At 71.2% G+C, this 54,115-nt stretch carries 57 protein-coding genes, 1 tRNA gene and 2 pseudogenes (1 of these 60 cut by a window edge); 24 read left to right on the top strand and 36 right to left on the bottom strand.

The genetic code is table 11. From position 1 onward, the window contains the following. Positions 1-76, top strand: partial view of a hypothetical protein gene (locus PPSIR1_RS16400; RefSeq protein WP_045116135.1) — the end only. It extends 176 nt beyond the left edge of the window; only the last 76 of its 252 coding nucleotides appear in the window; its start codon lies beyond the left edge, outside the window; its stop codon occupies positions 74-76. Positions 77-118: 42 nt separating this feature from the next. Further along, entirely contained in the window at positions 119-1,318 is a 1,200-nt protein-coding gene (locus PPSIR1_RS16395; protein WP_086001389.1) for a pectin acetylesterase-family hydrolase, read from the top strand. A gap of 16 nt (positions 1,319-1,334) precedes the next feature. Here the strand turns inward: PPSIR1_RS16395 and PPSIR1_RS16390 are convergent, their stop codons facing one another. Further along, positions 1,335-2,732: a tetratricopeptide repeat protein gene (locus tag PPSIR1_RS16390; RefSeq protein WP_006972209.1), complete on the bottom strand. Its 1,398-nt coding sequence runs from the start codon at positions 2,730-2,732 to the stop codon at positions 1,335-1,337. A 113-nt stretch (positions 2,733-2,845) separates the two neighbouring features. Between PPSIR1_RS16390 and PPSIR1_RS16385 the strand changes: the two genes are divergently transcribed. Next, positions 2,846-3,259, top strand: coding sequence for a tetratricopeptide repeat protein (locus PPSIR1_RS16385; RefSeq protein ID WP_157595625.1), 414 nt, complete (start codon positions 2,846-2,848; stop codon positions 3,257-3,259). Positions 3,260-3,265: 6 nt separating this feature from the next. Here the strand turns inward: PPSIR1_RS16385 and PPSIR1_RS16380 are convergent, their stop codons facing one another. Together PPSIR1_RS16380 and PPSIR1_RS16375 are read right to left on the bottom strand one after the other, a co-directional pair. Continuing rightward, positions 3,266-4,549, bottom strand: coding sequence for a carboxymuconolactone decarboxylase family protein (locus tag PPSIR1_RS16380; RefSeq protein ID WP_006972207.1), 1,284 nt, complete (start codon positions 4,547-4,549; stop codon positions 3,266-3,268). 156 nt (positions 4,550-4,705) lie between these two features. Next, the gene (locus tag PPSIR1_RS16375; protein WP_006972206.1) at positions 4,706-5,254 is read right to left on the bottom strand and encodes a hypothetical protein; all 549 of its coding nucleotides are present in this window, start codon (positions 5,252-5,254) and stop codon (positions 4,706-4,708) included. A 119-nt stretch (positions 5,255-5,373) separates the two neighbouring features. Between PPSIR1_RS16375 and PPSIR1_RS16370 the strand changes: the two genes are divergently transcribed. Next, positions 5,374-5,447 (top strand) — tRNA-Arg (locus PPSIR1_RS16370). A 98-nt stretch (positions 5,448-5,545) separates the two neighbouring features. On the opposite strand, the gene PPSIR1_RS16365 is transcribed toward PPSIR1_RS16370, so the two are convergent. Then, positions 5,546-5,707 carry a hypothetical protein gene (locus tag PPSIR1_RS16365; protein ID WP_157595624.1) on the bottom strand — a complete coding sequence of 54 codons (162 nt, stop codon included), beginning with the start codon at positions 5,705-5,707 and terminating at the stop codon, positions 5,546-5,548. Positions 5,708-5,953: 246 nt separating this feature from the next. Between PPSIR1_RS16365 and PPSIR1_RS16360 the strand changes: the two genes are divergently transcribed. Further along, on the top strand, positions 5,954-6,250 hold the full coding sequence (locus PPSIR1_RS16360) for an ankyrin repeat domain-containing protein (RefSeq protein WP_006972204.1): 297 nt from the start codon (positions 5,954-5,956) through the stop codon (positions 6,248-6,250). Between the two features lie 79 nt (positions 6,251-6,329). On the opposite strand, the gene PPSIR1_RS42920 is transcribed toward PPSIR1_RS16360, so the two are convergent. Then, positions 6,330-6,740, bottom strand: a complete 411-nt coding sequence (locus tag PPSIR1_RS42920; RefSeq protein WP_006972203.1) for a response regulator transcription factor — start codon at positions 6,738-6,740, stop codon at positions 6,330-6,332. A 409-nt stretch (positions 6,741-7,149) separates the two neighbouring features. Between PPSIR1_RS42920 and PPSIR1_RS47910 the strand changes: the two genes are divergently transcribed. Further along, the gene (locus PPSIR1_RS47910) at positions 7,150-7,290 is read left to right on the top strand and encodes a hypothetical protein (protein WP_157595623.1); all 141 of its coding nucleotides are present in this window, start codon (positions 7,150-7,152) and stop codon (positions 7,288-7,290) included. Positions 7,291-7,312: 22 nt separating this feature from the next. Beyond that, on the top strand, positions 7,313-7,948 hold the full coding sequence (locus tag PPSIR1_RS16350; RefSeq protein WP_157595622.1) for a hypothetical protein: 636 nt from the start codon (positions 7,313-7,315) through the stop codon (positions 7,946-7,948). 11 nt (positions 7,949-7,959) lie between these two features. Here the strand turns inward: PPSIR1_RS16350 and PPSIR1_RS16345 are convergent, their stop codons facing one another. The 5 genes from PPSIR1_RS16345 to PPSIR1_RS16325 all read right to left on the bottom strand — a co-directional run bounded on the left by PPSIR1_RS16345 (position 7,960) and on the right by PPSIR1_RS16325 (position 13,834). Beyond that, positions 7,960-8,508: a hypothetical protein gene (locus PPSIR1_RS16345; protein WP_006972200.1), complete on the bottom strand. Its 549-nt coding sequence runs from the start codon at positions 8,506-8,508 to the stop codon at positions 7,960-7,962. 27 nt (positions 8,509-8,535) lie between these two features. Then, positions 8,536-9,042 carry an endonuclease V gene (locus PPSIR1_RS16340; protein ID WP_045116153.1) on the bottom strand — a complete coding sequence of 169 codons (507 nt, stop codon included), beginning with the start codon at positions 9,040-9,042 and terminating at the stop codon, positions 8,536-8,538. A 37-nt stretch (positions 9,043-9,079) separates the two neighbouring features. Then, the gene (locus PPSIR1_RS16335; protein WP_006972198.1) at positions 9,080-9,790 is read right to left on the bottom strand and encodes a hypothetical protein; all 711 of its coding nucleotides are present in this window, start codon (positions 9,788-9,790) and stop codon (positions 9,080-9,082) included. Positions 9,791-9,859: 69 nt separating this feature from the next. Continuing rightward, complete coding sequence (locus tag PPSIR1_RS16330; RefSeq protein WP_006972197.1) at positions 9,860-10,585, bottom strand: hypothetical protein; 726 nt, start codon at positions 10,583-10,585, stop codon at positions 9,860-9,862. Positions 10,586-10,663: 78 nt separating this feature from the next. Next, a complete protein-coding gene (locus PPSIR1_RS16325) occupies positions 10,664-13,834 on the bottom strand; it encodes a DEAD/DEAH box helicase (RefSeq protein WP_006972196.1) in 3,171 nt (1,056 codons plus the stop codon). Positions 13,835-13,973: 139 nt separating this feature from the next. Here PPSIR1_RS16325 and PPSIR1_RS16320 point away from each other — a divergent pair, with 139 nt between their 5' ends. The 3 genes from PPSIR1_RS16320 (at position 13,974) to PPSIR1_RS16310 (ending at position 16,837) form a co-directional block, all read left to right on the top strand. Next, positions 13,974-14,963, top strand: coding sequence for a hypothetical protein (locus tag PPSIR1_RS16320; RefSeq protein ID WP_006972195.1), 990 nt, complete (start codon positions 13,974-13,976; stop codon positions 14,961-14,963). Positions 14,964-15,016: 53 nt separating this feature from the next. After that, the gene (locus PPSIR1_RS16315; protein WP_006972194.1) at positions 15,017-15,772 is read left to right on the top strand and encodes a hypothetical protein; all 756 of its coding nucleotides are present in this window, start codon (positions 15,017-15,019) and stop codon (positions 15,770-15,772) included. Between the two features lie 117 nt (positions 15,773-15,889). After that, the gene (locus tag PPSIR1_RS16310; RefSeq protein WP_157595621.1) at positions 15,890-16,837 is read left to right on the top strand and encodes a hypothetical protein; all 948 of its coding nucleotides are present in this window, start codon (positions 15,890-15,892) and stop codon (positions 16,835-16,837) included. On the opposite strand, the gene PPSIR1_RS16305 is transcribed toward PPSIR1_RS16310, so the two are convergent. From PPSIR1_RS16305 to PPSIR1_RS42915, 5 genes are read right to left on the bottom strand one after another with little or no spacing between them, the layout of a single operon-like run. Next, positions 16,834-17,409 (bottom strand): class I SAM-dependent DNA methyltransferase, encoded by a 576-nt coding sequence (locus PPSIR1_RS16305; RefSeq protein WP_006972192.1) that lies wholly within the window; start codon positions 17,407-17,409, stop codon positions 16,834-16,836. The genes PPSIR1_RS16310 and PPSIR1_RS16305 overlap by 4 nt on opposite strands. 10 nt (positions 17,410-17,419) lie before the next feature. Further along, on the bottom strand, positions 17,420-19,108 hold the full coding sequence (locus PPSIR1_RS16300) for a pyridoxal phosphate-dependent decarboxylase family protein (protein WP_006972191.1): 1,689 nt from the start codon (positions 19,106-19,108) through the stop codon (positions 17,420-17,422). 49 nt (positions 19,109-19,157) lie between these two features. Further along, complete coding sequence (locus PPSIR1_RS16295; protein ID WP_006972190.1) at positions 19,158-20,234, bottom strand: TolB-like translocation protein; 1,077 nt, start codon at positions 20,232-20,234, stop codon at positions 19,158-19,160. A 43-nt stretch (positions 20,235-20,277) separates the two neighbouring features. Beyond that, positions 20,278-20,811: a 3-hydroxyanthranilate 3,4-dioxygenase gene (gene nbaC, locus PPSIR1_RS16290; RefSeq protein ID WP_006972189.1), complete on the bottom strand. Its 534-nt coding sequence runs from the start codon at positions 20,809-20,811 to the stop codon at positions 20,278-20,280. A 19-nt stretch (positions 20,812-20,830) separates the two neighbouring features. Further along, positions 20,831-21,646 carry a M23 family metallopeptidase gene (locus PPSIR1_RS42915; protein ID WP_006972188.1) on the bottom strand — a complete coding sequence of 272 codons (816 nt, stop codon included), beginning with the start codon at positions 21,644-21,646 and terminating at the stop codon, positions 20,831-20,833. Positions 21,647-21,943: 297 nt separating this feature from the next. On the opposite strand from PPSIR1_RS42915, the gene PPSIR1_RS16280 reads away from it, so the two are divergent. After that, positions 21,944-22,327: a hypothetical protein gene (locus tag PPSIR1_RS16280; RefSeq protein WP_006972187.1), complete on the top strand. Its 384-nt coding sequence runs from the start codon at positions 21,944-21,946 to the stop codon at positions 22,325-22,327. 17 nt (positions 22,328-22,344) lie between these two features. Here the strand turns inward: PPSIR1_RS16280 and PPSIR1_RS42910 are convergent, their stop codons facing one another. The 7 genes from PPSIR1_RS42910 to PPSIR1_RS16245 all read right to left on the bottom strand — a co-directional run bounded on the left by PPSIR1_RS42910 (position 22,345) and on the right by PPSIR1_RS16245 (position 27,609). After that, positions 22,345-22,845, bottom strand: a complete 501-nt coding sequence (locus PPSIR1_RS42910) for a hypothetical protein (protein ID WP_157595620.1) — start codon at positions 22,843-22,845, stop codon at positions 22,345-22,347. A gap of 77 nt (positions 22,846-22,922) precedes the next feature. Next, positions 22,923-23,645, bottom strand: a complete 723-nt coding sequence (locus tag PPSIR1_RS16270; protein WP_006972185.1) for a hypothetical protein — start codon at positions 23,643-23,645, stop codon at positions 22,923-22,925. A 347-nt stretch (positions 23,646-23,992) separates the two neighbouring features. Continuing rightward, the gene (locus tag PPSIR1_RS16265; RefSeq protein ID WP_006972184.1) at positions 23,993-24,820 is read right to left on the bottom strand and encodes a thioesterase family protein; all 828 of its coding nucleotides are present in this window, start codon (positions 24,818-24,820) and stop codon (positions 23,993-23,995) included. After that, a complete protein-coding gene (locus tag PPSIR1_RS16260) occupies positions 24,817-25,341 on the bottom strand; it encodes an isoprenylcysteine carboxyl methyltransferase family protein (RefSeq protein WP_045116149.1) in 525 nt (174 codons plus the stop codon). Before PPSIR1_RS16260 ends, PPSIR1_RS16265 begins: the two co-directional genes overlap by 4 nt. Before the next feature lie 14 nt (positions 25,342-25,355). Next, positions 25,356-26,480, bottom strand: coding sequence for a type III polyketide synthase (locus PPSIR1_RS16255; RefSeq protein ID WP_045116134.1), 1,125 nt, complete (start codon positions 26,478-26,480; stop codon positions 25,356-25,358). Continuing rightward, positions 26,477-27,292 carry a nitroreductase family protein gene (locus PPSIR1_RS16250; RefSeq protein WP_006972181.1) on the bottom strand — a complete coding sequence of 272 codons (816 nt, stop codon included), beginning with the start codon at positions 27,290-27,292 and terminating at the stop codon, positions 26,477-26,479. The genes PPSIR1_RS16255 and PPSIR1_RS16250 overlap by 4 nt, the downstream gene beginning before the upstream one ends. Before the next feature lie 23 nt (positions 27,293-27,315). Beyond that, complete coding sequence (locus PPSIR1_RS16245; RefSeq protein WP_006972180.1) at positions 27,316-27,609, bottom strand: hypothetical protein; 294 nt, start codon at positions 27,607-27,609, stop codon at positions 27,316-27,318. 83 nt (positions 27,610-27,692) lie between these two features. Between PPSIR1_RS16245 and PPSIR1_RS16240 the strand changes: the two genes are divergently transcribed. The 4 genes from PPSIR1_RS16240 (at position 27,693) to PPSIR1_RS16225 (ending at position 33,034) form a co-directional block, all read left to right on the top strand. Further along, complete coding sequence (locus PPSIR1_RS16240) at positions 27,693-30,014, top strand: Eco57I restriction-modification methylase domain-containing protein (protein WP_198154526.1); 2,322 nt, start codon at positions 27,693-27,695, stop codon at positions 30,012-30,014. Between the two features lie 68 nt (positions 30,015-30,082). Further along, on the top strand, positions 30,083-31,129 hold the full coding sequence (locus PPSIR1_RS16235) for a hypothetical protein (protein ID WP_006972178.1): 1,047 nt from the start codon (positions 30,083-30,085) through the stop codon (positions 31,127-31,129). Next, positions 31,126-32,295, top strand: coding sequence for a hypothetical protein (locus PPSIR1_RS16230; RefSeq protein WP_006972177.1), 1,170 nt, complete (start codon positions 31,126-31,128; stop codon positions 32,293-32,295). Before PPSIR1_RS16235 ends, PPSIR1_RS16230 begins: the two co-directional genes overlap by 4 nt. Positions 32,296-32,344: 49 nt before the next feature. After that, positions 32,345-33,034 (top strand): hypothetical protein, encoded by a 690-nt coding sequence (locus tag PPSIR1_RS16225; RefSeq protein WP_006972176.1) that lies wholly within the window; start codon positions 32,345-32,347, stop codon positions 33,032-33,034. A 4-nt stretch (positions 33,035-33,038) separates the two neighbouring features. Here PPSIR1_RS16225 and PPSIR1_RS16220 read toward each other — a convergent pair whose 3' ends face one another. After that, positions 33,039-34,292 (bottom strand): hypothetical protein, encoded by a 1,254-nt coding sequence (locus PPSIR1_RS16220; RefSeq protein ID WP_006972175.1) that lies wholly within the window; start codon positions 34,290-34,292, stop codon positions 33,039-33,041. A 35-nt stretch (positions 34,293-34,327) separates the two neighbouring features. Between PPSIR1_RS16220 and PPSIR1_RS16215 the strand changes: the two genes are divergently transcribed. Both PPSIR1_RS16215 and PPSIR1_RS47905 read left to right on the top strand, forming a co-directional pair. Next, positions 34,328-34,936, top strand: coding sequence for a hypothetical protein (locus tag PPSIR1_RS16215; RefSeq protein WP_157595619.1), 609 nt, complete (start codon positions 34,328-34,330; stop codon positions 34,934-34,936). A 44-nt stretch (positions 34,937-34,980) separates the two neighbouring features. Continuing rightward, entirely contained in the window at positions 34,981-35,550 is a 570-nt protein-coding gene (locus PPSIR1_RS47905) for a hypothetical protein (RefSeq protein WP_045116133.1), read from the top strand. A gap of 17 nt (positions 35,551-35,567) precedes the next feature. Here PPSIR1_RS47905 and PPSIR1_RS16205 read toward each other — a convergent pair whose 3' ends face one another. Next, positions 35,568-36,101 (bottom strand): hypothetical protein, encoded by a 534-nt coding sequence (locus tag PPSIR1_RS16205; RefSeq protein ID WP_006972172.1) that lies wholly within the window; start codon positions 36,099-36,101, stop codon positions 35,568-35,570. A gap of 151 nt (positions 36,102-36,252) precedes the next feature. Between PPSIR1_RS16205 and PPSIR1_RS16200 the strand changes: the two genes are divergently transcribed. Together PPSIR1_RS16200 and PPSIR1_RS16195 are read left to right on the top strand one after the other, a co-directional pair. Next, complete coding sequence (locus PPSIR1_RS16200) at positions 36,253-36,909, top strand: hypothetical protein (protein WP_045116132.1); 657 nt, start codon at positions 36,253-36,255, stop codon at positions 36,907-36,909. A 179-nt stretch (positions 36,910-37,088) separates the two neighbouring features. Then, positions 37,089-37,946, top strand: a complete 858-nt coding sequence (locus PPSIR1_RS16195) for a hypothetical protein (protein WP_006972170.1) — start codon at positions 37,089-37,091, stop codon at positions 37,944-37,946. A gap of 211 nt (positions 37,947-38,157) precedes the next feature. Here PPSIR1_RS16195 and PPSIR1_RS16190 read toward each other — a convergent pair whose 3' ends face one another. From PPSIR1_RS16190 to PPSIR1_RS50165, 7 genes are all read right to left on the bottom strand, one after another. After that, positions 38,158-38,760 (bottom strand): nitroreductase family protein, encoded by a 603-nt coding sequence (locus PPSIR1_RS16190; RefSeq protein WP_006972169.1) that lies wholly within the window; start codon positions 38,758-38,760, stop codon positions 38,158-38,160. 96 nt (positions 38,761-38,856) lie between these two features. Then, positions 38,857-39,447: a protein N-terminal glutamine amidohydrolase gene (locus PPSIR1_RS16185; RefSeq protein WP_006972168.1), complete on the bottom strand. Its 591-nt coding sequence runs from the start codon at positions 39,445-39,447 to the stop codon at positions 38,857-38,859. Then, positions 39,444-40,373 (bottom strand): alpha/beta fold hydrolase, encoded by a 930-nt coding sequence (locus PPSIR1_RS16180; RefSeq protein ID WP_006972167.1) that lies wholly within the window; start codon positions 40,371-40,373, stop codon positions 39,444-39,446. The genes PPSIR1_RS16185 and PPSIR1_RS16180 overlap by 4 nt, the downstream gene beginning before the upstream one ends. 142 nt (positions 40,374-40,515) lie before the next feature. Next, positions 40,516-41,319 (bottom strand): hypothetical protein, encoded by an 804-nt coding sequence (locus tag PPSIR1_RS16175; protein ID WP_006972166.1) that lies wholly within the window; start codon positions 41,317-41,319, stop codon positions 40,516-40,518. Next, positions 41,316-41,828 carry an RNA polymerase sigma factor gene (locus PPSIR1_RS16170; RefSeq protein WP_045116131.1) on the bottom strand — a complete coding sequence of 171 codons (513 nt, stop codon included), beginning with the start codon at positions 41,826-41,828 and terminating at the stop codon, positions 41,316-41,318. Before PPSIR1_RS16170 ends, PPSIR1_RS16175 begins: the two co-directional genes overlap by 4 nt. A gap of 124 nt (positions 41,829-41,952) precedes the next feature. Beyond that, positions 41,953-42,669 (bottom strand): peroxiredoxin family protein, encoded by a 717-nt coding sequence (locus PPSIR1_RS50755; protein WP_157595618.1) that lies wholly within the window; start codon positions 42,667-42,669, stop codon positions 41,953-41,955. Next, the gene (locus PPSIR1_RS50165; RefSeq protein ID WP_006972163.1) at positions 42,666-43,262 is read right to left on the bottom strand and encodes an FKBP-type peptidyl-prolyl cis-trans isomerase; all 597 of its coding nucleotides are present in this window, start codon (positions 43,260-43,262) and stop codon (positions 42,666-42,668) included. Before PPSIR1_RS50165 ends, PPSIR1_RS50755 begins: the two co-directional genes overlap by 4 nt. Positions 43,263-43,630: 368 nt before the next feature. Here PPSIR1_RS50165 and PPSIR1_RS16155 point away from each other — a divergent pair, with 368 nt between their 5' ends. Continuing rightward, the gene (locus PPSIR1_RS16155; protein ID WP_006972161.1) at positions 43,631-44,047 is read left to right on the top strand and encodes a hypothetical protein; all 417 of its coding nucleotides are present in this window, start codon (positions 43,631-43,633) and stop codon (positions 44,045-44,047) included. A 2-nt stretch (positions 44,048-44,049) separates the two neighbouring features. On the opposite strand, the gene PPSIR1_RS16150 is transcribed toward PPSIR1_RS16155, so the two are convergent. Genes PPSIR1_RS16150 through PPSIR1_RS16130 form a run of 5 tightly spaced genes read right to left on the bottom strand, consistent with a single transcriptional unit; the run spans position 44,050 to position 48,162 of the window. Continuing rightward, entirely contained in the window at positions 44,050-44,583 is a 534-nt protein-coding gene (locus PPSIR1_RS16150) for an RNA 2'-phosphotransferase (protein ID WP_006972160.1), read from the bottom strand. Continuing rightward, on the bottom strand, positions 44,580-45,230 hold the full coding sequence (locus PPSIR1_RS16145; RefSeq protein ID WP_006972159.1) for an NUDIX hydrolase: 651 nt from the start codon (positions 45,228-45,230) through the stop codon (positions 44,580-44,582). Before PPSIR1_RS16145 ends, PPSIR1_RS16150 begins: the two co-directional genes overlap by 4 nt. Beyond that, positions 45,227-45,892: a bifunctional nicotinamidase/pyrazinamidase gene (gene pncA / locus PPSIR1_RS16140; RefSeq protein WP_006972158.1), complete on the bottom strand. Its 666-nt coding sequence runs from the start codon at positions 45,890-45,892 to the stop codon at positions 45,227-45,229. The genes PPSIR1_RS16145 and pncA overlap by 4 nt, the downstream gene beginning before the upstream one ends. Before the next feature lie 37 nt (positions 45,893-45,929). After that, on the bottom strand, positions 45,930-46,619 hold the full coding sequence (locus tag PPSIR1_RS16135; RefSeq protein WP_006972157.1) for an NUDIX hydrolase: 690 nt from the start codon (positions 46,617-46,619) through the stop codon (positions 45,930-45,932). A 10-nt stretch (positions 46,620-46,629) separates the two neighbouring features. Next, a complete protein-coding gene (locus PPSIR1_RS16130) occupies positions 46,630-48,162 on the bottom strand; it encodes a nicotinate phosphoribosyltransferase (RefSeq protein WP_006972156.1) in 1,533 nt (510 codons plus the stop codon). Between the two features lie 274 nt (positions 48,163-48,436). Between PPSIR1_RS16130 and PPSIR1_RS16125 the strand changes: the two genes are divergently transcribed. The 4 genes and pseudogenes from PPSIR1_RS16125 (at position 48,437) to PPSIR1_RS16115 (ending at position 54,053) form a co-directional block, all read left to right on the top strand. Further along, the gene (locus PPSIR1_RS16125; protein ID WP_006972154.1) at positions 48,437-51,514 is read left to right on the top strand and encodes a fused MFS/spermidine synthase; all 3,078 of its coding nucleotides are present in this window, start codon (positions 48,437-48,439) and stop codon (positions 51,512-51,514) included. Between the two features lie 159 nt (positions 51,515-51,673). Next, positions 51,674-51,775, top strand: a pseudogene (locus PPSIR1_RS51245) (hypothetical protein); the annotation flags it as partial. A 12-nt stretch (positions 51,776-51,787) separates the two neighbouring features. Then, entirely contained in the window at positions 51,788-53,233 is a 1,446-nt protein-coding gene (locus PPSIR1_RS16120) for a DsbA family protein (RefSeq protein ID WP_006972153.1), read from the top strand. Between the two features lie 4 nt (positions 53,234-53,237). Beyond that, a pseudogene (locus PPSIR1_RS16115) lies at positions 53,238-54,053 on the top strand (SDR family NAD(P)-dependent oxidoreductase). Positions 54,054-54,115: the final 62 nt, after the last annotated feature.

Here is a 54,115-nt window from a genome sequence, read left to right as displayed (position 1 = left end):
CCTCGAGGTCGAGGCGAAGTGCCCAGGGAAGGTCCTGACCCTGGAGAGCTGCCCGCTGCAGTTCGCCTGCGAGTGATCTCCGCGCTCCGCGGGTGACGCCTAGGCGCTACAGTTGGGCATGCGTTTGCGTTGTCTGTCGTGGTCTGCCCCTGTCCTGTCCCTCTCGCTGCTCGCGTGTGGGGGCGGTGGGGAAGACGACGAGGGGGCGGACGAGGTCGGGGATACCGGCGATAGCGAGGAGACGGGCGAGACCGGCGAGGAGCCCCCGCCCAACCCCTTCGCGGAGGTCGTCGAGCAGGGTCTCGGGGACTACGTCGGGACCATCGATCCGTCGCAGATCGTCGAGGACGGCGCGGCCACGCACTACCTCTTCGACCCCGCCGACGGCCCGATGTGCTTGCGCGGGGGCGACTACTGGATGTCGACGCGCGCGGGCAGCCACGACCCCAAGGACCTGCTGATTTACCTTCAGGGAGGCGGCGCGTGCTGGTCGGAGCTGTGCCAGGCCTTCGAGACCCTGGGGCCGCCCGCGGTGCCCGACTCGGGCATGCTCAACCGCAACCTCGAGGACAACCCCTTCGCCGACTGGAACGCGGTCTACGTGCCCTACTGCGACGGCTCGCTGTTCACCGGCGACGTCGACATCGACGACGACGACGACGGAGCCATCGACCGCTACCACCGCGGCCTCATCGACCTGAGCGTCGCCCTGGACGTGGCCCTCGAGACCTTCCCGGAGGCCGAGCGCATCGTGCTCGCGGGCAGCAGCGCGGGCTCTTACGGCGTGCACATCTCGGACATGCTGGTGCGCACGATGTGGCTGGGGGCGGAGCTGATCGTCGTCGCGGACTCGGGCGTGGGCATCGGCAAGCCGGGGGACAGCGCGTTCATCCCGGGCCTGCTCGAGGAGTGGGACTCGCTGCGGCTGATCCCCGACAGCTGCCCAGACTGCGTCACCGACCACATCACCAACCTGCCCAGCTGGCAGCTCTCGGTCGATCCCAACCTGCGCTTCGTGGCCATCTCGACCTACGCCGACTCGATCATCGGCGGCGTGTTCCTGGGCCTGGGCCCGGGGGAGTACCAGGCCGCCCTCGAGCAGGAGCTGGGCAAGCTCGCGGCCGACCACCCCGGCCGCTACACCCGCTACCTGTTCGACAGCTCCCTGCACACGACCATCGCGGCCGACAGCAGCGTCGAGGGCCTGCCCGGGATCACGGCGAACTTCGACCAGGCCTACGTCGGGGGCGTCAGCGTGGCCCAGTGGCTGGGTCAGGCGATCACCGACGATCCTGCGTTCAGCGATCAGATCGAGTGAGGCCCGCCCCGAGCCGTCAGAGGTGGACCGGCGCGGCGATCTCGACGAAGGGGTACTCGCCCGCGGGGATCAGCGTGACCGAGTTCCACTCTTCGTTGTAGGCGAAGTCGACGTCGCCCTCGGTGACCACGTCCTCGACGACGATGACGTCGCCGCGCAGGCGCAGCTTGGCCTCGTAGCGCTCGCGGACGGTGTCGTCGCTGTTCGCGTACGCGTACTTGGTGGTGATCATCGTGCAGGTCACGGCGGTGTCGCGCTTGCACAGGATCACGCCCTCGGTGTCGGTCATGTCGCTGCCCGGGATGTCCTCGTCCTCTTCGAGCTCGCCCCAGGACCAGTCGCGCTCGTAGACGTGGTCGCTGAAGTCGATCCACAGGTAGCTCCCGGTCTCGTTGGCGACCACGCGGGCGGACAGGGCGTCGACGTCCTGGTCGACCTCCGTGCCCCACTGCGAGATCAGGGCGGTGGCGAACACGGTCCAGCCGGCGTCGGTCTCGACGATCGGGTGCCAGCACGACAGGAAGCCCACGCTGCCCATGGTCATCAGGCCCCAGCTCTGGTCCGCGCCCGGGGTCGCGACGAGGGCGCAGGGATCCTCGCCCATGCAGGCCGAGTCGGCGTCGGCGATCTTGCAGGCCTCCTCGAGGCTCGAGACGCCCTCGGCCAGGGCGTGGAAGGCCTCGGGCTTGGCCTGGACCTCGGGGGCGTGCTTGTTTTCGTATGCCTCGACGGCCGGGTGGACGTAGTGCTCTCCGGCCGCGTCGACGGCGTGGGTCAGGTCGTCGAGTCGGCTGGCGACGATGTCGTTGGGGCGCAGGGACAACGACAGCTCGTAGGCCGCGACGGCGACCTCGGTCTGGTCCTGGGCCTCGGCGATGCGCCCGAGGTTGTAGTGCAGCATGCCGCGGCGATCGTTGTCCGTGGCCCGGGGCAGGGCGCGGAGGGTGTGGGCGTGGGCGTCGCTGTAGTTGCCCTTCTTGAACTCCGCCCAGCCGAGCTCGCCGAGGGCGGGGCCGTAGTGGGGGTTGATGGCCAGGACCTCGCCGTACTTGGCGATGCCCGCGTCGAGCTCGCCGCCCTTGACCAGCTTGCGGCCCTCGTTGAGCAGGCTCAGCAGCTTGGCCCGGTCCGCGCGGACCTTGGCCTCGTCGGCGGCGGCGAACTTCTTCTTGGCCTCGGCCCGCTTGGCCTGGGTCTTCTTGGCGTCGAGCTTGGCCGCCGCGGGCTCCTTGGCGTCGGTGTCGTCGGCCGTCTCGGTCTTGGCTTGGGTCTTTTTGGCGTCGCCCGCCTTGGCCTCGTGGGCCTCGACATCGGCCTTTTTTGTGCCGGCCTCGGGGGTGCCCGCCGCGGGGCAGGCCAGCAGCGCGACGGTGGACAGGGAGGCGAGGGCGGGGCGGAGCTTGGAGGGGAGCATGGGCTTGGGGGGGCTGGTCGACGCTACATCGCTGGCGCGGCCCGGACAGCTGCGCTCTGGTCGCCAGCGCGGGCGATGGCGAGCGAAGGGCGGGACGTGGCAGGATGGGTGCGATGGTGCGACGCCGCCTCCGCTGTGGACTCCCCTTTGCTGCGAGCGCGGTGTTTTTGTCGGCGTGCATCCCCAGCGGTTACCTCGCGCACCGTGACCTCCACTACGTCGACGAGGTCCTCGTCGAGAGCCCCCCCGGGCCGCCGGTCGCCTACGAGTCCTACATGCGCGCCCGCATCGCCCTCGAGCGCGACCCTCCGGACTTCGACCTCGCCCGCGGGCACGTCGAGGACGCGCTGCACTGGCAGCCCAACGAGCCCGCGCTGTGGACCCTCAAGGGGGAGATCGAGCTGCGCGCGGGCGAGGCCGAGGCCGCCCGCGTCGCCCTCGAGCGCGCCTTGAGCCTGTCGCCCAGCTACCCCGAAGCCCTCGCCCTGCTCGACGAGCTCGACGGCGGCGGCGAAGCCCAGCTCTAAAGGCGGTCAGGCTGCCGAGAGGCGGTGCTTGAACGCGATCTCGTCCCAGCTGCGCCCGGTCTGCCCCGGCTTGGTCGACAGGCCGATGTGCTGGCCGTGCTCCGCCACGAAGTTCGCAACGGCGTCTTCGTAGCGGTCCTCCGGGTAGAAGGCGGAGTAGCGGCGCAGCATGGAGATCACGGACACGACGACGACGAGCTCCATGATCTCGGCGGGTGTGTAGTGCTCCATGAGCGCCTCGATGAGCTGCAGTTGCAGCGTCACCGGGGCCCTTGTCGACGCGCGGGCGAGGGCGTAGCCAGCCTCGGCGCGGGGGTCTTCGCAGCGGCCCGTGATCAGGGCGGCGCGCAGCTCCTTGGGGTCGGCGCCCGCTCGGACCGCGAGGTGGGCGAACTGGGCGGCCAGCAGCCGATCGTCGAAGAGCTTGGCGGCGACGAAGCTCATGATCAGCTTGTGGCGCGGGTCTACGGAGCCGTTCGTCCCGCAGATCCGCTCGATGAGCATGTGGGCCCAGACGCGCTTGACCGGGACCCTCGACGTGCGCCTGATGTAGCTGGGCACGAAGCCGAGCTCCTTGTGGAGCTGGGCCTCGAGCTTGGCGGGGCGCCCTTCGATGTTCGCCAGGGCCTTCCGGTCGAAGGCGATCAGCCCGACCATACTGCGCGCCATGCCCAGGGGCCCGAGCTTTGTGTCCTCGTCGGGATCAGCCTCCACGAGCTCGCGGTCGTACTCCTCTTCGTACTTGTTGCCCGCCTCCCAGCCGCTGCCGCTGAGGTACTGCTCGGCCTGGTGCAGCATCCGCCGCTCGAGCACCATGCCGAGTACGTCGATGCAGCAGTTCAAGAAGCCCATGAGGGTCGCGGAGAGCACGATGCTCTCCTCGTGGTCCTCGGAGTAGTGCTTGGCGATGGCGATGCGGTGCTCCTCGCGGATGCCCGTGGGCACCTCGGCGATGGCGTTGGCGAAGTCGATGGCCGCCTGGTCCGCCGGTGAGAACAGGTTGCACGCCTGGGGGTTCATCGCCTCGCGGTTGCGCTCGAGGGAGCCACCCGCACCGCGGAACATGGTGCCAATTCCGGCAGCGTGTGCCGAGCAGTAGCCGCAGCCAAAGGAGCGGCTCGACACGTAGGCGACCAAGCTGCGCAGATCCGGCGAGATGCCCCGGCCGAGGTCGCAGCGCGGGATGTCCATGAAGGCCGGCACGAGCACGCTATAGGTCGTGAACGCGGGCGGCCAGATCTCGAAGTAGCTCATCACGCGGGGAACGACCCCGAGGATCTGCCGGACCATGAGGGCGATCGGTCGGTGTCGCCGGATGATCTCTTCAAGCGAAATCGCGTGTGGGCGCAGAGCGTATTCGAGCGTTGGTTTGGGTGGGCGATCTTCAGCAACACTCATGCATCGCAAGTTATCACGATGGCAGGACCTCGGGGCGTGAACGCCCGCTCAGAAGCCCAGGACCAAAAAGCGGGCGATCCAAACGGCGAGGCAGTAAAAGGGCGTCCCCGCCAGGAGCAAGGCGCGTCGGGTGCGAGCCAGCTCTTCCTTGCCGCCGCCGACGATCAGCGCTGCGATCGACACCAGCCACGAGATGCCCGCACCGGCCGCGGCGTAGACGAACATCTTGAGCATCAGGGGCCGGAGCATCGGGATGAACATGCCCGCCGCGGCGACCACGGTCAGCGCGACCGGAACGAAACTCACAAATAGCGCGAGCTTCGACATCCACTCGATGCGCTCCTGCTCGTCGGCCTTGGCCGTGCGCAGGTGGGAGAGCACCCAGGCCCCGATGAACACCATGCTCAGCGCGACGGCCAGGCCCACGCCCCCGAGCACGATGAGCTCCTGGAGCCGACGCAGCCATCGTCGGATCGTGTCCAAGTCTGGCAGGTCGGCGGTCAGCGATGACGAGACCATCACCGAGACCAGGGCGACCAAGGGCAAGGTCACGCGAGCAGGCAGCAGGGCGAAGAGCGCGCTCGTCCGGGAGTTCATTGGTGTCCAGCGTACCACGGTGTGCGACTCACGCTTGTGGACCCGGGGCCCCCGGCGGAGGTTTCGCCGCGTTTTGCCTTGCGCGAGGGGGTGGCTTCGGCTAGAACCGGCGGCCCCGCGCGCGCGTAGCTCAGCTGGATAGAGCGTTGGCCTCCGGAGCCAAAGGCCGCAGGTTCGAACCCTGCCGCGCGCACAACCGAAACGGGCAGCTAGAGCACTCTAGCTGCTCGTTTTCAATTGGGACTCCGGTCGGGCGCGCGGTCAGCCCTCGCTTGGGCAGTCGCGGCGGGCTCACCCGATCCGCTCCACGGGCCAACGCCGTCGCAGGTGCTTGGGAGTGGGCCCTTCGGGGTAGGGAATCCCCGCGAGCGCACAGCCGGCGCGCCGGAGCTGCTCGAGCTGCTCGAGGCGGTCGTCGATGCACTCGGATGCGGGGAGGGGCGCGTCAGCCAAGGGTGCGACGATCCACGTGGCGCGGCGCTGTCGAGCGCGCTCTTGGCGTTCGCGCTCGTCGGTAGTCATCGGCCGCACACGAAGAGCCCAGCAGCCGCCCACCCCGGCCGCGCCGGGACCCATGATCCAACTCGGCTGGCGTTGAACCCGTGGGCGGCTGCCTTTCTCGGTAGGGTGAGTCTCGAACCCGTCGATGCTTGGGCACCGAGGTCGACAGCTCGGTCGTGGCCGGTCATCCTGGACGCCATGGGCCTCAGCGGAGGGGACTGGAAGGCATTCTACGCCGCGGCGACGCAGGGCGACTTGGCTGAGGTCGAGTCGTGGCTGCAGCGCGGGGTGGACCCCAACTACCAACACCCCGAGTTCGGGACGACGGCGCTGATCGGCGCCGCGGAGCGAGGCCATCAGACGATCGTCGCGGCGTTGGTGGCTGGGGGCGCCCAGGTCGGGCTGCGCTCGGAGTGGGACGGGTGGACGGCGGCCGAGGCAGCGGCGCGCGGGGGGCATGACGCCGTCGCGCGCTGGCTGAATGCCCGGGCCTGACGACGCGCGGTGAATTTCGCCGGCTCGATCGTCCTCTCGATGAGGCGCAGGTCTGGCACGTCCGATGCCGCGGGCTGGATCAGGCGTCGCCGCTGCCGTCGGGGTCGCGGACCCGTCCGAGCTGCAGGATCAAGCGCAGCAGCGACTCGCGGTCCTGGACCTCGGTCTTGGTGAAGATGTTGTGCAGGTGCCACTTCACCGTGGCCTGGCTGATCCCCAGGGTCTTGGCCATCTGGGCGTTGCGCTGACCGGCGAGGATCCCCTCCACGATGTCTTGCTCTCGAGCCGTCAATCGATAGCGGTTGTGGAGGTTTTCGACGGCCCAGCGAATCAAGGTCGCTTCGCCGTCGCCGACGTCGCGGAGGACGGCGAAGCCAATGGCCTCGAGGACGACGCGGATCTTGGCAGCGTCAGCGTCCGACTCTACCCAAATGCGTACCTCTCGCCTTGTCCCACCCTCTTCGTCGTTGCTCGAACCGTTGTCGGTCACCCGGATGCCTCCAGAACTGTGGGCGGGTGACCTTCTCCCCGCTCGGATCTGAGTGGTACCGAGCGCAGGCGGTGGTGTGTACTCGTCCATGAGCCGGTTCTCAACCCCGACTCGAGTCGGGCCTCGCGGGCGGAGGCTGCACGGGAGCTCGGAACCTGGGCCGAGAGCCGTTGTGCGCGTCGAAACTCGTCTTGGGTCGCGGCTCGCCGTGCGCTCGGGCCCAGACCAGCGAGGCTGGGAGCGAGACTGGGGATCTCTCGCTCGCCCTGTTTCGGTCGCGCGGACCCTTCGCATGGGAGACCTGCCGCAAGCGGGTGGTCCTCGGAGCGCGTCGGCCCAGGGCGGTCATGGTGGCATGATTGAACTGTAGACTATGGCGCCGCCATGTCGCCTGTTTGGGGCCGGCGACGTGACGACCCCGATCGACCTGGCGGGCCTCTCGAGGGGGGCCGGGCACGGGATCTGGAACACGACGATCGACGGCCAGAACCTGCGCGGGGTGGCCTTCGACTTCCTGGTCGAGCAGCAGGGGGTGACCGTGCTGCGCTGAGCACAAGTGCTATTCCAGGGGCATGCGAGCGCGCGCAGTCGTGGCCATGCTGACCCTGATCGGCTTCGGGGTGAGTTGTGGGAAGGCCGAGCAGCAGCCCGAGGCCTCACCGAACGTGGAAGCAGCCCAGCCCGAGGGTCCGCCAAAGGTCGAGCCAGCGGAGCCCGAGGCTGCGGCCGTCCCCGCGACGGTCCAGGCCTTGCTCGACGAGCGCGGCGCGTGCCTCGAGCTGCCGGGGGGCGTCTCGATCGTCGAGCCCGAAGGCGAGCGCCGTGTCCAGTTCGAGGGCGTGCCGAGGGAGGGGGGCTTCGAGCTCGCCTACAGCCTGGGCGCGGTCGAGGCCGATACGCGCGCGACCGAGGCGCTCGCGGGACGCATGATGCATGTGTTCATGTACAACTTCGCCGCCGACGATCAGATCGGCCCGCCGACGACGCTGTCCGATGAGATCGCAAAGGCGCACGGGGCCGACCTGGCGATCCGGGCGTGCTTCACCCCGGGGCCCTCCCTGGGTGACGGGAAGTTCGGGCACGGGGTCGCCTACGGGCTGTTCAAGCGCGACGTGGGGTCGACCTTGCTCCTGATGGTCAGCGAAGACGCCGAGGCCTGCGCGCAGCCTCCCGATCTGGAGCGCTTCGGCTTTTCGTATTGCCGCTGAGCTCGGCGGCGCTAGTCGAAGCTCTTGTCGAGCTCGCGGGTGGCGTCGCGGGCCTTGGCGCCCTTGGCCTCGGCCTCGGCGGCGATGGCCTTGGCGGTGGGGTAGTCGAGGCGCTCGAGCAAGGTCCACTCCATGTCGAAGTCGCGCTCGCGGCCGGGCTTGGGCGGGGACTCGCCCTCCTTGACGTCGTAGGCCTCGGCGTCGAGGGTCTGCTCGACCTCGAACTCGACGTGGTAGCCCCCGTCGCGGGCGTCGACGCGGACCCAGCGGGGCGCCCCGCCCTCGCACTCGACGGTGGTGGCGAGCACGGGCTCGGGGATCTTCTGGCAGCCCTGGGCGACCCACAGCTCGTTGATCTCGCGCCACAGCTGGTCGGGCTCGACGTCCTCGTAGACGTGGTCCTCGATGGCGCTTTGCTTGTGGGCCTGCTCGGCGATCTCACCGACGAGCCAGCCGCAGCCGACGGCCATGAGGCAAGGGAGGGACAGGAGCAGGGCGGCGGGGAGTCGGAGGCGAGGGGACATGGGCTGGATCACGGACTGGGGGGCTCGGGCGGGCATTCCAGGAGGGTCGTTGGGGAGTCTCACTCAGCGCCGGCCGTCGCGGCACAGCCGGTCGACGCGCTTGAGCAAGGTGGGCAGGCGGAAGCGGCCGTGCATGCGGGCGACGGCCGCGGCCGCGTCGGCGGGGTCGATGCCGCGGGCGGTGACGAACAGGGGCTTGATGCTCTCGCCGCGCAGGACCTCGAGGGCGGCGTCGTTGCCCCCGAAGGCGTTCTTGGCCACGCCGATGACGGTCAGCTCGCGGTCGAGGGCCTCGTGCAGGTGGGCGCCCAGGCCCATGCGGCCGCGGGTGTCGAGGTCGACGTAGCCGTCGATGACGACGGTGTCGATGTCCTCGGCGACCTCGGCGAGCAGATCCTGGAGGCAGGGGAGCTCGCGGCGGTAGAACTGGCCCGGGACGTAGGGCGCGGGGTCGGGGACGGACACGAGGTACTCGCGGGCCGGGGCGGGATCGGTCCACGCCTCGAACACCACCCCCGCCGCCAGGGCGGGGGCGCCCTCGGGGTAGTCGACGTCGGTCGCGAGGATCACGGGCCCAGTGTGCGCGAGGTCGGCCGTCGACGCCATGTCAGTCGGCGCCACGCGAGAGAGAGAACTCGGCGTCGATCAGCGCGTCGTAGTCCGCCTCGCTGAGGCCGACCTCGTCGATGGCGACGGCGCGCAGGGCCAGCTCGGGGGAGATGCCCACGTCGATGAGATAGAACTCGATGAGCAGCTCGGTGGTGAAGAAGTGGGGCGTGTGCGGCCCGCACAGGCTCCGGGCCGCGGCCATGCGGTCGTCGGACAGGACGATGGTCGCGTAGGGCTCGTCGCCCTCGCAGCGCCGATCGAACTCGCGGCGGATCTGAACGCCCGCGAGGAGGCTCTGGGGGAGAGGGCCGTGCTCCCCCGTCCGGCGTTGGAGCGCGGTGGTCGAGTGGATGGCGCTGGTGTACTCGAGGCGCGCGTGGGCGTAGTGAGGCGAGACGCGGCAAGCGTCGCCGATGGCCTCGCTGAGCTCGAGGAGGAGCTCGGCCTGGAGCTCGTCGACCTCGTAGACGCGCTCGACGGTCTCGAGGCGGGCCGCTCGCTTGGCCTCGAGGGCCTCGACGGCGGCCTCGAGCTCGGCCTGGTCGCAGCGATCGAGGGTCGCTCGGGGGAGGACCGGGAAGGGCGTGTAGGGCCCGAACAGCCACAGCGTGGCGACGAGCAGCTTGGCGGCGGCGAGCCCCTTGATCAGCGCGCCGTAGCGCTGGCGGAAGCTGTCGGGTCGGCCGGATGCGTCGGGGCTGTCGTCCACTGCCGCATTGGAACGCAGCTCGAGGCTCGAGATTCCTCTGGAGGCCCAGTTGCGCTCTACGCGGGGGTGTCAGCGGGCCTCCTCGTAGGGCTCGGGGAACCCAAATTCGGCGTCGAGCATCGCGCGGTAGTCCTCCTCGGTGAGCCCGACGGCGTCGATGCTGACCGCGCGCAGGGCCAGGTCGGGGTCGACGCCGGCCTCGATGAGGTAGGCCTCGAGGAGCAGCTCGGGGGTGTAGAAGTGGGGCTCGCTCGGTCCGCAGATGGCCTTGGCCTTGGCCAGGCTGTCGTCGGCCGAGAGGATGATCCCGTAGGGCTCGTCGCCCTCGCAGCGCCGGGCAAACTCGACGCGGCCCTGCAGGCCCGCGTAGTAGTCGACGGGCTGGTCGAGGGCGGAGGTCTGCTCTCCCCGGTGCTGGCGCGCCGACCTCGACGAGATGCCGCTGGTGTAGGTGAGGCGGGCGTGGACGTAGTGGGGAGAGACGCGGCAGGCGTCGTCGATGGCCTCGCTGAGGTCGAGCAGCAGCTCGGCCTGGAGCTCGTCGACGCGATCGACGGTCTCGATGGTCTCGAGGCGAGCGGTCCGCTCGGCCTCGAGGGCCTGGACGGCGGCCTCGAGCTGGGCCTGGTCGCAGCGGTCGATGGTCGTCACGGGGATGACCGGGAGGGGCGTGTAGGGGCTGAACAGCCAGATCGTGACGAGGACCAGCTTGGCGGCGGCGAGCCACTTGATCAGCGCGCCGTAGCGCTGGCGGAAGCTGTCGGGTTCGTCGCGCGTGTCGGGGTCCTCGTTCACTGCCCCGATTGAAGCGCAACTTGGGCCCCGAGATTCCTCTCGGACCCCAGTTGCGCTTACGCGCCGGTGTCAGCGGGCCTACTCGAGCAGCGCCATGAGCTCGTCGCGGGTGATCGCGTGGGCCCCAGAGGCGTCGCCGACGGCGGTCTCGGCCAGCTTCCGCTTGCGATCCTGCAGGGCCAGGATGCGCTCTTCGACGGTCTCGCTGGCGATCAGCCGGTGGACGATCACGGGCTTGTCCTGGCCGATGCGGTGGGCCCGGTCGGCGGCCTGGTCCTCGACGGCGGGGTTCCACCACGGGTCGAGGAGGAACACGTTGTCCGCCGCGGTCAGGTTCAGCCCGGTGCCGCCGGCCTTGAGCGAGATGATCATGACGGGCGGGCCCGCGGGGTCCTGGAAGCGCTCGACGACGCCGCCGCGGTCGCGGGTCGAGCCGTCGAGGCGGCAAAAGTCGAGGCCCGCGTCTTTGAGCGCCGGCTCGACGAGGTCGAGGAGCGTGGTCCACTGCGAGAACACCAGCGCCTTGTGGCCGGTGTCGACGACCTGCACGAGGGTGTCGAGGAGCAGCTGGAGCTTGGAGCTGGGCGCGTTGGGGTCGCCGCCGTCTTTTTCGATCCGCCCGCTGCCGCCGGGCAAGAGCGCGCGGTGGCACGCGGCCTGGCGCAGGCGCAGCAGGGCCTCGAGCACCTGGAGCACGTTGTTGCCGGAGCTGAGCTGCTCGACGACCTGCTCTTGGGTCGCGGCCCGGACGGCGTCGTAGGTGCGCCGCTCGCTGGCGTCGAGCTCGCAGCGCAGGACCACGTCGGTGCGCGGGGGCAGCTCGGTCGCGACCTCGCGCTTGAGCCGGCGGAGCACGAAGGGGCGGATGCGTCGGCGCAGGCGCTTGGCGGCCTGGTTGTCGCCGACGCCGATGGGCTTGACGTAGCGGTCGCCAAACTGCGTGCGCCCGCCGAGCAGCCCGGGCTGGAGGTAGTGGAACTGGCTCCACAGATCCTCGAGGTGGTTCTCCACCGGGGTGCCCGTGAGCGCGATCTTGAAGTCGGCCTGGAGGCGGTAGGAGGCCCGGGCGACCTTGCTGGTCGGGTTCTTGATGGCCTGGGCCTCGTCGAGCACGACGGTGTCCCAGCGGATCTGGCTGAGGCGATCGATGTCCCGGCGCAAGATCGCGTAGGTGGTCAGGAGCACGTCGGCCTCGTCGTCGAGCTGGCGCTTGGGCCCGTGGAACACGTGGGCGCGCAGCCCGGGCCGAAAGCGCTCGATCTCGCTGCGCCAGTTGTGCAGCACGGAGGTCGGCGAGACGACCAGGGCGCGCTTGCCCGCCCGCAGCACGCACAGGGTCTGGAGGGTCTTGCCCAGGCCCATGTCGTCGGCGAGCAGGGCCCCGAGCTCGGCGTCGCGGAGGAAGTGCAGCCAGTTGACGCCGCGGACCTGGTACTCGCGCAGCTCGGCGTCGAGGTCCTCGGGCAGGGGCGCGCTGGGGATGCCCTCGAAGTCGCCGACGAGGGCCGCGAGGCGATCGAAGCCAGGCGGCGGGGCCTGGTCGAGGGCCTGGGCGAGCTCGGCGAGGTCGAGGACGGAGACCTTGGCGTTTTGGGTGCTCAGCTCGGCCTGGGCCTCGCGGGCGGCGAGCAGGTCGGAGACGAGGTGGCCGTGGCGGTTGAGGAAGTCCGAGGGGATCTGGCCGAAGCCGCCGTCGAGCAGGGGCGCGAAGCCTTCGCCGGCTCGCCACGCGCGCAGCACCGCGGCGGCGTCGGCCCGGCGCACGCGCCCGCGCTTGCCAAAGCCCAGGCCCAGGCGCGCCCGGGCGTCGAGGGGGTGCAGGTCGTCGTCGAGGCTGCCGAACTCGTCCTCGCCCTCGTCTTTGGCCGCGGCCGCGAGGGCCTCGGGGGACAGGTCGCCCATGCCCTCGGGCACGAAGTAGAGCTCGAAGTCGCCGTCGTCGGAGACGACCAGCTTGGGCTCGAGGGCCGCGACCTCGAAGAAGGCGCCGAGCCCCTCGTCGGCGAGCTGCACGTCGCGCTCGTCGGCCTCGAGGGCCCTGCCCAGGGCGATGGCCTCGGTCGCGCCGAGGGTCTTGCGCACGCCGAGCTCGAGGTCAAAGCGCTCGCGCAGGCGATCGCGGAGCACGGACTCGGCCCGGAGGTTGCGGACCGGGATGGCCCGGGGCGCGTCGGGCTTGGCCCGGGTCTTGCCCTTCTTCTTGCCCTTTTGCTTGGGCGGCGCGAGCAGGCGCAGGCGGTCGCCGTCGACCCGAGCCACCGCGGGCTCGCCGTAGACCAGCGTCGCCAGGATCTGGATCGCGTCGCCTTGACGCGCGGAGCTCAGCTCGATGCGCGGGCGCATCTTGGCGCTGCCGGGCAGGCGCGGCGTGTCGATCGACACCGGGAGGTGCTTGCGGACCTCGGGCAGGGTCTGGGCCACGAAGGGGCCGGCGTCCCGGGCCTCGAACACCAGGCCGCGGCGCAGCTCCTCGAACACCTGGGGGCTCAGGTTGTGGGGGCCGACGGCGTGCAGCTTCCGCTTCTTGCGGAAGGCCCCGTTCTCGAACAGCTCGTTGATCTCTGGGTCCTGCTCGATGCGCGCGAGGAAGGCCCCGGTCTTGGTCTCGGTCACGCGCAGGATCAGCCCGGGGGCGGGGTCGCCGATCTCGATCGGGCGGCCGTCGAGCTGCACGTCCGTGGCCCGCGACAGGAACTCGAGGATGTCGGCCATCAGCCGCGGCGGGAGCTTGGCCTTGACCGCGGGCCCGAAGCGCTTCTCCCACGCCCGGTCGGCCTTGTCGGCGCTGACCCGGGGCGCGTCGGGGACCTTGCGGGCCTCGAGCTTGGCGAGGGAGGCCGGCATGAGCTTCTCGCCCTCGGGGGTGACGAGCACCCGGCGCAGGCGCAGGGGGCCCTTGCGCGAGCGCAGGCGGTAGCCCACGTGGGCGCGCAGGGGCTGGTCGGCGGCGGCCGCCTCGAGGCCTGGCATGGGCTTGCCCTGCTTGCGCGCCTGCTCGTAGACGATCACCGCGGCGGCGACGTGGTCGCAGGCGTCCGTGCGCGCGTCGCAGTCGCAGTCCCAGCTGCCGATCTCGGGCTCGAGGACCACGGAGTTCGCGGGCAGCCCGGGGAAGCTCTCGACGCGCACGTCGATCTCGTCGCCGCGCACGCGCACGGCCTGGACCTTGCCCTCGCGGGCCCACTTGACCCCGCGTGACCACTGGGCGGGAGTGCAGCCCTCGCGGACGTTTTGGAGGTAGTCCTCCACTGGGCGTGGATAGTCTGCGGCGGAGAATGTCGCAAATGCGGATCATGCGCGGGACTGTGCGCGGCGCGAGGCTGCGCCTCCCCCTCGTCCTCGCCCTCACCGCACGGCGGGCCCCGGTACACTCCCGCACAGCCCCGTCATGGAGACCGCGCCGATTCGTCCCCGCCTCACTCTCGCCCTCGCGCTCGCCCTCGCCACCTTCGGTGCGGTCGGTTGTGCGGGCGGGGAGGCCGAGACGCCCGGCTACAACACCTTCGGGAACACGACCTCGACGACCACCGGGGGCTTCGAGGAGGACACCGCGGACGAGGCCGAGAGCTCGACGGAGGAGTCGACGGAGTCCACGGAGGAGTCGACGGTGGACGACTCCTCGGACGGGGGCGGCTGCGGGGACGGGCTCATCTCGGGGCCCGAGTTTTGCGACGGCGCCAACTTGGGCGGGCAGACCTGCACCTCCCTGGGCTTCGCCGGGGGCATGCTCGGCTGCGAGCCCGACTGCCTGAGCTTCGACACCAGCGGCTGCTTCAACGACAACTGCGGCAACGGCTTCGTCGAGGGCATCGAGATCTGCGACGGCGCGGACCTCAACGGGCAAAACTGCGTGTCCCAGGGCTTCGACGGGGGCGTGCTCGCCTGCAACGAGAACTGCGACGGCTACGACACCAGCGCGTGCACCCTCGAGACCTGCGGCAACGGGGACATCGACGGCGCCGAGGTCTGCGACGGGGCCAACCTCAACGGGGCCGACTGCATCTCCCAGGGCTTCACCGGGGGCAGCCTGGGCTGCCTGCCCAACTGTGACGGCTACGACACCGTCAACTGCGAGAACGAGACCTGCGGCGACAACGTCATCGACGAGGGCGAGGCCTGCGACAGCTTCAACCTCAACGGGGAGAACTGCGCGACCCAGGGCTACGGCCGGGGCACGCTGCAGTGCCTGGACAACTGCTCGGGCTTCTCCATCGCCGAGTGCAACGACGGGAACTGCTGCGCGCCGAAGGAGACCTCGGGCTGCCAGGTGTCCTTCGTCGAGAACTGTGTCTGCGCCATGGACGGCTTTTGTTGCTCGGATGCGTGGGATCAGCTCTGCGTCGACATCGCGCTCGAGAGCTGCGCGGCGCAGTGCTGACCGCCTGCGCCAGCTCGTGATCGATCCATGTCACTCGGGGCACTTCCCTGTAGATGCTCCCCCACGCGCTTTGCAGACGCGCCCTGTGTCTCGCCACGCTCGCGGCCTTTGCCTGCGTCGACGAGCCTCCTGACGCCCTCGACGACGGGCTCGGCGACGCCGCCGGAGACGGTACGGTGGGCGACGAGGCGGCCGACACGGAGACGGAGGGGGGCGCGCTCCCGTCCCCGTGTGAAGCGGTCCACCGAGACATCGCCTTTGCCCTCGAGGGCCTGGAGTCGCTCGTGGACGGCTGCGCGAGCTTCAAACTCGAGGGGCAGGTCGTCGCTCAGGTCGTCGATGGTGGGGCGGGCAGCTACGAGCTCGACGCGTGCCCATGCGGCGAGACCTGCCCCGAGGCGGACAGCTACATCCTGACCGTCGACACGCCCGAGCTGGAGCTGCTCCCGAGCATGGAGGGCTGCGTCACGGTCATCGTCGATCCCGTGTTCGAGAGCTGCGAGCCGGGGCTCTTGAGCCTCTTCGACGAGGTCGGACAACCCTACTACTTCGCCTCTCATCTACCCGTGGCCTCCCTGGACCAAAAAGAGGTCTTCGCGTCCATCCGGACCACGAACGCCCAGGTCTGTGGCGAGGAGCTCGTGCACGAGCTCGAGATCGACAACGAGGGGGAGATCCTGGCTCGGGTCGCGCCGGGCACCTCCGAGCGCGTCCACGTCTACCCAAACGGCCCTTGGCGGCTGCACAACCTGTCGTCCCGGGACACGGATGTGCGCGACTTCGACTGGGTCTTTGTCTACGAGCCCTGACTACTTTAGCCGTCGTGGACGACGCCACGCCCTCCCTGCCCCACGTCCACGACTCAGCGCGTGAGTTGAGCGACCTGGTGATAACTCGACGGCGCGCCTTGGCGTAGTCTCGGCGACATGACTCGCTTGCCTGCTTCGCTCCGCTCTTGCTCCACCCCCGTGGCGGCCGTGTTTGTCCTCCTGACCGCGAGTGCCTGCGCCGTCGAGCCCGACGAAGACGGCGGCGGCGATGACGCGGCCGAAGACACGGCCGGGGAGAGCACCGGCGAGGAGGGCACCAGCGAGGGCACGGACACCGAGGTCGGGACGGACACGGACACCGAGACCAGCACGGAGACGGGCGAGACCCTGGCGACGATCTCTGGCGTGGTCACGGACATGGAGGGCGCGCCCTTGCCCTCGCCCGTGCTCCAGTTCTGCGGCCCCATCGACGAGAGCGGCCTGCCCCAGTCTTGCCTGCCCATCGACGTCGAGGCCGACGGCGGCTGGATCATCGAGGCCCAGACCCTCGGCCTGTGGAGCCTCAAGTTCATCCACGTGCCCGCCGACGGCCGCGACTTTACGGGCCAGGCCTTCCAGATCGAGCTGGGCGAGGGCGACGCCCTCAGCTACGCCGAGCCCCCCGTGGTCGTGCCCGAGGTCGCCGGCCTCGTCGACCTCAGCGGAGCCAGCGGCGAGGTCGACGTGGAGCTCGAGGGCGGCCTGCGCCTGAACTTCGACCCCGAGAACACGCTCACCCCGCTGTTCACCCCGGCCGAGGCCGTCGGCGCCCTCGTGGTCGACCCGAGCCACTGGCAGCTCGGCCTCCCGCCCGCGGGCGACGTCGCGGTGGCCTGGTCGTTCACGCCCTTCGGGACGAAGGTCAAAGAGGGCGCGTTCGGGCTGAGCATCGACGACACCCTCGGCCTCGACCCGGGGACGGCGGTGTCGGTCTACGAGATCGAGAAGGACAACGGGGCCTACCACCTGGTGGCCACGGGGACCGTGGGCGATACGGCGGTGGAGCTGACCCAGGCCGGCGAGGGGCTGCACGAGCTCAGCTGGATCTACGTGGTGGTCGACTAGCTCCGGGCGATCGCCATCAGCACGGTGAGCTCGCCGCGGGGGGAGTCGAGGCCAAAGGGGGTCGTGAGCTCGACGCTCGCAAAGCCGGCGGCTCGGAGCGTCTGCTCGACGCGGGCCCGGGTCATGCCGCCGGGCTCGTCCTCGTCGGACAGCCAGTCCCAGTGGACGAACACGCCGCCCGGCACCAGGCGCTCGCGGATGATCGCCGCGACCTCGGGGTAGTTGGGCAGGAAGCTGCACACCGACGACGCGACCACGGCGTCGAAGGGGGCGGCGAAGGCCGGGTGGGTGGCGACGAGCTCGCTCGACAGCTCGCTGACCACGGCCGCGACCTTGGGGAGCTGCTTGGCGCGGAGCGCTTCGATCATCGCCGCCGAGCTGTCGAGGGCGACGAGCTCCCGGGCGAGGGGCGCGAGCGCGTGGCTGAGCAGGCCGGTGCCGCAGCCAAAGTCGAGCACGCGTTTACCCCGGAGGTCCGCGACGCCTTCGAGGGAGGCGAAGGCGCGCTGGGCGTAGAGGCCCACGCCGGGGTTGTCGTCCCAGTCCGCTGCGTAGTCGTCCCAATCGCTCATTGTCTGGCTCTCAATCGTCGAGGGCGGCGTCGAGGTCTTCGAGCAGGGCCTCGATGATCGCCTCGTGGGTCCGGAAGCTGAGCACGCAGGCGCGCAAGCTGACGGCCTCGCCGTCGCCCTCGCGGGTGGGCAGCAGGGTGCTCGACAGGAACACCCGGCCGCGCGCGTTGATCGCGGCCTTGAGCGCGATGTTGCGGGCGTCGTAGTCGGCGAGGGCCTCGCCTTCGCGGCGACGCAGGCGGAACACCACGGTCGACAGCTGCGGGCGGGCGACGATCTCCAGGGGCGCCCCCGCGGCGATGCGGGCGTCGAGGCCGTCGGCGCACAGCTGGGCGAGGGCGAGCTTTTCGTGCAGCGCCTCGCGGAAGGCCCCGGCGCCGTGGAGCATGAGCGCGAGCCACAGCCGCAGGCCCCGGTAGGGGCGGCTCAGCTCGGGCCCGAGGTGGGCGGGGCTGGGCAGCTGGGTGGCCTCGAAGTCGCGCAGGTAGTCGGCCTCGCCGACGTGGGCGGCGGCCAGGCGCGTGCCCTCGCGGACGAGCAGGCAGCCGGTCCCGTAGGGCAAGAACATGCCCTTGTGGGGGTCGAAGCACAGGGAGTCGGCGGCCTCGATGCCGCGCAGGCGCGCGCGCCCGGCCTCGCACAGCACGAAGGCGCCGCCGTAGGCCCCGTCGATGTGCAGCCACAGGTCCTCGGCCTGGCACAGCCGTGCGAGCCCGGGGAGCGGATCGACGGCCCCGGTGTTGGTCGTGCCCGAGGCCGCGATCACGCAAAAGGGCTGGAGGCCCCGATGGCGATCGGCCTCGACGGCGCGGGCGAGGGCCTCGACGTCCATGCGGAACAGGGGATCGACGGGGACCTGGCGCAGGTTGGCCCGGGGCACGCCGGCCATGGACACGGCCTTGGCGACGCTGTGGTGGCACTGCGTCGAGGTGTAGACGATGGCTCGGGAGTAGTCGCCGGTGTCGCCGAAGTGGTGGTGGCGAGCGGTGACCAGCGCGGTGAAGTTGGCCATGGAGCTGCCGGGGGTCAGGAGCCCGCGGGCCTCGGGGCCGTAGCCGAACTCCTTGGCGAGCCACGCGAGCACGTCCTGCTCGAGGCGCACCCAGCCCGGCGCGGCCATGGCGTAGCCGGTGAAGCGGTTGCCGACGTCGGCGATCATGTCGGCGAGGGCGGCCGCGTAGAGCCCCCCGCCGGGGACGTAGGCGAGGTAGCCCGGCCCGGCCGCCTCGAGGGCGCCGTCCATGGCCACGCCGATGCGCTCGAGGGCCTCGTCCATGCCGCCCTCGAGGGGGCGCTCGGGGATCGGCGCGCTCGCGCGCTCGGCAAGGGCGAGGGCCTCGGCGCCGCTGTGGCCGTGGGCGGGGCGCTCGGGGATGGCCTCGAGCAGGTCGAGGACGTGGGTCGAGGCGGCCTCCATCCAGCGCGCGCGGGTGCGGGCGTCGGGCTCGAGGCCGCGGGCGTGGGGGCGGAGCTGGACCGGAGGCAGGTGCGGGTGCGGGGCCAGGTCGCCGAGCGCGGCCTCGGGCGTCGCGGCGCGCTCTCGGGCCAAGCTCGCGTCGTCGAGGCGATCGAGCAGGCGCGCGGGCGCAGTCCCCTCGCTCGCGGGGCTGGCTGCGGGCTCGGTCGCGGGGAGCTCGTCGTGGGTGCCGGCGGGGCGCTCGGGCGGCGTGCGGCGCTCGTCGGGGTCCAGCGGGGTCATGCCGCCGACTGTAGCGGAATTTCGTAGCGGCCCCGCCAAGCCAGGTGGCTCACAGACGCACGAGGCCCGTCGCGGCCGCGTCGAGCACGGTGAGGTCGCCGTCGATGTCGACGCGCACCAGCCCCGCCTCGGTGACGTCGACGAGCTGCTCGTCGCTCAGCCAGTGGGGTCGCCGGGACAGCGCGGGCAGCTCTTGCTCGCCCGCCTCGCCCTCGCACAGGTGCGTGTGCTCGTCGATCCGCGCGACGACGCGGTCCGTCGAGGGGGCGAGCCGGGGCCACTGAATCTGCGCGAAGTCCCCGAGCGGCGACATGGCTACGCTGGTCGCCCCGTCGAGCTCGAGGTCGATGAGGTAGATCTGGGCGGCCTCGTCACCGATGAGCTGGGTCCACACCATGCGCGAGCCGACGATGTCGAGCTGCGAGAAGCCGAAGCTCTCATTGGCCAGGAGCAGCTCGCTCGGTCCCTCGACGAGGGGGTAAGCGACGAGGCCCTCGCCGAAGCGGTTGTGGACCACGGCGGAGCCGTCGGCGAGCCACTCGTGGTAGCCCAGGATGTGCGCGGCCGCGGTCACGGTCAGGGCGTCGCCGTCGACCACGTTGGCCCCGTAGATCAGCCCCTCGGGCAGCTCCGGGGGCGGCGGGGGCTCTCCCGGACCACCGTCGCTGAGATCGACGATGAACACGATCAGGTCGTGCCCGACTGGCGACCACTCGGAGAAGGCCATGCGCGCGCCGTCCGGGAGATCGATGAGGAGGGTCTCGTCGACCTCGAGGCTGTCGGTGTCGACGCTGGCGATCCACAGGTCCTCGCCGCGGAGGTAGGCGAGGCGGGAGCCGTCGGCGGACACCGTCGGCGTGTGCGTGCCGGTCCCGTTGGACCCCCAGCCGGCGGGTGGATCGATGGTCAGCCCGAGGGCGGTCGCGCCGTCGGCCTCGATGCGCCACAGGGCCTCGCCGACGCTGTAGTAGATGGGCGTCTCGGAGCTCGGCTCAGGGCCCGTGTCCGCGCCCTCGTCGGTTCCGTCCGTGTCCGCGCCTTCGTCGTCGATGGGCTCGGGGGCGCAGCCCAGGGCGGCGAAGGTCAGGGCTAGCGCAGGGACGAGAGGGGCAAGGCGAGCTCGCATACCCTCATAGTTTCCGAGAGACAGCGTTTCGATCGGAAAACTCTCATGTCGCCGCGCGACCGTCGCGTCGCTCCAGGAGCGCGCCGCAGCTCGGGCAGGTTCGCGCTTGGGTGTCGGCCCAAAATGCGCGCAGCAGCTCGGCCAGCTGCGCGGTGATGTCGTGGAGGTGGACCTCGGTCCGGTGGATCTGCGCCCCGCAGGACTCGCACAGCCACAAAAAGCCGTCGCGCTCGTCGGGGGTGCGCACGCGCTCGACGACGAGGCCGACGGTGCCCGGGGGGCGCTGGGGCGAGTGCGGCACCCGAGGCGGGAGCAGGAAGAGCTGGCCTTCGCGGATCGGCACCTCGGCCACCCGCAGGTCCGCGCCCTCGCCCTCGATCACGCGCAGCACGATGTCGCCCTCGAGCTGAAGAAAGAGCTCGGGCCCCTCGTTGACGTGGAAGTCCTGGCGCGCGTTGGGGCCCCCGACGGCCATGACGATGAAGCCCTCGGCGTCGAAGATCAGCGCGTTGCCCACGGGCGGCCGCAGGCGCTCGCGGTTGGCCTCGACCCAGGCGTTCAGATCGATGGGCAGCATCGCGGGAACAGGGAGCGAGCTAGGGCCGGCTCGCGTCGAGGACCACCTCGCCCTCGAAGTCCGTGAGCACGACCCGCGCAGGCGCGCTGTTTTCGGGGCTCAGCCTCAAGCTCAGCTCGAAGCGGCCGTCGTCGAGGTCCTCGACGGCGAGGCGGATGCCGTCTTGGGTCTGGTTGTCGCGGTCGGGGTTGCCCAGGGCCAGGATGTCGGCGTAGTCGACGGTCCGCGACAGCCCGCCGCCTTCGAGGGCGATGGCCTGCACGCTCATGGGCTGCACGGGCATGATCAACACGACCCGATCGTCGCCCCACTCGACCTCGGGCTCGGCCATGAGCGAGCTGGGCAGGAGCTCGAGGGGGTTGACGGCCACGGACTCGTCGGCGCCCGAGCCCGCGACGCCGAGCATGTAGGTCAGGTGCAGGTGCGGCGAGGTGTTGCCCGTGCTGCCGCTGCGCCCGATCACCTTGCCGGCCCGGACGTTGTCGCCGTCTTTGACCTTGAGCTTGCTCAAGTGCAGGTAGGCCGATTTTTCGCCGCCGCCGTGGTCGATCAGCACCCACGTGCCCGTGCCGCTCTCGCCGTCCCACTCGACCGCCTTCTCCACGGTCCCGGCCTTGATCGCCCGGACCTTGGTGCCCTCGGGCACGGCAAAGTCCACGCCCGCGTGGAAGTCGTAGTCGCCGCTTTGGTCCCGGGGTCCAAAGGGCGAGCTGATGGGGTCGGCGTCGATGTCGGCCGAGTTGGCGATGGGCCACACCACGTCCTCGGAGCAGGCCAGGCCGGCCACGCTGACGAGAGCGGCGAGGACCAGGGGGGCGAGGCGAGTGCGGGACAATCGGGACAATCGGGGCATGGCGGTGAGCGCGCGGTCCGAGTGGGGCGGGACGGCGAGCGCGTCCAGAGGACTGTAGCAGCGGGACCCCGTGTTTTCTGGTGACCAATGGTGACGCTCGGTTCGGAGCCCGCGGCGTTGGTTCGGGCCCGTGGGCCGCGGCCCCAAAAGCCCCGAATTCGTCGGCTGAGGCCCAACTTTGAGCCAGCCCCGGAGGTTGGGTGGTGACCCCCATCGGTGGCACTGGCGTCCCTGACGGTTCGGGGGTCGGGGGCGCATTTTGAATTCGTCGAGGTCGCCATGAACATCGCCGCCACCACCTACGAGCTGTCCTTCTCCTTCGCCCCCACCTTCAGCCTCCCCAGCAGCCCCAGCCTGGCCGGCCCCACCCCCGCGGGCAGCTTCGTGGACGGCCTCGTGCTCAGCCTCGTGTCCAGCTTCAAGCTCGACGACGGCCAGCGCCAGCTCGCCGCGATGTTGCTCTTTGGTCGCAAGCTCGGGGCCATCGCCCGGGTCCTCGGCGTGGACTCGCGCGAGGCTCAGGCTCGCTGCAAGGCGCTGTTCGCCGCGACCGGGACGGACGGCCGCGAGGGCCTGTTCGAGCTCGCCTGCCGGCTCCGCGCGACCCGTGACCTCAGCGCGATGTACATGGAGCGGGCGGCGCGGTCGAAGCTCGCCAGCTGATGGGGGCTGCGGTGGAACTAGCTCTTGGGCTTGCCGTCCGGCAGCCAGGCCTCGTGCAGGTGCGCCCACGCGGCCCCGATCTTCGGCTCTTCGCCCACGGCCTGGCTCTTCGTCGGCACGAAGTAGGCCGTCGAGATCCGCGCGCTCGGGTTCACCTTGCTGTGTTGGTGCTCCTCGTAGAACACCAGGGCCCCCTCGGCGTGCTCGCGCAGGATCCGAAAGCCGCGGACCTCGATGTTGAGCGACGGGTCCGCGCCGTGGCCCTCGGCGAACCACAGGCGCAAGGCGCCGACGCTGCGCAGGACCCCCCCGGGCGTGATGTAGCGGAAGTTGGTCTCGAAGGCGCGCATGCGGGCCTCGACGACGCCGAGGTCTCGGTCCATGCGGCCGGTCTTCCACTCCGTCAAGAACACGTGGAAGTCGAGCACCTCCCGGCGCACCGCTTCCACGAAGGTGCCTTCACCCAGGTTCATGTGGGTGAGGCTCATGTTCGTCAGGCTCGAGCCAAGGGAGCTCATCGCCGGGAGCATACCCCATCGCTGGGAGCGCTCTCCCTGCCCCACGTCCACGACTCAGAGGCGCCCTCAGCCCGCGTTCACGCCGGGTCGGGCTCTGCGCCCGGGGCGGCCTCGCCAGCCAGGCGCAGGTAGATCCAGGCCATGCCGACGTAGAGGGTGGTGGCGGCCGGGAACACGCCGACGATGAGGGCGAGCAGACCGACGAAGGCGACGAGCATGCCGACGAAGCCGTAGCCGAACAGGCTCCCGCGGTGGCCCTTGGTCATCTCCCACGAGGCCTGGATCGAGTCCATGGCGCTCTTGTTCTGGTCGACGCAGATCCACAGCGACATGGACAGGCCCAGGGCCACGATGATGCCCGGGATGATCAGCGCGAGCACGCCGGCGAGGACCAGCAGGGCGATGAGCAGGTTGAGGCCGAACACCGCGAGCCAGCGATCGCCACCCGAAAACAGCGTGGCGAAGTCCGGCTCTTGGCGGCGCGCGGCGGCGAGGGTGATGCGGATGAGCCCGACGCTGAAGAAGCTCGAGATCGCGATGTCGATGATCGAGGGGATGAAGGCGAGCGCCGCGTCGTCGGGGGGGATGAGCGCCTGGAGGCCGTAGTTGACCCCTTGCTGGATGCCCTGGACCAGCAAGAGCGAGAACACCAGCGTGGGCCACCAGCGCTTGGTCCGGTCCCAGCCGACCGAGAGGGCGTCGCCGATCGACCACGGCAGCGGGCCGCCGGTCGCTTGGAGGGGCGCGGCGACGGCTTCGACGGGTGCTCTCGGGGCTTGGTAGGGGTTGTAGCCGCTCACCCGCCGAGGCTATCGCAGCCCGGATTGGGTGCAAGGCGCGAACTTGCGAATCTGCTTTGCCCCCGCAGGGGCCTCGGACCGGGGGCGCTTCGTCGCTGTCCGCTCCTCCGCTTGGGTCGTGGGGCAATGGGGTTCGTGCCTGGGAGGGGGCATGTGGTCGCCCCCGCTAGCGGGGGCGTGGATGGATTGCTCGCAACCTTGGCGTCGAGTAGGGGGGTCGTCCTCGACAACCTTGGCGTCGAGGAGGTGGTTCGTCTTCGACAACCCTGGCGTCGAGGAGGTGGGTCGTCCTCGACAGCCTCCGCGTCGAGGGCGGGTGGCGTCGTCCCCGACTTTTGCGGGCGGGCTCAGCGGGGCTGGATGACTTCGCCCTGGAGCACCGCGCCGATGCGGCCGTGGGCGTCGAAGAGCTGGGTATTGCCCAGGCCCACGCCCATGGAGCCGGCGGCGACCTGGGCGTCCATGCCGACCCACTCGCCGGCCGGCACCCGCCACAGGTGCACGCTGGTGTCGGGGTTGATGAAGTTCCAGCGCTTGCCGTCGAGGGCCCGGCCGATGCCGTGGCCGGCGTCGGCGCAGAGCATCACGCGCTCGAGGGCTGTCGTGGCTTCGTCGGCGAGCAGCGGCATGCGCGGACGCATCCACGCGCGCACGTGGCCGGAGCCGGGCTCGCCGTCGAGGATCCGGACTTCGGTGGCGGTGTGGTAGCCGACGGCGTGCTGGAAGAACTCGAACTGGTGGAGGCGGCCGCGCTCGGGGGGCGGCGGGGCCTCGAAGCGCGCGGATCCGTCTGCGCCCGCGGGCAGGTCGAGCTCCTGGACGCGGATGCGCACGCCCACGCCGACGGCGAGCTGCTCGTCGCCGGATACGAGGGCGGCGGCGAGGCGGTGCACCCGTCGCCCGCTGGCGAGGACCTCGGTGACGACCTCGAGGGGCGCGGCGATGGGCACGGGGCGGAGCAGCTCGACGCTCAGGCGGGTCAGCTGCATGGGCGGGTCGAGGCTCTGGCCGTCGGCGTCGACGCGGCTGGGGGTGTTGAGGAGGGCCCGGGCCATCAAGGCCATGGGCGGCCCGCCGTGCTGATGGTCGTTGCTCCACGGGCCGCGGGTGTGCTCGGTGGCGAAGAAGCGCTCTTGGCCGTGGGCCCCGCGCTCGCGGACGTAGAAGCTGGTCATGGCGTGGGCGCTCCGGCGGCCTCGGCCATGGCCTTCATCTCGGCGGGGATGCGCAGGCCGAGCAAGAGCGCGGCGTTGAGCACCGAGCACGCGGCCGCGGTGATCCACGCGTCGAAGATCAACGGCACGCAGGCGAGCTCGACGGCGACGACGAGGTAGTTGGGATGGTTGAGGAAGCGGTAGGGCCCGCGGCGGACCGGGGCCAGGCCGTCGAACACGATGATCTTGGTGTTCCAGCGCTCGCCGAGGCTGGTGATCGCCCAGTAGCGCACGAAGCCGGCGAGCACGAAGGCGCCGACGTAGGCGGGCCAGAGCGTGGCGAGGGCCGGGCCGCGCAGCCAGGCTTCGGCGAGCCAGGCGAACAGCCAGCCCGTGTGCAATACGAAGAACATCCAGTAGTGGGGCTCTTCGATGAGCCGGCCGCCGTTTTGCAAGGCCCAGGCCTGGTGGCGCTTGGCCACGCGCAGCTCGGCGACGCGCTGGACCGCGACGATGGCGAAGGTCGCGACGAGGGCCGCCATGGCCGGGGCGCCGCTCACCACCGCAGCACGGCTCCCTCGGCGCAAAAGCCCGGGCCCAGGGCCAGGAGCAGGCCGGCCTCGCCGCTCGCCGGGGTCGCGTCGAGGAAGCGCTCGAGCACGAACAGGACCGTCGGGCTGGACATGTTGCCGTGGTCGCGGAGCACGGCGGCGGCGTGGCGGAGCGGATCGTCCTCGGCGCCTGGTTCGGCCGCGGCAGGCGTCAGCGCGCCGCGGTAGGCCTCGAGCACCTTGCGGCCCCCGGGGTGGACGACGAAGTGGCGCAGGTCCTCGGGCGCGAGCCCAGCCGTGGCCGCGGCCTCGCGCGCCATGGCCTGGGCGTGCTCGCGGGTCAGCGCGGGGATCACCGGAGAAAAGCGCACGCGCAGCCCCTCGCCCTCGAGGTCCCAGCCCATCACGTCCTCGGTGTCGTCGAGCAAGCGGGCGTAGGGGCTGAGCAGCTCCGGGCCGCGGGGGGGGGTCCACCAGGGCTCGGGGGCGACGACCGTGGCCGCCGCGCCGTCGCCAAACAACGCCACGGCGATGAGGTTCGCCTTGCGCCGGTCGCCGTGCACGAAGGTCAGGGTGCACAGCTCGCAGGCGACGACCAGCACGGGCTCGCCGAGGCCGCGGGCCAGGGCCATCGCCCGCCCGACCCCCGCGCCCCCGCCCGCGCAGCCCAGGCCCCACAAAGGCACGCGCGCGCAGCTGCGGGGCAGGTCGAGGTCCTGGACCAGGCGCGCGTCGAGGCTGGGGGTGGCGATGCCGGTGCTCGACGCGAACACGACCGCGCCGATCTCCCGGGGCTCGACGCCGGCGCGGCGCAGGGCCTCTGCGCCGGCTCGCCGGGACAGCTCCCGGGCGGCCTCGAGGTAGGCGGCGTTCTTGGTCGGGAAGTCGTGGCGCGCCTGCAGCCAGGCGATGGGCTGGGCGATCTGCCGCGTGGCGATGCCGGCGTTGTCGAAGCTGGACAGCGCGCGGGCGAGGGCGGGGCTGTCTTGCCGCTCATGCCCCGGGCCCTCGCCGTCGACGAAGAAGCTGCGCGCGAAGGCCTTGGCCTGGGCCTGGCTGACCTCGTGCTCGGGCGAGGCCGTGGCCACGCCGAGGATGCCGACCCTGCCAGTCCTGGCTTGGGTGCTCACGAGCCGGGGACCTCCCCAAAGTTGGGATCGGCGTCGGCCTCTGGGGTCGCGCAGGTGTTGCGGAACACGTACTGCGACAGGCGCTTGCGGTGGCTCGAGGTCCAGTCGATGGTCGGGCGCTTGGCGTCGTCGGGCAGGTAGCCCAGGCGGTACATGGCGATGAGCTCGAGCTCTTCGGGGATCTGCAGCAGCTCGCGCAGCTCGGCCCAGGCCTCGGGGAACTCCATCGGCGTCGAGATGAACTGGATGCCCATGCCCAGATCGAGGGTCGTCAGCCAGATGTTCTCGATGGCCATGCCCATGCCCAGGAGGCTGTAAAAGCCGGACAGCTCGCCCTCGCGGTACTCCTCGCGGGTCAGCATGGCCGCGAGCAGCAAGGGGCTGCCCTCGACGAGCTTGCGGTTGTCCTTGCCCAGGGTGTTGGGCACGCGCAGGGTGTTGACGACCTTTTGCCCGGTCTCGCTGAACACGTGCTTGACGAAGGGCCGCAGCGGCCCGGGCAGCTTGTCGATGAAGATGCCGTCGCGGCGCTCGGCCATCTCCTGCTTGGAGAAGCGAAAGTAGCGGCGGTAGCGGGTGAAGAACTTCCCCCCGGCCATGAGCTGGTGCATGGTCCGCCCGGCGATCTCGGCGATCTGCCCGCGCGTGGCGTCGTCGTCGATGAGCACGAAGCGCCAGGGCTGGGAGTTGAAGTGGCTCGGCGCCCGGGAGGCCGCCTCCATGAGCCGGTGCTGATGCTCGAGGCTGACCGGGTCGGGCTTGAAGTGGCCGTTGGTCGTGTGGCGACCGAGGATGGCTTCGCGTAGTTGCATGGGGAGAGGGACTCGTCGATGGCTCAGAGCAGGTAGGCGCCGACGTAGCCCAGGGCCCCGGCGACCGCGAGGGCCGGGTGGGCGGCCTTGCCGGGCTTGGTCAGGGGCAGGGCGGCGAGGGCGAGGAGCACGAGGATCAGCGCGGGGTGAAAAGCGAACACGGCGGCGAGGCCTGCCGCGAGGAATACGAGGGCGTAGAGCACGTGGTGGAACACGCCGAACTTCGCGTGCAAGAGCTGCGCGGCCAGCCCCACCCCGAGGTTGACCAGGTAGATGCCCGCGCCCAGGTGCAGGGCGTAGTCGCTCGAGCCGCTCACGCGCGCCGGCAGTGTACCCCCGGATCGTCGATGCGCCCGTGATCCCGTGGTCTGTCGCCCTTCGAGCCTCTATGCTCCCAGCGGTGCCCGCCCTCGACCGTTCGTCGCCCGCGCCTGGCTCGGAGCCCGGCATCGAGGGGCTGCGCGCGGACTGTCGGCGGGTGCAGCTCGAGCTGAGGGGGGCGTTGGGGGTCGAGGGGCGCGCCTCGCTGCTTCGGGGGGTGCTCGACCGGGCGGTGTTCGTGGCCGTCGCGCGGGCGATGGGGCTGCTCGATCCGAGCGCGCAGACCTGGGCGGAGCTGGTCGAGGTGTTCGCCGGGCTGGAGTCGATGGGCGGCGCGGCGTGGACGGGACCCTCGGCGTCCGAGCTGGCGCAGCTGCGGATCGGCGACGCGACGAGCCGCCAGCTGGCGAGCCTGGGCGAGGGGCGGCCGCTGTGTCCCGATACCCTGGGTCAGCTCTTCGAGGGCGGCCTGGTCCGCCGCGCGCGTCGGGACGCCGGGGTGTTCTTCACGCCCGCTTCGCTGGCCGACTTCGTGGTCCAAGAGACCCTCGGTCGAAGCCAGCGCGACCCTGGGAGCCTTCGCGTGCTCGACCCTGCGTGCGGGGGCGGGGCCTTTTTGTTGGCGGCGCACCGGGCCGTTCGCCGCGCGACTGGAAAAGAGGGGGCGCTCGCCAATTTCTTCGGCGTCGACAAGAACGGCGAGGCCCTCGCCGTAGCCCGGCGCGCGCTGTGGCTCGAGCACGCGAAGGCGCAGGGTCGGCTCGAGCCGGCCCCGGCACAGCTGTTCACCAACCTGCGCCAGGGCGACAGCGTCGTCGACGATCCGCAGGTCGACCCCTGGGCCTTCGACTGGTCCACGGGGCGTCGTGTGGGCGCGAGCGCGGGCGCGTCGACCTGGCCCGCGCGCTTCGACCTGATCCTCGGCAACCCGCCCTTTGTCCGCCACGAGCAGCTCGGGCCGTTCAAGGCCCACTGGCGCGAGCGCTTCTCGACCTACGAGGGCGGCGCTGACCTGTTCGTCTACTTCATCGAGCGCGGCCTCGAGCTGCTCGCCCCGGGCGGCCGCCTGGGCTTCGTGGTCTCGAACAAGTGGCTGCGGGGCGGCTACGCGGCGCGGCTGCGCGAGCGCCTGGCTCGGGACTGCACCGTCGAGCTCCTCGTCGACCATGGTCACGCGCCCGTGTTCGCGGGCGCCGACGCTTTTCCTTGCGTGCTGTGCGTGCGCAAGGGTCCGCCCGCGCCCACGCACGCGGTCCAGGTCATCCAGGGCGGACGTTCGGCCGAGCGCTTCGCCGTGCCGCAGCGCAGCCTCGCCGCCGCGCCCTGGAGCCTCGAGCCGCCGGCCGTGCGCGCGCTCGTTGCCGCCCTGCGCGAGCGCGCCGTGCCGCTGGCAGACTACGCCGGGATCAAGCCCCACTACGGGGTCAAGACCGGCTGCAACGCGGCGCTGCTCGTCGACGGGCCGACCCGGGATCGCCTGTGCCGGGAGGACCCGCGCTCGGCGGAGATCCTCGTCAAGTACCTGCGCGGCCAGGACGTCGGGCGGTGGTCGAGCCGCTGGCAGGGGCGGTGGATGATCTTCACTCGGCGCGGCGTGGACATCGACGCCTACCCGGCGATCAAGGCTCACCTCGAGGGCTTCCGGGCCCGCCTCGAGCCGCGCCCCAGGGGCCACGCAGGGCCGTGGACCGGGCGCAAGGCCGGGGGCTACGCGTGGTACGAGCTCCAGGACGCGGTCGACTACCACGCGGCCTTCGAGGCGCCGAAGATCGTCTACCAGGTCATCCAGTTCCACCCGCGCTACGCCCTGGACCGCGACGGCCTCTACACCAACGACAAGGCCTTTTTTCTGCCCTCGAGTGACCCCTGGCTCCTGGCTTGCCTCAACAGCCCGGCGATGTGGTGGCACAATTGGCGTTGCCTGGTGCACATGAAGGACGAAGCCCTCAACCCCGCGGGAGACAAGATGATCCACGCGCCGATCCCCCAGCCCACAAAGGCCCAGCGCGAGCAGGTTGCGAGGGCGGTCGAGGCCGTGGTCGCGGCGCGCCGGGCCAACGACGAGGCCAACGCGGCGCTCCTCGACGGGCTCCGCCGCGAGTGGGGCGTCGAGCGACCCGGGAAGAAGCTGGGTCAGCTGGCCGAGCTGGATGGGGACAGCTTTGTCCGCGAGGTCGAGCGGCGCCGGGCCAAGGGCAGCCCGCGGCTCTCGGACGCCGCGCGGGTCGAGCTGCGCGCGGTCTTTGACGCCGAGGCGCCCGAGCTGCGCGAGCGTCGAGCTTCGATCGCCGGGCTCGAGCGACGCATCGCCGCGACCGTGCACGCGGCCTGGGCTTTGAACCCCGACGAGCTCGCGCGCATGCGGGCCACCGCGCCGCCGCGCACGCCCACGAACTGGTGATGACGACGATGCCGCGACCTTCGACGCTCCTGGACCTCGGCCGAGCCGCCGCGCTTGGGTTGTTGGTTGTGGTCTCTCCGGCTTGCGCCTCGCTGACCCTCGAGCTCCCACCGGCTCCGGATCCGCAGGTTCAGGCGGCGGCCTTCACCCAAGGGCGAGCGCTCGTCGACCTCGACCACCTCGCCCGCGTCGAGGCCCGGGCCGAGGCGGCGCCCGAGGACGTGCGCGCGCAGTGGCAGGCGGCCATGGCCTACTTGCGGGCGACCCTCGAGGGCCACGTCGACCAGCGCGCGCAGGCCGAGCGCTACCTCGAGCGGGCGCGCGGCCTCGACCCCAAGGCCGAGCGCGTGCCCGCGGCTCGGGTCCTCGCTCGCTTCTTGAACATGCGCTCGGCCGTGGGCGACTTTTCGCGGGTCGAGGAGCAGCGGGTGCTCTACGAGGAGCTGCTCGCAAGCGCGGGGCGGCCCAGCGCGGGGCGGAGCCGCTTCGACGCCGTGCACCTCGAGAGCTTGCACGCGAGCGTGGGGGCCATGGCGCAGTACGCCGACGGGCGCCCGCTCGCGGCGCTGCGCGCTCTGGCAGCGATGGAAGACGAGATGAGCGCCCACATCGCGGCGCACCCCGAAGACATCGACGCGCGGACCATGGCGGCGAACTTCGAGCTGACCTTCGCGGGCATCGTGCCCGTGGGCAGGCACGCGCGCTTGGAGTGGGGGACGGAAGAGCTGGCCGTGCAGCAGGCCCACTGGGATCAGCTCAGCCCCCGCGCCCGGAGCGAGGCCGTCGCGCCCAACGTGCGCACCGTGTTTGCGTTTCAGCTCGCCGAGGCCCTCGTCGCGGCGGGGGAGCTCGGCCGAGCCGAGGCGGCCTACGACGCCGTCATCGAGCTCGACGCGCGCGTGCCGGAGACGGCCCCTCGAGCGCAGCTCGTCGGCCTCGCCCAGGGGCGACTCGAGCAGCTGCGCGCGGGGGCGGGGTTCGACGAGGGGGAGCTGCTCCCGCCCTGGCCCCGGGCCGTCACGGGCTGCGTCGCCTGCCACTCGGAGACCGCGAATTTGCCCACCGAAGACCTCCACGCCGCGCCCCTGATTTCGTTCGTGGGAGGCCAGCCATGAGCCTGCGCCGAGCCGCGCTCGCGGTCGCGGCGTTGCTCGCCCTGGGTTGCCAGTCCAAGCCGGCGGGGCACCCTCAGCGCGGAGCCGGGGCGCAGGTGGCCAGCCCCGCCGCGCATACTCGCCAGGACGCGCCGGTGTCCGCCGAGCAGCTCGAGGTCCTCGGAGCCCTCGCCGCAGCGGCCGACGCCAACCCGGACGACTTCGCCGCGCGCAAGGCCTCGGGCATGGCGCACATGTGGGCGACCCTCGGCGGGGGTCTCGACTTGCGCGATCGGGCCGAGGCGGACCTCGAGGCCGCCTTCGCCCTCGACCCGAGCCACCGCGGCCTGAGCCGCGCCCTCGGGCGCTTTTACAACCTGCGCGCCGTGGCCGGAGACAGCAGCAAGGCGGACATGCAGGTGACCGTCTACGCCGCGCACCTCGGCGAGGCCTACGACCCGGAGACCGGCGAGGTCGACGTCGACGCCCTCGACACCTCGACCTTCGTCGCCTACAGCTTCTTCGAGCTCGGGCGCATCCTCGCGGCCAAGAACGCCGGCAAGCTCCTCGACGCCCTGCGCCGGGTCAAGGCCCTCGAGCGCGCCCTGGCCGAGCGCGCCGCGGCCCACCCCGACGACGTCGAGCTCCGCGCCCTGGCCGGGAATTTTTCCTTCTTCTTCGCCGGCAACATCCCCATGGACCGCGAGCGCCGGGTCGCCGACGCGGTGGCGTCCTTCGAGGTCCTGCGCGCGCGCTGGGGCGAGCTCACGCCCCGAGCCAAGGAGCGCAAGCACTGCCCCAATACCTACGAGAACTTCATGTTCGAGCTCGCCGAGGGCTACGCCGTGCTCGAGCGCGGCGACGAAGCGCGGGCGATCTACGCCGAGCTCGCCGCCATCGACGAGCCCTCGTCGATCGCTGGCGAGCGCCCGCGGACGCGGCCCCGGGAGCTCATCGCCACGGTCTCGCGCGAGCGCCTCGACAACCTCGACGCTTACCTCGGTGACATGCGCCTGATGCCGCCGTGGCCCAGCGACGCGGGCAATTGCGTGGTCTGCCACGCCTGGCAGGCGGAGGTCGGGTTGGGCTCGCTGCACGCGATCGATCGGGACGCCTTGGTCCGGGACCTGCTCGAGCTGCCGACGCAGACGGAGCTCGCGCCGGTGTTTGGCACGGCCCCGGAGTAGGGGCTTCCCCGCTTGTGGGCGCTCGGGGCCCCACCTAGGCTGGCGAACGATGGTCCGCGCGCGCTGCTTCGTCCCCGCCCTGTTCGCGTTCACCCTTCTTGGCTGCGCCGTGACCCACCCGCCGGACTACGAGCAGCTCGCCAGCGAGCCGCCCCTGGTCGCCGAGGCGACGCGGGGCGTCATGTACGGGGTCGCGCCGTGGTCCTGGGAGCTCCCCGACGGGCGGAAGATCTTGCTCGACTCGGAGCGGGGCTCGCTCGTGTCGGGGATGGGCCTCTACCGCCTCGACGCGGCCTTCGACGTGCAGTTCGACGGCGGCGGGACGAGGCTTCAGTGCGCGACGCAGCCCGAGGGCCCGGGCTTGCCCTCGACGCGCTTTGGCTGCTGGGACGAGGGCGGCCGGACGACCTTTTGGTTCGCCGACGGGGCGGCGTGCACCGCTCGTGACATCGGGGCGATGGAAACCATGACCACCCCCGAGTGTTGGCGGGGTGTGCTGGACATCGGCGGCTCGCAGTACAGGGTCGCCTACGCCCACACGGCCAAGTCCAAGATCGTGGTCGATCGCGTCACCTGGACCGACCCCGAGGGGCGGGTGGTCCAGGCGGCGAACATCGTCGCCGAGGCGCGCGTCGAGCTGTTCCACCCGGCGCCTGGGGCAGTCTCACCCCTCGACGGGGACACGCTGGTCCTGCACGCCCTCGCGCTGCATCGCTACTCGCAGCTGGCGAGCATGTAGGGGCTCACGGCGCGCAGACTTCGTCGGTGTCGAACTCGGCCGCGTAGTCGACCCCCTCGACCTCGAAGCCCCGGGTCCGCGCGTAGCCGGCCATGAAGCGCTCGTAGAGCGCCACGTCGAAGGTGTCGCCCTCGTTCAGCGCCTCGAAGCGCGCCGCGAGAGCCGACTGGACGTCCTCGGCGAGCTCGCGGTCGTCCATGCGGATCAGCCCCTCTTTGTCGGGCTGGGCCTCGCCGCCGAAGAAGTACTCCTGGAACATGCGGCGCATGCTGGCCAGGGGGTCCTCGTGGCGCGCGCCCATGACGTCGAGGAGCAGCGCCATGTACAGCGGGACGCCCGGGATGCCGCCGCTGGCCTCGGTGATCACCGCGGGGCCTTCGACGGCCACGGCGCGGCCCTGGAGCTGCTTGGACAGCTGGACGTCGAGGGCCTTGGTGGTGAACTCGAGGTCGGCCTTGGCGAGGCCGATGAGGCCGTCGCGGTACAGCGGCGCGTTGAGGGGGCTGCCGCGGTAGGAGATGGTCAGCAGGGTGTGGCCCTCGGCGAGGAGCTCGGCGCTCATCAGGTCCTGCATCCACGCCTCGACGATCTGCCCGCCCATGACGAACTGGGTGCGGATCGCCTCTTCGGGGGTGCCCGGCTTGATCTCGAGGTTGACGATGCTCGGCGGGGCGTCGTCGGTGGGGCCGGTGAAGGTCTTGACGACGGTGGTGTTGCCCAGGGGCTTGAGCGCGCTGGACACGGCCTTGCCGGTGCGCGGGTCGAGGCCCTTGGGCGCGGCGAGGGACCAGACCACGCCGGCGAGCTTTTGGCCCGGGAAGGTCTCGCGGATCGAGGCGATGACGCCGGCGCGGGCGGCCGGGTCGAAGGCGTCGATGTTGTGCGAGACGGCCTGGAGGCCCTTGGCCTTCAGCGCGCGCTCGATCGCCGCGTTGCGGTGCCAGCCGGGCGAGCCGATGCGGCGGATCTTGTTCTTGCTGTTCGGATCGGGCTGGCGATCGAAGCTGACGTTGATGGTGTGCGCGCCGTGGTCACAGGCCAGGGCCACGCGGGCGGCGGAGCCGAAGCCCCCGGAGCCGCCGACGACGAGCCACAGCCCGCCCGCGCCTGCCTCGGCCGAGGGGCCGTCGGCGCTGGCTCGCGCGATCATCCCTTCGGCGTCGCGCTGGGTGCCGACGGGGTGGAAATTGCCGGGGAAGATGACGTTCCCGGCGGCGCGCATGAACCGGAATTGAAACTTGGGGAGGGCGAGCTTCATGACGTCTGACCTTTGGCGGCGTGTACCATGCCGAGGTGGGCAAGCGCTCGCACACCGGCCTCTGGAAGCATCTGCGCGCCCTCGCTTCGCCTCGGAGCTGGCTCACGGTCGGGGCGCGGGCGAGCTGCGTCGTCCTCTGCCTGAGCCTCGGGATCGGCTGTGGGCCCACGCAGGCCTTCCGCAGCCGGAGCTGGGCGAGCCCGGAGTCCGGCCAGGGCGTCGCCGGGGTGGCCCAGCCGCACGCGCAGATCGAGGGGTTGGCGGTGGCGATCGAGGCGATCGAGTACGGGCCCGAGACCACCGTGATCCGGCTTGCGCTGACTCGGCCAGCGGCGCCCGAGGACGGCGCCCGAGGCGAGGGGGCCACCGTCGTGGAGCTCGAGGCCGCCTGCTTGGCCTGGCAGTCCCTCGAGTACGCGCCCGCGCGCCAACCCGAAGCCGTCGACGGCCGGGCGCGCGTGCCTGTCTCGGGTCCCCTCGAGCTGTCCTCCGGTCAGACCGTGGTCGTCGAGTTGCGCTACCGCCTGAGCCGGCCCCTGGTCAGCAGCGGGGCGCGCCTGATCTTGCGAGCCGTCGAGGTGGACGGGGTGCCGTCGATCGATCTGCCGACGCTGACGGTCCCGGCCTGGCCCCCGGCGGCGTAGTCGTGCTCGCGCGCTGCATCGAGATTGGTGATAGTGGTCGGAGCATGATGGAGCGTTCTCTTCACCTTCGCGTCTGGCCGCTCGCGCTCGTCCTCTACCTCGCGCCTGGCTGCGGGGATGATGGGGCGCCGTCCGAGGGCGGCGAGGAGATCGGGGCGACGGAGTCGGAGGAGTCGACGAGCACGGAGGAGTCGACGGAGTCGGAAGAGTCGACGAGCACGGAGGAGTCGACGGAGTCGGAAGAGTCGACGAGCGCGGAGGAGTCGACGGAGTCGGAAGAGTCGACGAGCGCGGAGGAGTCGACGGACACGGAAGAGGAGAGCTGCGAAGACAACGCCTTCATCGGCGAGGGCGTGAACCAAGACGACTGGGGCGTGGGCATCTTTTGCGACTCGCTGTGGGTGTGCGTCGACGACCAGCTCGCGGCGACCCTCGGCGAAGACAGCCAGTGGATCTGCGCCCCGGGAGGCTCGGGCTACGACAGCTGCCCCGAGCAGGCCTGCGAGTTCATCGGGCGCCAGCCCCTCCTCAGCGAGGCCGACCTCGAGTCCATCTGCGCGGTCTTGGCCCTCCCGGGCGTGGACGCGGTCTACTGCATGACCCTGGGCGGTTGAGCCGGGAGTGGCTCGGCTCAGGGGACCTGCTGGGGCTCGACGCAGCTCCCGAGGGACTCCTGACAAAAGCCGTTGACGCACGCGCCGTCGGAGCACGGTCCGTCGTCGGAGCAAGCGATGGTTCGGCAGCCGTGGGCGCGGGCGTGGACCGGGCCGGAGACCGCGGCCTCGGGGTCGCAAGCCATGTGGTCGGGGCAGGTGTGGCCCTGGTCGCAGGGCGTGGCCTCGCAGGCCCCGGACGCGCCGCAGGTGTAGCCTTCGAGGCAACCGCCGGGCTCGCAGGGCGCCCGGCACTCGGAGCCGACGCCGTCGGGGCTGCAGGGGTCGGGGACGGCGTGACAGCGCTGACTCGCGTCGCAGTCGGAGTCACTGTTGCATTGCTCGTTGGCCGGGATGCCGCAGACCTGGGGGTCGTTCGGCCCCGAGCACTCGAGGCTCCCGCTGCAGTCGCTGCTGTCGCGACAGCTCGAGCCTTCGCCGCAGCCAACCAGACCCAAGGTGGCGGACAGAGCCACCCCACAGACCATCACGAGGATCAGGGAGCGCGCCATGAGGGATGATTGCACGGGCACCCCGGTCGGTCACCGCCTTCGGTCGAGAGCCCCAGCGCGGGCACGGGCGAGGTCGAAGGGAAGGGCTTACGGCGGCGTCGAGGTCATCGCCAACTTCATCCGGCAGCAAGACTTCGCTATGGTTGGCGGCGTGAAGCCCCACGCCCGCCTCGCCCTGTCCGCTCTGGTCGCCGCCTCGCTCCTCGCCTGCGAGCCCTACGACGGGCCCAAGGCCAAGCCCGGCATCGACCCGAGCAGCGAGCGCGAGGTGCAGTGGCCGGCGGAGGCCAAGCCGCGGCCCAAGCTGCCCAAGGTCCAGCCCGCGATGGCGCGCGCGCCCGAGTCCACGCCAGTCGAGCCCCCCGCGGATCCGGCCCTCGCCGGGCAAAAGGAGGCGCTCGCGGGCATCGGCCGGGCGGCCCTCGACGCCCTGCGCGGCGGGAAGCTCGACGACCTCGTCGCGCTCACGCCCCTGGCCGAGGGTCCGCTCGAGGCGGCCTGCGCCGAGCGGGAGCTGCCCAACACCGCCGAGGAGCTGAAGGCGCGCTTCGACTTTTGCCGCCGGGAGATCGACTTCGACAAGCTCGCCGACGCCAAGATCCTCGCCAGCCGCCCCACGGGCCAGCCGGCCCAGGGCTGCAGCGGCGGCCTCGAGGACTACGGCCGGCTGCAGATGTACCTGACCCTCGAGGACGACTCGATCCACCGCGTCGAGTTCTACGGGGCCATCGGCAAGGACGGAGAGGTCGTGGGGATCGACGGTCCGATCATGTGCAAGGCCGTCGACGCGATCCCGGCGAGCCGCTGACGCGACGTCCGTTCTGGGGTTGAACCGGGGTGCTGAGGGAGGGGATGGCCAGGCTACGGGCCACCTCGACCTTCCCAGTCTGAGCTGCGCTGCAAGGCACGCGCGCCAGGGCCGAAGAGGCAGCGATGCCTGGCGCACTTCATCAAGGAATCCTCGCGCTCTTCCGAGACGACCCGTGGATGGCGTTTGAACTCGCTCGACTGGAGCGCCCACCTGGCCTCGAGGCGCTCCTCGACCGGCAGGGGGCGCTCGACGCCTTCGACGTGGATCTGGCGCGGCGGCAGCTCTTGCCGGATCTGGTGTTGGTCGCTGACGGGCAGCAGGGCAGGGGAGGCGGCGGAGGCCTGGTCCTCACCGTCGAGGTCCAGAGCCGCACCAATGGCCACAAGCGCTGGCGAATCCCCCACTATCAGGCTGCGCTGGCCGACGAGCATGCGCGCGAGACCTGGGTCGTGGTGGTGTCCTTCAGCGCCGGGGTGTCCCGACATCTGGCCGCCTGGGCGGAGACCGGGCCGCCGCGCTTCGAGGTGATCGTGCTCGACGCGAGCCGGGTGCCGGCGGGCTACGACATGGCCAAAGCCCTGGCGAGGCCGAGCGCAGCCGTGCTGGGGGCAGCCTTGCATGCCTGCCGGGGTGACCTCGACGTCGCGCGCTGGGGGCTCGAGGTCGTGTCGCGGCTACCTGCCGAACGGCGCATGCGTGACGCGACCACGATTTTGGCTGCGGTAGACAAAGACATGCGCCTCACGCTGATTCAAGAGTTTCCCTTCGCGCCCGACGACGATCGCCTCCTGGAGATCGAGCGCCGGAGCGGCACTTATCACTTCGGCCACGAGGAGGGCCGCCTGGAAGAGCGCCGCTCCATGCTGAAGACGATGGTGCACGCGCTCTTGGAGGTTCGGGGGATCGCTCTGTCCGACCGCGAGCGGGCTCGCGTCGACGACGAGACGCGAGTCGAGGCGCTCGAGCGATGGGCCGAGCTTGCACGTACGATCACGTACGCTGAGGCCTTGTTCGAGCCTTCCGCGTCTCGCTAGAGCACCGACAGTCGAGAGCTCCCCCGCTCGCCGACGTCGCGGGGGGCGCTCCGTGACTCGGAGGCTGTCAACGAATCCACGCCCCCGCTTGCGGGGGCGACCACCAGCCTTCTCGAAGGTACGAACTCCATTGCCCACCAAGCCAAAGCGGAGGAGCGGACAGCGACGAAGCGCCCCCGGTCCTCAGATGCCTGTGGGGGTAGAGCAGAGCTCAGAATTTGTCGCGGATGACGACGTCCTCGTAGGGCAGCTGGCCGCCCCGCGGGAAGGGATCGGCGACGGGCTTGCCGACGGCGATCATGAACGAGACCACGTGATCGTCGGGGAGGTTGATGAGCTCGCCGACCGCGGGGTAGTCGAAGCCGTCCATGGGGCAGGTGTCGTAGCCCATGGCCTTGGCCGCGAGCATGATGGTCTGGCCCGCGATCCCGCACGAGCGCATCGCCTCGTCGCGCTGCACCTGCTCCTTGTCGTTGTAGTAGTTGTGGATCGCCGGGACGATGAAGTCGGAGACGGCCTGGGGCGCGTTCTTCCAGTAGCGCGTGGGCTCCCGGGTCCACGCCGCGAGGTCGGCGCACAAGATGATCAGCAAGGAGCAGTCGGTGACCTGCGACTGGTCCCAGGCCGCGGCGCGCAGCTGCTTGCGGAGCTCGGGGTCCCGGACCGCGACGAAGCGCCAGTTTTGAATGTTGAAGGCGGTCGGGGCCAGCATGGCGAGGGACAGGAGTCGGCGCTCCTCGTCCTCGCTCATGGTGTGGTTGGGGTCATAGGCTTTGACGGCGCGGCGCGCCTGGATCGCTTCGAGGGTGTCCACGGCCACGATGGTCGTCGCGAAGGGGGGCGATGGACAACCCCGAATCGGGCGTGCGCCCGCGCGGATTGCAGCGTTCGGAAAAGCAGATGCTCGAGCTCACTCGCCCAAGCGCGCGGCGAGGCCCGAGAGCTCGAAGACCTCGCCGAGCGCGTCGGGCCCGAGGGCGCGCGTGTCCAGGAAGGCGTCGAGGTTGGTCTGGACCGGGGCGCTTTCGACCACGCCGAGGGCGGGCCAGGGCGGGGGCGGCTGGATCCACCCGCCCGCCTCGTCGCGCATGTGGCTGCGGTCGCTGATGAAGCGGGCCTGGTAGAGGGCCCCGGGGACGAGGCGAAAGCTGGGCCGGAACTCGGGCGGGACCACGCCCTGACCGCGGAAGCTGGCGTGCAGCCAGGGGATCGCGGGGGTGATCAGATCGCCGGCGCCGTCGAGGTCCCAGACGCGCCACGGCGAGCCCTCGCTGGCCGGGCCGCGGGCGACGAAGACCACGTGGTAGTCCCAGGCCAGGGGCAGGTCGGGGTCCTCGGCCAGGCGTTGGCCCCACATGGCCACCCGCCGGGCGGGGTTGGTGATGAACAGGGCGTGGGGCTCCCGCTCGGCGAACTCGGCCTCGCCGCACAGGTGCCACACGTTCTCCTCGCAGTAGTAGGGCCAGTAGCGGTGGCCGTGGCGGGTGGCGGGCTCGCTCACGCGTCCGTCCGCTGCCAGCTGCGCAAGAAGGGGAGCACGACGGCGGCCACGGACTCGGGATCGTCGAGGTGCACGTGGTGGTTGCCGTCGAGGTTGACGACCTCGCAAGGCGCGTCGCGGCTTTGCAAGGTCGCGATGCGGGCCTCGACCATCTTGGGGTCGTGGGGCCAGCCCGTGTTCGCGCGGACCAGCAGGACGGGGCAGCGGATCGCCGCGAGGAAGGTGAGCACGGACTCTTCGGTCAGGCGCATGCGCGAGTCGATGCGCAGGGCCGGATCGGCCCGCCACTCCCAGCCATGCTCGGTCTCCACGAGGCCCCGCTCAGCCAGGGTCCGCGCCGAGGCTGGGGTCAGCTTCGTGGCCGCGAGCAGGCGCTCGATGGCGGCGTCGAGGCTCGGGTAGGCGCTGTGCTCCCCGGCGGCCGCCCGGGCCTCACGGACCTCGCGCTTGCGGGCCTCGACGCGCAGGGAGCGAGCCAGGCGCTTGGGCGCGAGCTTGGCCTCGTCGCCCAGGGGCCCGAGGCCGTCGAGGAGGATCAGCTGGTCGACGCGCTTGGGCACGGCGCCGGCGATCAGCGTCGAGATGCCCGCGCCCATGGAGTGGCTCATGAGCGTGAAGGACGGCCAGCCGAGGGCGTCGGCGGCCGCGAGGGCGTCGGCGGGCCAGTCGATGAAGTGATAGTGGCCGAGCTTGCGGTCGGACAGGCCGTGGCCGGGGAGGTCGAGGGCGACGATGCGCAGGTCCATGGCCGCGCACAGCCGGGGCGCGAGGCCGTCGAAGCTGGCGGCGTTGTCGAGCCAGCCGTGCATCGAGAGGATCGGGCGGGCGCCGGGCCGGCCCCAGGCGCGGGCGCGCACGCGTCCCTCTCCGAGCAGCCAAGGGACGGGCAGCTCGAGCTCTTCGGCCTGGGGCAGCGTCGCGGTCACGCCCGACTCATGGCGCGAATCGGCGGCGCTGGCAAGGGGGCTAGCAGGCTCCTAGCAGTCGCCCACGGGTTCAGCGCCAGCTGAGTCCGTGGACGATGCTTTCGTGGATCATGGGTCCCGGCGCGGCCGGGGTGGGCGACTGCTAGGGAGACGTCGCGCACTCGAGGGGCTCGAGCTCGACGACGGGCGCTGGACCGAAGCGTGCGCGGCACAGCTGGCCGGCATGCGCCGTGGTCGTGCCCTGTCCGTCGGCGATGGTGAGCTCGCCCGTGATCACGTCGAGCTCGATCCCCACGCCCGCGTGGGCGCTGACCATGAACCGAGCGCTGGGTGTCTCGACGGTGAGCCCATCCACGGCGAAGCGCCACGGCGCCGAATCCTCGCGGGCCGGCAGGTCGACCCAGGCGCGACCCTCGAGCAAGGCCAGCACGCCCGCGTCGTTGCGCAGCAGGCTCGAAGGGTGGAGCTCGAGCTGGGCGTCGCCGTTTGACAGGCGCGCGGAGGCCTCGGCCCCGAGCTGCAAGCTCGCGCCGTCTTCGAGGGTGGAGCCTGCGTCGAGATCGGGCGCGTCCTCGTCCCCAGCGTCGGCTGGACGGCAGTGGTTCTCCCCATCGAGGGCTTCCACGCGCCAAATGGCGGGAGCGGGGGCGGTCTGCGTCGGCGGAGCCTGGGCGACGCGCGGGCTTGGGTCCGGGACGGGCCGAGCGCGCCACGCAAACCACAGCGCGAGGGCGGCGGCGACACAGACGGCCACCCACCAGCCCGCGCTCGACTTCGGCGGCGGCGCGGCGGCTTCGGGTTCGCGGGCGGGGAGCTCGAGGGCGGGCGCTTCGGGGGCGCGCAGAGGCGCGAGCTGCCCCTCGAGTCGCGCGGCGAGCTCGTCGAGCTCACCGGTGCTCGCGGCCTCCGGGTCCCACAGACGATCCTCGGCTTCGGGCCCGCTCATGCCCCGCCCTCCTCGAGGATCGCCTTGAGCTTGGTCATCCCGCGGTGCAGGTTGACGCGGACCGAGCGAGGCGTGAGCCCCGTCTTTTTCGCGATCTCGGGCCCGCTCATACCCTCGACGAGGCGCATCACCAGGGTCTCGCGGTAGGCGGGCGAGAGCGCTTGGATCGCGCGCAGGACCTCGCGGGCCTCGGACACGGGCGGCATCGGGGCGCCGCGCTCGGGCATGGCGACCCGCGTGGGCTTGGCCCGGTGATGGTTGTGGCAGCGGTTGCGCGCGCAGGTGGCCAGCCACGCCGGGAAGCGGGCGGGGTCTTGGAGCTGATCGAGGCGCTGCCACGCCGTCAAGAACACGTCCTGGCTGATGTCGTCGGCCTCTTGCCAGCCGACGTGGGCGAGCACGATCGACCGAACCACCGCCCAGTAGCGGCGATACAGCCGCTGAAAGGCCGCCGCGTCCCCGGCCTTCGCCGCGCGCACCCACTCGACCTCATGGGGCTCTCCCGCCATCGATGCTTCGTCCGGCACCCGCCCGAGAGCGGGGGCCATGCGCGCCAGGTTTGGCATCCGGAGTGTAGGACACGGCCCGCGCCGAAGTGTTAACAGCCCGCTCGCGCCCAAGTTCATGGCGAGCTCACGTCGGGGCAGGGCTGGCGTCGCGCTCGGCCAAGAGCAGCTCCACGGCGCGCTGGGCATCGGCGAAGTCTCGCCGGCACAGGTCGTGGTCTGGCGGTCCCTCGGGGTGGAACTCGGGGCCGGGGTGGATCCAGCGCACGCGCCCCTCGGCGTCGATCAGGAAGCTCGTCGAGGTCGCTCGCCGCGCGCCTTCCCCCCGCCGCAGCCACCAGCTGTCGAGGGTCGACCAGTGGCGATCGATGGCGATCGGGATCTCCAGCTCGAGCTGAGCGGCCCGCCGTGTCAGCGCCTCGAGATCGATGCGCTCGCCCCGAGGCTTGGGGTGGAACACGCCGATCACCACGAGGCCGTCGTCGGCGAAGCGCTCGTGTAGGCGCATGAGCCCGGGCGCGCTGGCCTCGCAAAAGGGGCACTCGTCCGTCCAAAAGCGGACCAGCACGACCTTGCCGCGGAGGTCTTCGAGGCTCTCGATGGGCTGCCCGGCGGGCTGGCTGAACCAGCGCAGGTCGGGGGAGAAGGGCTGGGCGGCGGTCCCGATGAGCTCTCGGCCGCCGCGCGACTCTGGAAACGCCGCGGCGCTGGGGCTGGCGGTGGGCGCGGGCTCGGGCTCGGGCTCGGGCTCGGGCTCGGGAGCACAGGCCAGGAGCCCGAGCAGCACCAGCACGGCGCGAGCGCGGCGAGTCAGGCCCCCTCGTCGATGGATTCGCGCGCTCATGAGCCTTTCTCGAGGAGCTCGACCTCGAACACCAGGACCTCGTTGGGGCCGATCACCGCGCCCGCGCCGGTCTCTCCGTAGGCCAGCTCCGGGGGGATGTAGAGGCGGCGCTGTCCGCCGACACGCATGCCGATCAGGCCCTCGCGCATGCCGGGGATCATACCCCCGAGCGGCATGGCGATCGGCTCGCGCAGCAGCGTCGAGTCAAAGGCGCAGCCGTCCAGGAGGTAGCCGGTGTAGGCGAAGGTCACCAGATCCCCGTCGGCGACCGGCTCGCCCTCGCCCTCCGCGCGTACGAAGATGCCCAGGCCGCTCGCTCGCCAGTCGTAGTCTTCGGGCTCTCCCGCCTCGAAGGACTCGCCGGCGAGGAGCTGCTCGTCGATGCAGGCGCGCTCCTCCGCGGCGCTGGGTGCTTCGGGCTCTGGTTCGGCTGCTTCGGGTTCTGGGTCTGTTTCGGATTCGCTCTCGTTCTCGAGCAAGCAGTCCTCGGGGCTCGCCGCGAGCTCCTGCGCGGCTTGGGCAGAGCAAGCACAAGCCAGGAAGGAGGCGAGCAGGGCGAGGCGTCCGCGTGTGAGGCTGTGGTTGGTGGGCACGACCAGGAGACACCGCGAGGGGGCCAGGCGTTAACAACCCGCGGTGAGATTTTCAGGGGCACGCGTCCGCGTTGCCCGAGATCGTCGCGTCGCCGGTGTCGCCCCCGAGCTCGAAGGCCGTGAGTAGGTCCTCGGCCAGGCAGGTGGGCCCGTCGAGGGGCTCGAGCTCCGAGCTGGGCGCGACGGGAGCGGGTCGGGCAGGGGCTCTTGCTCGCCCTCTTCGCTGGATTCGTCGGCCTCGTCCGAACCTTCGGAGCCGGCGTCGTCTGAGTGGGCCTGGGAACAATGCCAGCTGCGGCGACGACCATTGGCGACCTGGGCGCACCGAGTGGCAGACAACCCGCCAGCGCTCTGTTAGCTTGCGAGCGATGTTCGAGCCCAGAGTTCTCGCTTGTCTGTGCCTGCTCGCAGGTGCCTGCGCCCCGGCTGGCGCCGCGTCTTCGACCCCCGAGGGCTACACCCCCACGCCGGGATCGTCGACCTTTTACCAGGTCGAGGACAACGCCTACGGCATCAAGGCGATCCACGAGCTCGAGGCCCGGGCGCCCTTCGAGCTCGATTGTCCCGCCGAGCAGCTGGTCTACACCAAGCTCGGCAGCGTGCATCAGGTCGGGGTCACGGGCTGCGGGCGCAAGGGTGTGTACAAGCTCGTGCCCTACACCGGGTGGGTGCTCAACACCATGATCCAGCAGGCTGCGCCCGAGCCAGCGGCTGCGCCTCAGCCAGCGGCTGCGCCAGCGACGGAGGACGGAGCTGCGCCCCCGCACGCGCCCTTCCCCGAGTAGCCTCAGTTGGCCACGCGCAGGTGCTCCGGCGGGACGCGCTCGCACAGCCACACGCCGTTGGCGCTGACGAAGAAGCGGTGCCCGTCGGCGGCCATGGTCGCCGCGTCGACGAGGAGGATCACCGGCGGACCCCGGCGCGCGCCGACTTGCCGCGCGGTCGCCTCGTCGGCGCTCAGGTGGACGTGATGGCGCGCCTTGGGGATCAAGCCCTCGCGCAGGATCGAGTCGACAAAGCGCCGAGGCGTGCCGTGGAAGAGCTGGGCCGGCGGCGGGCGCTCGTCGAGCTCGAGATCGACGGCGATGGAGTGGCCCTGGACCGCGCGGATGCGGGCGCCGTCGGAGGACAGGATAAAGCGCTGCTTGCCGTCGGCGGCCACGTGGGTCTCGAGCTCGGCGCGGCTCAGGGCGTGGCCGCGCTCGGCGAAGGCGGCGAGCAGAGCCTCGACCTCCATCCAGCCGTGGGCGTCGACGCGCAGCCCCCAGGCCTCGGGCTCGTGGCGCAGCAGCCAGGCCAGGCGCTTGCCGAGCTGGCTCATGGCTTCGCGGCGGTGGTCGTGCGCGCGGCCTGATCCGCGCTGGGGGTGCGCGCGGCCTGATCCGCGCTGGGGGTGCGTGCGGCCTGATCCGCGCTGGAAGTGCGTGCGGCCTGATCCGCGCTGGAAGTGCGTGCGGCAAAGTAAAGCCCGGACCAGATCTTGAGGTCGATGGTCAGACCCTCGGCCTCTTTTTGCGCGAGCCAGGCCGGGACCGCGTCGAGGGCGACGAGGTGCACGGTGATGTCCTCGTGCTCGTCGCCGCCGCCCTCGCCCACGCGGGTCAGGCCGTGGGCGACGAAGAAGATCATCCGCTCGTCGCTGAGCCCGGCGGTGCTCGTGCCGGCGGCGACTCGCTCGAGCCGCTCGGCGCGAAAGCCCGTCTCTTCTTCGAGCTCGCGCAGGGCCCCGATCTCCGGGGCCTCGTCCTCTTGCCCGGCGATGTCACCGATGAGCCCAGCGGGGAGCTCGATGACCGCGCCGCCCACGGCTGGGCGGTCTTGCTCGATGAGCACCAGCTCGCCGGCCTCGGTCACGGCCACGAGGATCGCCGCGGTCCCGCCGACGGTGCGCTGGCAAAACTCCCAGCGCCCGCGCTTGACCAGGCGCAGCCACTTGCCCTCACCGATGATCTCTTCGTTCGCGTTCAACTCGCCGTCTCCTGCATGGCAGTGTTGGCCAAGAGCGCGGCGCTGTCGACCACCTGCGCGCCGGCCTCGCGGAGGGCGGTCACGGCCGCCTCGCCGTCCCCGGGCTGGAGGTTCACCGCCCGCGTCGCGTCGGCGATCAGCGTGGTCGCAAAGCCGAGCTCGAGGGCGTCGAGGGCCGTGAACTTCACGCAGTAGTCGAGGGCCAGGCCGCACACGTGCACGGACTCGACGCCCCGCTCGCGCAGCCAGTCGCCGAGGCCGGTGGCCTTGCGCCGGCCGTTGTCGAAGAAGCCGCTGTAGCTGTCGACGCCGAGCTCCGTGCCTTTTTGAAACACCGCGTCGAGGCGCCCGCGGCGGGCCTCGAGCGCACCGTGGAGCGCGGCGCCGGGGCTGTCCTGCACGCAGTGCACGGGCCACAGGACCTGGTCGAGGCCGTCGAGGTCGATGACCTCCCCGACCTGCCGCGCGTCGTGGTTGGCCGCGAAGCTGCGGTGCTCGGCCGGGTGCCAGTCCTGGGTCGCGACCACGGTCGCGTAGTCGCCGGCGTCGAGCAGGGCGCGGATCGGGGCGAGCACGGCGTCCCCCTCGGGCACGGCCAGGGCCCCGCCGGGCAGGAAGTCCGGCTGCAGGTCCACGATGATCAGGGCGGTGTTCGGGTCCATGGTGCGCTCCTCAGCCGCGATGCGGCGGGTTGGGGGGTCAGATCTCGAAGGAGAAGCCTTGCTTGACGAGCTTGCGGTAGCGCCGATCGTCAAACTTGTAGAGCCGCGCGGCCCGGTGGGCGACGTCCTTTTGGACCTCGTCGAGGGCCACCAGCAGGTCCATGCCGAGGATCTTCTTGCGGAAGTTCCGCTTGTCGAGCTTGCGCTCGAGGATGGTCTCGTACATGCGCTGCAGCTGGGTCAGGGTGAACTTGCGCGGCAGCAGCTCGAAGCCGATGGGCTGGTAGCGGACCTTGCCCTTGAGCCGGGCCAGGGCGACCTCGAAGATCTCCCGATGGTCAAAAGCCAGCTCGGGCAGGTCGTTGACGTCGAACCAGGCCGCGTCGGCGGCGTCCGTGGCCGCCTTGACCTTGTGGTCGGAGAGCTTGACCAGGGCGTAGTAGGCCACGGTCACCACGCGCTCTCGCGGGTCGCGGTCGATGCCGCCGAAGGTGTAGAGCTGCTCGAGGTAGACCTTGCGCAGGCCGGTCTCCTCTTCGAGCTCGCGCAGGGCGGCCTCGTCGAGGGTCTCGTCGACGTGCACGAAGCCGCCGGGCAGGGCCCAGCGCCCCTCGTAGGGCTCTTGGCCCCGGCGAATGAGCAGGACCTGGAGGTCTTGCTCGTCGAGGCCAAAGACGGCGCAGTCGACGGTCAGCGCGGGGCGGGCGTACTCGTAGGAAAAGGGCATGATCGGCTCGTCATTCGTTGGCGCCGTGGCTGGCGATGAGCTCGGCCTTGAGGGCGGCCAGGCGGGGCTCGAGGGCCACGGGGTAGGTGTCGGGGGCGTCGCAGCGGCGCACGCGCTCGGGCAGCGCCGCGATCTCGCACGAGGCTCGCGCGCGGGTCTGGGCGAGGGCGGGGGCGCCATCGGCCCAGGCGCCTGCGCGGGCGCCCTGGCGCAGGACGGGCTGGAGCAGGTCCTCGACCTCGACCTCGCTCGCGCGGGGGAGGCTCAGGGGTGCTTCGGAGGTCGGGTCGATGGTCCGCGCCGCGACGGGCTCGTCCGCGAGCTCGACGGACCCAAACTCGACGTCGTAGACCAGATCGAGGCGGGCCTGCCCGCTCGCGTCGCGCATGCGCCGGACCTGCAGGATGCCTGGCGTCGAGGTCTTGATCGGCGTGCTCGACAGCTTGACCATGCGCCGCCAGGGCGCCCTCGCGTCGGGGCGCAGGGCCGAGAGCTTGTAGACCCCGCCGAGGGCCGGCTGGTCGTAGGCCGTGGCCAGGCGCGTGCCCACGCCCCAGACGTCGATGCGAGCCCCGGCCTGCTTGAGCGCCGCGACGCGGTACTCGTCCAGGTCGTTGGACGCGACCACCTTGGCGTCGGGGAAGCCGGCCGCGTCGAGGCGCTCGCGGGCGCCGATCGACAGGGCCGCGAGGTCCCCCGAGTCCAGGCGAATCCCGCCCATCTCGTGGCCGCGCGCGCGCAGCTGCTTGCCGACCGCGATGGCCCGGTCGACGCCGCGCAGGGTGTCGTAGGTGTCGACCAGGAACACGCAGTTGTTGGGCAGGGCGCTCGCGTAGGCCTCGAAGGCCTCGACCTCGCTGGGGAAGGCCATGACCCAGGCGTGGGCGTGGGTGCCCCGCACGGGGATGCCAAAGCGCTCGGCCGCGGCGACGTTGGAGGTGCCCAGGCAGCCGCCGACGTAGGCGGCTCGGCTCGCCGACAGCCCGCCGTCGAGGCCCTGGGCCCGGCGCAGACCAAACTCGAGCACCGGGTCGCCCTCGGCCGCGGCGACGATGCGCGCGGCCTTGGTCGCGATCAGGGTCTGGAAGTTGAGGATGGTCAGCAGCCCGGTCTCGAGCAGCTGGCACTGGACCAGGGGCCCGCGCACGCGCAGCAGGGGCTCGTGGGCGAAGCAGGCCGTGCCCTCGGCCATGGCGTCGAGGTCGACGGTGGGCGTCAGGGCGCCGAGCCAGTCGAGGAAGCCCGGGTCGAACAGGGGCTGGCCGTCGTTGCCGGTCAGCGTGGCCAGGTAGGCGCGCTGGCTCGCGTCGAAGCCGAGGGCTTCCACAAATTCAACGGCTTGCTCGAGGCCGCAGGCGAGGGCGAAGCCGCCGGAGCCGTCGTGGCCGCTGCGCTTGGCGAAGGGGTGCTTGCGAAAGCCGAGGTGGAACACGGCCTCCTCGTCGGCGCGACCCAGCTTCCAGTAGCCCTGGGCCATGGTCAGCTGGTAGAGGTCGGTCTGCAGGCCTGAGTGCCGTGTGGTGCGGGGGGCGGTGTCGGTCATGCGCGTGCTCGCTGTCGCTGGGATGGACCGGGCTCGATCTTGGTGTATTTCATACACCAAGAAATTTTCTTGACCAGGTCTAGCCGAGCTCGAGCCGCGCCGGGTCCCCTCGATGGTCGCCGAGGCGCAGGCGGGGCGGCAAGCGCGGGGGGCGGCGATTGGGAGCCTTCTCTCGCCACACCACTGGACACTGGCACAGCGGGCATCGAGCGGGCGGGAGCTCGGTCGGGCTGGGGGAGGCGCGCCGGTCCGCGTCCGGTATGCTCCGCCGCCTATGGGCCGCTCGCGGCACCTCTTCCTCCTCTTCTTCCTCTCCGGCATCAGCGGCCTCGTCTACGAGTCGCTGTGGTCGCGCTATCTCAAGCTCTTCGTGGGCAGCGCCGCGACGGCGCAGATCCTGGTCCTCGCCCTGTTCATGGGCGGGATGAGCCTCGGATCGCTGCTCGCTGGGCGCATGAGCGCGCGCATCAAACGGCCGGTGCTGGCCTACGGCGCGGTCGAGGGCCTGGTCGGCCTCTATGCCCTGGCCTTCCCCACCCTCTACGCCGGGGTCACCCGCCTTTGCTACGACACCCTGTTCCCGGCCGTCGGCGGAGGCGGGGTCGGGGTGGTCAAGTGGACCGCGGCGGCCTTGCTGATCATCGTGCCGTGCACGCTGCTGGGCACGACCTTCCCGCTCATGAGCGTGGGCATCTTGCGCCGCGATCGCGAGCGCTCCGGCGAGATCCTCAGCTTCCTCTACTTCTCGAACAGCTTCGGCGCGTCCCTGGGCGCGCTGATCACCGGCTTCTTCCTGGTCCCGCGCCTGGGCCTGCCGGGGACCCTGGCGGCCGCGGCCGCGCTCAACCTGGGCATCGCCGCGGTCTGCCTGCGCGAGCGCAAGCGCGACGCCGACGCGCCCATCGCCGAGGCCGAGCTGGCCGAGGCTGACGACGCCGAGGATGGGGAGAGCGAAGAGGACGAGTCCGAGGTCGCCCCCGAGGGCGAGCGCCGCTCCCTGCTCGTCCTCATGCTGGCCATCGCCATGGGCACGGGCCTGAGCTCGTTCATGTACGAGATCGGCTGGATCCGCATGCTGTCCATGGTGCTCGGGTCCGCGACCCACTCCTTCGAGGTCATGCTCTCGGTGTTCGTGCTGGGCCTGGCCCTGGGCGGGCTGTGGGTCCGCAAGCGCATGGACAAGTTCGAGCGCCCGGAGCTGACCCTGGGCCTGGTCCAGCTGTTCATGGGCGTCGCCGCGGTCGCGACCATCCCGCTCTACCGCGCGGCCGTGTCCGGCGTGGGCGGGGTGTTCTGGCTGTCCCGGGAGTACCTCGACGACGAGCGCACCCTCGGCCTGTGGGTGCTGTTCAACGTCGCCCGCTACCTCATCTGCCTGATCATCATGCTGCCGGCGACCTTCTGCGCCGGCATGACCTTGCCCCTGGTCACCCACGTGCTGCTGCGCCGCGGCCACCCCGAGGCCTCCGTGGGTCGGGTCTACGGCGTCAACACCCTGGGCGCGATCATCGGGGCCGTGAGCGCGGGGCTGATCCTGCTCCCGCTCATCGGGCTCAAGGCGGTGATCGTCATCGGGGCGATGATCGACATGGTCCTCGGGGTGTGGATCGTGGTGCGCGAGAACAAGCTGCGCCCGAGCCCGCAGGTCAAAAAGCTGATCCGCTCGACGACCCTGGCCACGGTGTCCACGGCGATCATCGGCTTCGGCATCTTCGACGTGAACCCGCGCAACCTGGCCTCGGGCGTGTTCCGCCGGGGCACGGTCGAGATGCACGAGGACTACGAGGTGCTCTTGCACGAGGACGGCCGCACGGCCACGGTCACCGTCACCCACGACACCGCGCGGCCCGGCTACCACACCCTGTTCACCAACGGGAAGCCCGACGCCTCGATCCGCACCATCCGCTGGCCCGAGGGGCGCGAGCACCACGAGGGCCCGGTGATGGCCGGCGACGAACCCACGCAGCTGCTGATCGGCATCATCCCGCTCCTGGCTCGCCCCGACGCGACCGAGGCCGCGGCGATCGGCATGGGCTCGGGCGTGTCGAGCCACACCCTGCTCGCCTCGCCGACCCTCGAGCGCCTCGACACCATCGAGATCGAGCCCTTCATGGCCGAGGGCGCCAAGCTCTTCCACCCCATCAACCGGCGCACCTTCGAGGACCCGCGCAGCCACATCATCTTCAACGACGCCAAGGCCTACTTCGCCGCGGCCGAGGCCAAGTACGACATCGTCGTGTCCGAGCCCTCGAACCCCTGGGTCGCCGGGGTCTCGAGCCTGTTCACGGTCGAGTTCTACGACGAGATCTCGCGCTACCTAAAGGATGATGGATTGCTGTGCCAGTGGATGCACGGCTACGAGCTCAGCGACGCCCTGCTGCTCTCGGTGTTCGCCGCCCTCGACAGCCGCTTCCCCGACTACCGGGTCTACCGCGTGGGCAACCGCGACTGGTTGATCCTCGCCAGCAAGCAAGAAGACGGCGTGGGCAAGCTGCACGGCGAGGTGCTCGACGGTTGGCCCGACCTGGCCGCCGAGGCGGCGCTGCTGGGTATCCACGACCAGTCGCAGATCGACGCCCTGCTCGTCGCCAACGACGAGCTCCTGCGCCCCTACCTCGCCGACATCCAGCCCAACACCGACGCCCACCCCGTGCTCGACTCGGGCGCCGAGAAGGCCCGCTTCTTCCGGCGCTCGGCCGAGGCCATGCTCGAGCTGCGCTTTTTGCCCCTGCCCATCGCCGAGATCATGGGCGGCCTCGATCGCCGCTTCTACACCGAGCGCATCCCCGACCGGCGGACCAAGGACCACGTGCTCGAGGAGCCCGAGCGCGCGCTGTTCTTGATGCGCCTGTTCGAGGACGACGACCGCGAGGGCTACACGGGCTCGGCGGCGATCGGCAGCTACTTCACCCAGCGCGACAACCTGAAGGCCCAGCCCGGCGAGACGCTCACCGCCAAGGCCTGGCTCGACTCGGTCTACGGCGTCTACTACGAGACCGCGCCGTGGATCGACCTGGCCAGCACGCCCTTTTGGGCCGAGGTCCTCGACACCGCGCGCTCGGACGCCGTCACGCCCCCGGTGCGTCGGGGGGTCGAGCTCTTCGACGCCGTCGCGCGCCGGGACGGGGAGGCGATGGTCGAGCTGGCGATGGTCGAGCTCGAGTCCGAGGACTCGGTGATCCACAACCGCATCCTCGCGCTCGCGGCCGCTCTGGGCATGGTCAGCGAGGGGGCGCCCCTGGCCGAGCGCCGGGCCTTCGCCAAGCAGCACATGCGGCCCTACCTGGCCGGCGAGAGCGTGACCAGCGAGGACATCGCCTACGCGATGTTGGTCGCGTGGATGGAGCAGTGAGCTTCGGGCTAGACTGCGGGCGAGACCGGCGGGACAGACGAGTCGGGGGAGACCGGCGGCACGGAGACCGGGACGACGGAGGAGACCGGGGTCGCGGACGAGGACGCCGGAACGGGCAGCAACGCCGACGAGGGCGAGGAGGCCCCGAGCAGCTGCGCGTGCACCTCGAGCCCCGAGCAGCCGGCGCCCTGGCTCGGCACGAGCTTCGCGCTCCTGCTCGGCCTGGCTGGTCTGCGCCGCCGTCGCGCTCGAGCCTGCTAGTACACTCCCGCCATGGGAGCCCGTCCCCTGCGTCCGCGCGGCCTCGCGTCGATCTTGGCCCTCGCCCTCGGTGCCGCGGCGCCCGGGTGCAAGGGCGGCAACCCGGTCCCGCCCAAGGACGAGCCCGCAGGCACGGATGAGGGCGCAGGCGAGGGCGAGGGCACAGCCGAGGGCGTGGCGGTCGTCGACGAGGACGGGCGCATCGAGCCCGACCCCGAGCAGATCGCCGCGGGCGTGCCCTACCTGCGCTTTCGCATCGACGTCAGCGACTCGCCGAGCCGCGGCCCCGCCGACGCGCCGGTGACCATCGTGATGTTCTCGGACTTCGAGTGCCCCTACTGCGACGAGGCCCTGGCCACCGTCGCCTCCGTCGAGGCCGAGTACGCCGGGCAGATCCGCTTCGTCTACAAGGCGATGCCGCTGAACACCCACCCCAACGCGCTCACGGCCGCGCTCATCGGGCACTCGGCCCGGGCCCAGGGCAAATTTTGGGAGTGGCACGATCGCGTGTTCAGCGGGCGGGGCATCGACGAGCTGACCCTCGATCGCTACATCGCCGAGCTCGAGCTCGACCGCGAGCGCGTCACCCGTGAGCTCGACGAGCTCGCCTACGCCCCGGCCGTGCGCGCCGACTTGCGCGCGGCCAAGCGCCTTCGCCTGCGCTCGACGCCGGTGTTCTTCATCAACGGGCGCATGCTCGCCGGCGCTCGGTCCAAGGGCGTGTTCAGCCACATGGTCGAGCAGGAGCTCGACCTGGCCGCGGGCCTGGCCGAAAAGGGCGTCGCGGCCGGGGAGCTCTACGACTACGCGACGCAGTGGGGCTACACGGCCATCGAGTACACCGACGCGCGGCCGGAGCTCGACGAGGACTCGGTCTACCCCGTGCCGATCGGCAGCTCACGGGTCCGCGGCCCCGCCGACGCGCCCATCACCATCGTCGCCTTCTCCGACTTCCAGTGCCCCTTTTGCGCCCGCGGCCACGCGACCATGGAGGCGCTGCGGGCCCGCTACGGCGACGAGGTCCGCTTCGTGTTCAAGCACTTCCCGCTGCCCGGGCATCCCCTGGGGGCGCTCGCGTCCCGGGCCAGCTTCGCGGCGACCTCCGACGAGCAGTTTTGGGCCTTCCACGACGCCGTGTTTGCGACGGGGGCCCGCTACGAGGCTCAGGATCTACTGCGCATCGGTCGGGAGCTCGGGATGGACCAGGTCGCCCTCGAAGAGGCGATGCTCGGCGAGCAAAACGACGCGACCATCGAGGCGGACCTCGAGCTCGGGGAGGCCCTGGGGCTGACCGGCACGCCGGCTTACTTCATCAACGGTCGGCCCATCGTGGGGGCGGTGCCGCTGCTCGACTTTCGCATGTTGATCGCCGAGGAGCTCGCCCGCGTCGAGGAGGCCAAGGCCCAGGGGGTCGCGGCGGGGGACATCTATGGGCACCTGACGGGGGCGGAGGACTGAGGCGATGGCGACGGTCGAGCTGCGCGGACGCAGGATCTTGCTGACCGGGGCTTCGCGGGGCATCGGGACGCACGTGGCCTTGGCCCTGGCGCAGGGCGGGGCGAAGCTCGTGCTCACGGCGCGCTCGGCCGAGGCGCTCGGGGCCATCGCCGCGCGCTGCGAGGCGGCGGGGGCCGAGGGGGTGACGACCATTCGCGCCGACTTGCTCGACGCGGACGATCGCGGCCGCGTCCTCGCCGAGGCGGGGGAGCTGGACGTGCTCATCAACAACGCGGGGGTCGAGTACACCAAGCGGCTGCTCGCGCAGAGCGACGCCGAGGTCGAGCGTCAGCTCGCGCTCAACCTCCACGTGCCCATCGAGCTCAGCCGCCGGGTGCTCCCGGGGATGCTCTAGCGTGGGTCGGGGACCATCGTGAATGTCGCGTCGATGTCGGCGAAGGGGCCCACGCCCTTCAACTCGATCTATGCGGCGACCAAGTATGGGCTGGCTGGGTTCACCCACTCGCTGCGCGTCGAGCTTCATGGCACGGGCGTGCACGCGGGGGTGGTGTGTCCGGGCTTCGTGTCCGAGGGGATGTGGGGGCGGACGGGGTTGAAGGCGCCGGCGGTGTTGAAGGAGGTCACGGCGGGGCAGGTGGTGCGGGGGGTGATGAAGGCGATGGGGGGGGCGGGGGAGGTGCTGGTCACGGCGGGGCCGGTGCGGCCCTTGTTGGCGTTGTTTCAGATGTTTCCGGGGTTGGAGGGGATGATGATGCGGCGGACTGGTGTGGTTCGGGTGTTGGCGGAGCGGGCGGAGTTGGCGGAGTCTGGGGACTCGTAGGGCTGATCGGAGACTTGTTTCTGGTTTGTTGGGGGGCTCGGCTCTGGTGGAGAGCGGGCACG

This window comes from Plesiocystis pacifica SIR-1, from assembly GCF_000170895.1.
Lineage (GTDB): Bacteria > Myxococcota_A > Polyangia > Nannocystales > Nannocystaceae > Plesiocystis > Plesiocystis pacifica.
This window is presented reverse-complemented; position numbering and strand designations above follow the sequence as displayed.

Excerpts from the sequence above, each read along its gene's own strand:
- PPSIR1_RS16395 (WP_086001389.1), top strand. The coding sequence starts at position 119 with ATGCGTTTGCGTTGTCTGTCGTGGTCTGCCCCTGTCCTGTCCCTCTCG.
- PPSIR1_RS16390 (WP_006972209.1), bottom strand. The coding sequence starts at position 2,732 with ATGCTCCCCTCCAAGCTCCGCCCCGCCCTCGCCTCCCTGTCCACCGTC.
- PPSIR1_RS16385 (WP_157595625.1), top strand. The coding sequence starts at position 2,846 with ATGGTGCGACGCCGCCTCCGCTGTGGACTCCCCTTTGCTGCGAGCGCG.
- PPSIR1_RS16380 (WP_006972207.1), bottom strand. The coding sequence starts at position 4,549 with ATGGTCCGGCAGATCCTCGGGGTCGTTCCCCGCGTGATGAGCTACTTC.
- PPSIR1_RS16375 (WP_006972206.1), bottom strand. The coding sequence starts at position 5,254 with ATGAACTCCCGGACGAGCGCGCTCTTCGCCCTGCTGCCTGCTCGCGTG.
- PPSIR1_RS16360 (WP_006972204.1), top strand. The coding sequence starts at position 5,954 with ATGGGCCTCAGCGGAGGGGACTGGAAGGCATTCTACGCCGCGGCGACG.
- PPSIR1_RS16350 (WP_157595622.1), top strand. The coding sequence starts at position 7,313 with ATGCGAGCGCGCGCAGTCGTGGCCATGCTGACCCTGATCGGCTTCGGG.
- PPSIR1_RS16345 (WP_006972200.1), bottom strand. The coding sequence starts at position 8,508 with ATGCCCGCCCGAGCCCCCCAGTCCGTGATCCAGCCCATGTCCCCTCGC.
- PPSIR1_RS16320 (WP_006972195.1), top strand. The coding sequence starts at position 13,974 with ATGGAGACCGCGCCGATTCGTCCCCGCCTCACTCTCGCCCTCGCGCTC.
- PPSIR1_RS16315 (WP_006972194.1), top strand. The coding sequence starts at position 15,017 with ATGCTCCCCCACGCGCTTTGCAGACGCGCCCTGTGTCTCGCCACGCTC.
- PPSIR1_RS16310 (WP_157595621.1), top strand. The coding sequence starts at position 15,890 with ATGACTCGCTTGCCTGCTTCGCTCCGCTCTTGCTCCACCCCCGTGGCG.
- PPSIR1_RS16305 (WP_006972192.1), bottom strand. The coding sequence starts at position 17,409 with ATGAGCGATTGGGACGACTACGCAGCGGACTGGGACGACAACCCCGGC.
- PPSIR1_RS16300 (WP_006972191.1), bottom strand. The coding sequence starts at position 19,108 with ATGACCCCGCTGGACCCCGACGAGCGCCGCACGCCGCCCGAGCGCCCC.
- PPSIR1_RS16295 (WP_006972190.1), bottom strand. The coding sequence starts at position 20,234 with ATGCGAGCTCGCCTTGCCCCTCTCGTCCCTGCGCTAGCCCTGACCTTC.
- nbaC (WP_006972189.1), bottom strand. The coding sequence starts at position 20,811 with ATGCTGCCCATCGATCTGAACGCCTGGGTCGAGGCCAACCGCGAGCGC.
- PPSIR1_RS16280 (WP_006972187.1), top strand. The coding sequence starts at position 21,944 with ATGAACATCGCCGCCACCACCTACGAGCTGTCCTTCTCCTTCGCCCCC.
- PPSIR1_RS42910 (WP_157595620.1), bottom strand. The coding sequence starts at position 22,845 with ATGAGCTCCCTTGGCTCGAGCCTGACGAACATGAGCCTCACCCACATG.
- PPSIR1_RS16265 (WP_006972184.1), bottom strand. The coding sequence starts at position 24,820 with ATGACCAGCTTCTACGTCCGCGAGCGCGGGGCCCACGGCCAAGAGCGC.
- PPSIR1_RS16260 (WP_045116149.1), bottom strand. The coding sequence starts at position 25,341 with ATGGCGGCCCTCGTCGCGACCTTCGCCATCGTCGCGGTCCAGCGCGTC.
- PPSIR1_RS16250 (WP_006972181.1), bottom strand. The coding sequence starts at position 27,292 with ATGCAACTACGCGAAGCCATCCTCGGTCGCCACACGACCAACGGCCAC.
- PPSIR1_RS16230 (WP_006972177.1), top strand. The coding sequence starts at position 31,126 with ATGAGCCTGCGCCGAGCCGCGCTCGCGGTCGCGGCGTTGCTCGCCCTG.
- PPSIR1_RS16225 (WP_006972176.1), top strand. The coding sequence starts at position 32,345 with ATGGTCCGCGCGCGCTGCTTCGTCCCCGCCCTGTTCGCGTTCACCCTT.
- PPSIR1_RS16220 (WP_006972175.1), bottom strand. The coding sequence starts at position 34,292 with ATGAAGCTCGCCCTCCCCAAGTTTCAATTCCGGTTCATGCGCGCCGCC.
- PPSIR1_RS47905 (WP_045116133.1), top strand. The coding sequence starts at position 34,981 with ATGATGGAGCGTTCTCTTCACCTTCGCGTCTGGCCGCTCGCGCTCGTC.
- PPSIR1_RS16205 (WP_006972172.1), bottom strand. The coding sequence starts at position 36,101 with ATGGCGCGCTCCCTGATCCTCGTGATGGTCTGTGGGGTGGCTCTGTCC.
- PPSIR1_RS16195 (WP_006972170.1), top strand. The coding sequence starts at position 37,089 with ATGGCGTTTGAACTCGCTCGACTGGAGCGCCCACCTGGCCTCGAGGCG.
- PPSIR1_RS16175 (WP_006972166.1), bottom strand. The coding sequence starts at position 41,319 with ATGAGCGGGCCCGAAGCCGAGGATCGTCTGTGGGACCCGGAGGCCGCG.
- PPSIR1_RS16170 (WP_045116131.1), bottom strand. The coding sequence starts at position 41,828 with ATGGCGGGAGAGCCCCATGAGGTCGAGTGGGTGCGCGCGGCGAAGGCC.
- PPSIR1_RS50755 (WP_157595618.1), bottom strand. The coding sequence starts at position 42,669 with ATGAGCGCGCGAATCCATCGACGAGGGGGCCTGACTCGCCGCGCTCGC.
- PPSIR1_RS16155 (WP_006972161.1), top strand. The coding sequence starts at position 43,631 with ATGTTCGAGCCCAGAGTTCTCGCTTGTCTGTGCCTGCTCGCAGGTGCC.
- PPSIR1_RS16150 (WP_006972160.1), bottom strand. The coding sequence starts at position 44,583 with ATGAGCCAGCTCGGCAAGCGCCTGGCCTGGCTGCTGCGCCACGAGCCC.
- pncA (WP_006972158.1), bottom strand. The coding sequence starts at position 45,892 with ATGGACCCGAACACCGCCCTGATCATCGTGGACCTGCAGCCGGACTTC.
- PPSIR1_RS16135 (WP_006972157.1), bottom strand. The coding sequence starts at position 46,619 with ATGCCCTTTTCCTACGAGTACGCCCGCCCCGCGCTGACCGTCGACTGC.
- PPSIR1_RS16130 (WP_006972156.1), bottom strand. The coding sequence starts at position 48,162 with ATGACCGACACCGCCCCCCGCACCACACGGCACTCAGGCCTGCAGACC.
- PPSIR1_RS16125 (WP_006972154.1), top strand. The coding sequence starts at position 48,437 with ATGGGCCGCTCGCGGCACCTCTTCCTCCTCTTCTTCCTCTCCGGCATC.
- PPSIR1_RS16120 (WP_006972153.1), top strand. The coding sequence starts at position 51,788 with ATGGGAGCCCGTCCCCTGCGTCCGCGCGGCCTCGCGTCGATCTTGGCC.